We start from the raw sequence: 57,671 nt of genomic DNA, 5'->3' as shown, positions 1-57,671 counted from the left end.
GCGGGGTCGGTCTGATGTCGCCGTTCTGTGCGGCCCGGCCGGGCAAACCGGCGAACGGGTGCCGCAACCTGCGGAGAGTGGGGGCGTACGATGGACGGGAAAGAAGGAATTGTAACATAATCGAAAATGAAAGTAGCGATTGTCGGCGCGAGCGGCGCCGTAGGGCAGGAGTTCCTGAGGGTATTGGCAGACAGGAATTTTCCGGTGGATGAGTTGCTGTTGTTCGGTTCGGAGCGCAGCGCGGGCAGTTTTTATGAGTTCGGCGGCGAGCGGGTGCAGGTGAAGCAGCTCCGCCACAACGACGATTTCAAGGGGGTGGATGTGGCGTTCGTATCGGCGGGCGGCGGTACTTCCAAAGAGTTCGAGAAGACCATTACGAAACACGGGACGCTGATGATAGACAATTCGAGCGCGTTCCGCATGGATGCCGACGTGCCTCTCGTGGTGCCGGAGGTTAATCCGGAGGATGCGTTGGATGCACCCCGCCGCGTCATTGCCAATCCGAACTGTTCTACCATCCAGCTTGTCGTGGCACTCAAGGCGATAGAGAATATCTCCCATATCCGCCGCGTCTATGTTTCGACCTATCAGGCCGCCAGCGGCGCGGGGGCCGGCGCGATGGCCGAGCTGGAGGGGCAGTATGCCGATATGGCTGCCGGACGGCCGCCCCGTGTGGAGAGGTTCGCCTTCCAGCTCGCCGGCAATCTCATCCCGCAGATAGATGTATTCACAGACAACGGATATACGAAGGAGGAGATGAAGATGGTCAATGAGACCAAGAAGATAATGCATTCGGATGTGGCCGTGAGCGCCATGTGCGTCCGCGTACCCGTCATGCGGGCCCATTCGGAGAGCGTATGGGTGGAGACCGAGCGGCCCGTCGCTCCGGAAGAGGCCCGCCGGGCTTTCGGGAGTTTCGAAGGCATCGTTGTCATGGATGACCCGGCTCGGCAGGAGTATCCCATGCCGCTCTTCACGGCGGGCAGGTATCCCGTGTATGTGGGGCGTATCCGGACGGATACTGCCAACCCCAACGGGCTGACCTTCTGGTGCGTGGCAGACCAGATTCTGAAGGGAGCCGCACTGAATGCCGTACAGATAGCCGAGTACCTTGTCGGAGCTGGTCGGCTCGGGCGGTAACATGTGCCGCGGTCGGACGTCTTGTGGTCTCCGGCCTTTTCTCGCGGCCTGCACCGGCGGGTGAGGAGGCGTCCGGACATCTCGGAAACAGCAGGGAGGGAGCCCCGGTATCGGGCTCCCTCCCTGCTGTCGATTAGAAGGTTCGGACTTAAAGGATGATATCTATCGGGCCGGTATAGGAACCGGTCACCTTGCATCCGGCGTCGCTTGTCAAATCCCACGATACGGTGTAGTCGTCTCCGTTTTTGCTGACAGTTATCGTACCGCTTTCTGCGCTGGCCCATTGGGTCGCTTTGCCCGCTTCGATGACCTGATACCATGTTCCGGCGGGATAGACGACGGTTTTGCCGTCGCCCCAGCTGCCGCATGCCCATCCCGGCTTGCGGTCGGTAAGGGGCTCTTTGTTGTACTCGTCGTAAGGTACGATTTCATAAGTCATCTCTTCGAGTGTCACATCGTCCTCGTGCTGAGGCGAACCGAGCAGGAGTATCCGCATACGTTCGCCCGAGCCATCCCAGCGTCCCCATAACTTGTTGTATGTCAGCCCATCGGTATAGAGTGTCAGTATCCACTGTACAAAGGGGTAGTCGCGCCAGTCGTTGTTGGCCATTACTTCTACCCGGCTGTAAAGCATCGGGCCGGTCTCCACATCTTCGTATATCGTACTGTTGACATCCGATTTTCCCTTTTGGGTGATGGTGACCCTAACGGGTTCCGTCTCTTCCGATTCATGCTGGAGGAACAGGTAGGCGGTACGGGTCTCCGTGGCATCGTTTATCTTGTATTCGAGGATGATGCTGTGCTGTTCGGGAGCTACGACTGCGTGTACGGTCAGCCAGTCCGGTGCTTGGTTGTTTTCGTCCCGTGCGTAAGCCGACCACTGTGCCGTTTCGGGAGCTGCCTTAACCGCAAATTTGACGACCCCTGCGGTGAACGGCAGTTCGAGACCCTCCTCCGGGGTGGCTCCGTCGGGCAGTACGGGTTCTATCGAAGGCGGTACGGCGGCGGCTTCCTGCGTGACGTATATCCTGCCGGTCTGAACGGTCTTGTCGCTTGGGGAGACGTTGATGGATGCTTTCCGTTCCAGTGCGTTCGGGTTGTCGTCCACCGTGACGGTGAATTTCCCTTCGGCGGGGACGATGTGTATCCACTCCTCGGCACCCGAAAGGGATGCTTTCCAGGTGATACCGCCCGTCACGGTTACCGTCACCTCCTGTCCCGGTGCCTCCGCAGCGGCGAAGACGAGCTTTTCGGGCGATACCGAGAGCGAAGGCTTTTCCGGTTCGGGAGCTTCCGCGGCCTCCTGCCGGACCGTTATCTTCACCGGTTCCACCCCTTCGGCGGAGGCGTTGAGGGTGATGGAGGCGCTGCGGTCGGTCTCATCCGCATTGTCCGCGACGCTGACCGAAAGGCGGTCTCCGTCGCGCGTTGCCGTCAGCCATCCGGCATCTTCTGGGATGCTGTGTGTCCACTCCGTTTCTTCGGCCGTGACGGTGACGGTCTGGGCGGGTGCCGCTGCCGCGGCGAAGCGGAGCGATGCGGGTTCCGCCTTCAGCGTCGCTTCGGGCTGTGCGGGGTTTTCGGGGCCGGTGCACGATATGTTCAGGGCCAGTGCCGCTGCGGCCAATAAGTATGCGTATCGTTTCATGTTTTCGGTTGTAAATAGGTTAATGCCGTATGATGTTCCGCCGGACTCTTCCGTATACGAGCCGTGACCGGCGGAACGGTAGCGTATTAATTCTGTGGCTTGGGAGCTACATACCATTTCCGCATCATCTCTCCGCCCGTACCATTGAGGTCGTAGCCGAAAGCCACCTGTCCGTCCGGGGATATGTATTCGAGCAGGGAGTAGTCGGGAATGATGATTCCCATGTTTTCGTATATCCAGTCGGTGCTTTCTGAAATCTGGACACCCGTAGCGATGTCAATCAGCACGGTCGAACTCACGATGCCGCCCGCACCGTCCATGCCGATGATGCCTATGCCGTCGTCCGTGGCTCCCAGGCCCGCCGCACCGCTGTATTCGGGGAAAGTGTAGGTTTGGTCGTTGTCGGTGTCGTAAAATGCGGGACATGCCGTGTAAATGATTTCGGTTTTGTTTTCACTGAGCTCTTCGGTCTGGTATGTACCGGCAATCCATTGGCCGGAGGGACTGATGGAGTACGGCGTACTGTTACCCTTGATGCCGTCCACCAGGTTGGTGTCGTAATAGGTTTGGGTCTGTTGGTCGAATATTTGTACCGGTTTGATTTTATGGAGTTCGTCGCCTACCCAGCGGACGTTGCCCTCTGCGTCCCACCACATCAGGCCGGAGTCCAATCCTTCCCAGGCGGTGCCGTAGATGACGGTACCGTCCAGGCTGCATCCGCGTGCCATGCAGCCCTGATACCAGCCGTAACCGCGATAGGTGGTTTCAGGTTTCTGGAGTATTTCCGGTACGCCGTCCGTCCATTTGACGGGGGAGTACAAGGTTTCGCCGCCCAGGCAGAAACCTACCCATACGCCGCTCTCGTCCGAGGCGACCTGCGACAGCCACGGTTTGCCGGCTCCCGGAATGTTGTCGAGCACCGTGACATCCCCGCTGAGGCTGAACATGACTATTTTTCCGTCCTCGCAGTGGAAAAAGACGTTACCGCTGTCGGTTATCGCACACGGGTCATAGAGGGGGTAGAGAGTGTCCGGGAACGGGTCGAGCATGTATTTCTTGTCGTTCCGAATATCTATGATGACGACCTGATTGACCCAATTGCCGGCTTCGGTGTCGTATATGCAGGTATATCCGCCCACATACCGGGCATTGGGGGAGATGACCGCCCCCATGGTGAATTCTCCGGTCGTATTGTAGGTCGACTGCAGGGTGTGGTCGGTTACCTGTATGATTTTTATGGATTGTTCGGCCTGGCCTGCCGTTATCGTCACTTCGCCCGTGCGTTCGGCTGCCGACATGTTGTCGTCTACGGTCAGCAGGAGGGCGTTGTCCGTTTTTTCCACAATCCGTATCCATGTCGCCGAAGGCTCGGCGTTCCACGCTGCGGGACTGGTCGAGACCTCTATCCGGAGCGGTTCCGCATCCACGCCGCGGAACGAACAGGAGGCCATGCTCACTTTGATGTACTGTACTTCGTCTTGTCCGGGCTGGGTGCATCCGACGAGTCCTCCGAACAGTGGCAGCAGCAAGGCTGCCGACGCAAAAACATGCTTTTTCATGAGGTTCAAGGTTAAATAATCTTCTGTTTTTGAGATTTGTTGTTTTTGAAGTGTCGATAATTAACAGTGCATGCTATCTGTATATACAATATTAACAATTATGGAAATGACAAAATAACATATTATTGATTTATGCGTCGAATGGGACTTCAAGGAGGAAGTGCGGTATGTAAGGTGAGGGGATGGGTTGCCCTGTTTCCGGCGGTCGGATACGTCCGTCGGATGGAACGGGTATCTTTTCCTGACCGGCAGGTCCGGCGGTGTGGAGGAGCCGGCAGCAAAAAGGAGGGTTCCCGCTGTCGGGAACCCTCCTGTGCATGAAAGGTCGAATGGATTATGAGCGCTGTATCTCAATCGGGCCGGTATAGGAACCGGTCACCTTGCATCCGGCATCGCTGGTAAAGTCCCAGGTGATGGTGTAGTCGTCGCCGCTGCGGGTGACGGTCACCGTACCGCCGACGGCATTGGCGCACCCCGTAATAGAACCGTTCTCGTATACCTGATGCCAGGTTCCGGAGGGATATTCGTCGTTGCCGCTGCCCTGTGCCGCGCATACCCAACCCGGTTTGCGGTCGGATGCGGGCATCTTGTTGTATTCTTCGTAAGGTACGACTTCGTAGGTCATCTCTTCGAGCACGACTTCGTCTTCGTGCTGCGGCGAACCGGTCATCTTAATTGTGATGCGGTCGCCTGTGCCTCCCCAGCGTCCCCAAAGGGTATCGTAAGTGATGCCGTCGGTGTAGAGCTTCAGTGTCCACTGTACGAAGGGAAAGTCGCGCCAGTCGTTGTTGGCCATTACCTCGGCCATGATTTGGGTGGGGTGCGATTCGATGTCTTCGTATATCGTACTGTTGACGTCCGTTTTGCCGCGTTGTGTCACTTTCACCCTGACGGGTTCCACGCTGTCGTCCGCATGCGTGAGGACGAGGTAGGCCGTGCGCGGCGTTTCCGTTTCATTGACCGTATAGGCATAGTGTACGGTGTGCTGCGAGGGGGCTACCACATTGGTCGCCGAGAGCCAGGCAGGGTCGGTCGTGCCGTCAGCCTCGACACGGACGCTCCATTGGGCGTTCTCGGGGGCGACCATTACCGGGAGAACACTCATTCCGGCCGTGAAAGGTACCGTCAGCCCCTCTTCGGGGGTCGTGCCTTCGGGTAGTTGCGGCGTGATGGAGGCGGGCACGGCTTTGGGCTCCTGTGTCACGTAGATGCGGCAGGTGGCGAGCGTCTTGTCGCCGGGCGATACGTTGATGTATCCGCTGCGTTCCAGCGACTCCGGGTTGTCGTCCACCGTGACGGTGAATTTCCCTTCGGCGGGGACGATATGTATCCACTCTTCGGCACCCGAAGGGGATGCTTTCCAGGTGATACCGCCCGTCACGGTTACCGTCACCTCCTGTCCCGGTGCCTCCGCAGCGGCGAAGACGAGCTTTTCGGGCGATACCGAGAGCGAAGGCTTTTCCGGTTCGGGAGCTTCCGCGGCCTCCTGCCGGACCGTTATCTTCACCGGTTCCACCCCTACGGCGGAGGCGTTGAGGGTGATGGAGGCGCTGCGGTCGGTCTCATCCGCATTGTCCGCGACGCTGACCGAAAGGCGGTCTCCGTCGCGCGTTGCCGTCAGCCATCCGGCATCTTCTGGGATGCTGTGTGTCCACTCCGTTTCTTCGGCTGTGACGGTGACGGTCTGGGGGGGTGCCGCTGCCGCGGCGAAGCGGAGCGATGCGGGTTCCGCCTTCAGCGTCGCTTCGGGCTGTGCGGGGTTTTCGGGGCCAGTGCACGATATGTTCAGGGCCAGTGCCGCTGCGGCCAATAAGTATGCGTATCGTTTCATGTTTTCTCTGTTTTAATCGGTCGGATTTGTCGTTGTCTATCGGGGGGAGGAACGGCCTTCCCGGTCGGGCGGAGTGCCGGCTCCTGCCGTTACTCCGCTGTTTTCCGTGTGACGTACCATTTCCTCATCGGTTCCATCTCACCGCTCAGGTCGTAACCGAATGCCGTTCTGCCGTCGGGCGAGATGTATTCGAGCAGGGAGTTGTCCGGAATGATGATGCCGTAGGTGTCGTATATCCATTCGGTACTCGTGCCGGCTTCCGTAGCGGTGGGGATGTTCACCATGACCGTGTGGGAGATGATGCCGTTCGCACCGCCCATGCCGATGACGCCCAGCCCTTCGTCGGTGACGGTCATGCCCACCGCCCCTTCATACTCCGGAAAGATGTGCACTTCGTCGGTCTCCGTATCGTAGAATGCGGGGCACGACGTATAGATGACGTCGGTTTCGTTTTCGGCGAGCTCCTCGGTCCGATAGGTGCCGGCAATCCATTTGCCGGAGGGACTTATATAGTAGGTGTCGCTGGAGCCTACGATACCGTCCACGAGGGTGTAGTCCGTATAGGTGCCGGTAGCGGTGTCGTATATCTTCACGGGCTTGAGTTTGCGTACTTTGTCGCCCACCCAGCGGGGAGTGCCCTCCTTGTCCCACCAGATGAGGCCGGAATCCAATCCTTCCCAGGCGGTGCCGTAGATGATGCTACCGTCCAGGCTGCATCCGCGGGCCATAGCCCCCGCATTCCATGCTGCTCCCCGGAAGGTCGTTTCGGGCAGGGGAAGTATTTCGGGGTGGCCATCTGTCCACTTGACCGGCGAATAGACCGTACTGCCGCCGGAACACCAGCCTACCCATACGCCGCTCTCGTCCGAAGCGACCTGCGACAGCCACGGTTTGCCGGCCCCCGGAACGTTGTCGAGCACGGTAATGTCGCCGCTGATGCTGAAGCCTATTATCCGGCCGTCCTCGCAGTGGAAGAAGGCGGTGCCGCTGTCGGTTATCGCACACGGGTCGTATAGGGGATAGAGGGAGTCGAGGAAGGGGGCCGGCAGATACTGCTCGCCGCTCTCCAGGTCGGTGATGACTACCTGGAGCAGCCAGTGGTCCGTGGCGTTCTCATCCGGAACGCCGATAAAGCCCGCCGTATAACGTCCGTTGGGGGAGATGACGGCTCCCATGGTGTAATCCCGGAAAACGTCGTATCGTGCCGGTACGAACGTGTCGCCCGTCTGCGTGACGCGGATGGTCTTCGTCATCTCTCCCGCCGTCACGGTGATTTCGCCCTCCCGTTCGGTGCTCGCCGGGTTGTCGTCCGCCGTCAGTACGATACCCTCCTCCGTCTGTTCCGTTATCCGTATCCAGCTTGCCGAAGGTTCCGCACTCCACGGGCCCGGATTGGAGGAGATGGTTATCCGTACCGGAACGGCATCGGTGCCCTGGAACGAGCAGGCAATCATGTCTACCTTGATGTAATGGACCTCTTCGGTGGGTTGCGTGCAGCCGGTTGCGGCTACGAGGAGCAAAAGCGGCAGAACGCTTTTGCAGTACATGCCTTTTTTCATAAGGTTGTTCGGTTAAGTAATTAATCGGGTTCATGACGGAACCGAGCGGGGGATTCCGGATATCCCCGTTCTCGGAGTCCTGTTCTATACAATTGTAACAAACCTATATGTCAAAAGACAGAATATTAATATATTAGGGTTGTTTTCCTGTGGAAATGAACGAAGAAAACGAAGTCCGGACCGGTTGCGGTCTCTGTCGTAGGGAGGAGAGCGGGTGGCCGTAGGCGTGTCCCGGTTGCTGCGGTCGCCGGAACCGGAAAGGGTGTATGTGAAAAGGGCGGTGCGACATGCGCACCGCCCTTTCGGACAGGTCGGGAGAAAAGCGGTCAGGCCTCCCGTTCCAGGTTTACGAATTCGTCGATGATGCCCTTGACGCTCGACTGCGTGAGGCGGCCGAATACCTTCTGGCCCACCATCACGACCGGAGCGAGACCGCAGGCACCCACGCAGCGCAGCGAATCGAGCGAGAAGAGGCCGTCGGCGGTCGTTTCGCCCACCTCGATGCCCAGTTGGCGCTTGAATTCGTCGAGCACCTTCTCCGCACCGCGGACATAGCACGCCGTGCCCATGCAGACCGAAATCGGGTATTTGCCCTTGGGTTTCATCGTGAAGAACGAATAGAAGGTCACCACGCCGTAGACTTTCGCCGCCGGGATACCCAGCTCCATGGCTATCAGTTCCTGCACCTCCTTGGGCAGGTAGCCGAGTTTCCCCTGCACGGTGTGCAGGATGTTGATGAGCTCGCCGGGGTCGTTCCCGTGCTCCTTGCAGATGGCCCTAATCTCATCTATCCTCTTTTGGGACATACATATCTTTTCCATACGCTGTGGCTGCTATTTCTTGGTATTGGTGGAACATGGTTTTACGACCGGCTTGCGGTTATAGTAACGGGTGTGGAGAAGTTCGTGCGAGAGGTGCCCGCAGGGTTCTCCCAGGAAGTCCCGGTAGAGGGACTGGATGTAGGGATTCTCGTGCGACTTGCGCAGGGGCTTGTGTGCGTCTTCGGCGTAGAGCGATTCGGTACGCTCCTGCAGCAGCCGGATGTCGCCCCGGTGGTAGGGCTGTCCCCCGCCGCCGATGCAGCCGCCCGGACATGCCATGATTTCGATGGCATGGTAAGGCGACGTGCCGTTCACGACCTCTCGGATGAGCTGCCGGGCATTGGCGAGCCCGTGGGCGATGCCGATTCTTACCGGCGTTCCGTCGAAGTCCACCGTCGCCGAACGGACGCCCTCCATGCCGCGGAGTTCGGTGAAGTCTATCCGGTCGAGCGGCTTTTTCGTCTGCACTTCGTACGCCGTGCGCACGGCAGCCTCTATTACGCCGCCCGTGGCGCCGAAGATGACGCCGGCACCGGTCGATTCGCCCAGCGGCCGGTCGAAATCGTCCTCTTCGAGCAGGGCGAAATCCATGTTGGCGAAGCGTATCATGTGGGCAAGTTCGCGCGTCGTTATCGAGATGTTCACGTCCGGGTCGCCGTCACGGCTGAACTCCGGCCGCGCCGCTTCGGCCTTCTTGGCCACGCAGGGCATGACGGAGACCACGACGAGGTCTTTGCGGTCGATGCCCAGCTTCTGCGCGAAGTAGTTCTTGGCGATGGCGCCGAACATCTGCTGCGGCGATTTGGCCGTCGAGAGGTTGTCGGCCAGCTCCGGGAAGTGCTTCTCCATGAAGCTCACCCAGCCGGGACAGCAGGAGGTCATGAGCGGCAGCTTTACGCCCTTGTCGCCCCCGATGGCAGCGTTCAGGCGTCCGAGCAGCTCGGTACCCTCCTCCATGATGGTGAGGTCGGCGGCGAAGTCGGTGTCGAACACGTAATCGAAACCGAGCCGGCGCAGCGCGGTAACCATCTTGCCCGTCACGCTCCGGCCGGAGAAGCCGAAATCCTGTCCGAGCCCGACGCGCACGGCGGGAGCGGTCTGTACCACTACCGTCTTGGAGGGGTCGGCGATGGCACGGAGCACGTCGGCGATGTTGGAGTTCTCCGAGAGTGCGCCCGTGGGGCATACCGCCACGCACTGTCCGCAGTTGATGCAGTTGGTCGTCTGTATGGGGTCGTTGAAGGCGGTGCTCACCACTGCCGGGAAACCGCGGTTGACGGCCGAGAGGACGCCTACCGACTGGATTTCGTTGCAGGCGGTCTCGCAGCGGCGGCACATGATGCACTTGTCCATGTCGCGCACGATGGATACGGACATGTCCTTCTGGTATTTGGTGGTTTCGCCCCGGTATTTTATCTCCCGTATGCCCAGGTCCTGCGCCGTGCGCTGCAGTTCGCAGTGGCCGTTCTTGGTGCAGGTGAGGCAGTCGTTGGGGTGGTTGGAGAGGATGAGCTCCATGACCGTCCGGCGCGCATTCACCACGCGCGGGGTATGCGTGCGGACCACCATGCCTTCCGTGCACACCGTCTTGCAGGCGGGGGCGAGGTTCTTGCGTCCCTCTACCTCGACCACGCAGATGCGGCAGGCGCCCGGCTTGTTTTCGTAACCCAGGTCGTGGAGGTTCATGTAGCACAGCGTGGGTATCCGGATGCCGGCCGATGCGGCGGCTTCCACGAGGTTGGTGCCCTTTGCAACCTCTACCTGTTTGTTGTCTATGGTCAGTTTTATCGTTTCCATGCTGAATTGTCTCTCAAGATTTACCTTACGCTGATAGCGCCGAATTTACATTTGTCCATACAGGTGCCGCACTTGATGCAGACCGTCTGGTCTATCGAATAGGGCTGTTTGAGTACCCCGCTGATGGCGTTCGTGGGACATACCCGCGAACAGAGCGAACACCCTTTGCAGACCTTCGGGTCGATGACGTAGCTCATCAGGTCGCGGCACTGGTGTGCGGGACACGATTTGTCGCGTACGTGCGCCACGTATTCGTCCCAGAAGTTGTCCATCGTGGAGAGAACGGGGTTCGGGGCAGTCTGCCCCAGTGCGCACAGGGAGGAGTCCCGGATGACGCCCGCGAGGTTCTTGAGTTCCGTGAGGTCCTCCTCGGTGCCTTTGCCTTTGGTTATCCGGTCGAGTATCTCCAGCAGGCGTTTGTTTCCGATGCGACAGGGCGTGCACTTGCCGCAGGACTCCTCGACGGTGAATTCGAGATAGAATTTGGCCACAGAGACCATGCAGTCGTCCTCGTCCATCACTATCATGCCGCCCGAACCCATCATGGAACCGCTGGCGAGCAGGTTGTCGTAATCGATGGGGGTGTCGAGGTGCTTCTCGGTGAGGCAGCCGCCTGACGGGCCGCCGGTCTGGACGGCCTTGAACTTCTTGCCGTTCTTGATGCCGCCGCCGATGTCGAATATCACTTCCCGCAGGGTGGTGCCCATGGGGACTTCGATGAGACCGACGTTGTTGACCTTGCCCGCGAGGGCGAACACTTTCGTCCCCTTGCTCTTCTCCGTACCGATGGAGGAGAACCATTTCGCTCCCCGCAGGATGATGGGCGGGATGTTGGCGTAGGTCTCCACGTTGTTCACGTTGGTAGGCTGCCCCTTGTAACCCGACTCGCTGGGGAAGGGGGGCTTGACGGTCGGTTCGCCGCGCTTGCCTTCCATGGAGTGGATGAGCGCCGTCTCCTCGCCGCAGACGAACGCCCCTGCACCGTAGCGTATCTCGATGTCGAAAGAGAAACCCGTACCCATGATGTCGTCGCCCAGCAGGCCGTACTCCCGCGCCTGTGCGATGGCCACTTCGAGCCGGTGGATAGCCAGCGGATACTCCGCGCGGATGTATATCATGCCTTTCGAGGCTCCCGTGCAGTAGCCGTTGATGGCCATGGCTTCGATGATGGAGTGGGGGTCGCCTTCGAGTATCGAGCGGTCCATGAAAGCCCCCGGGTCGCCTTCGTCGGCATTGCAGACGACGTATTTCTGGTCGGCCTGCACCTCGCGGGTGATTTTCCATTTGAGTCCCGTAGGGAAACCGCCGCCGCCGCGGCCGCGCAGTCCGGAGTCCATAATCTCGCGGATGACCTCCTCCGGTCGCATCTCAAGTACCTTGCCCAGGGCGGCGTAACCGTCGCGGGCGATGTATTCGTTGATGTTCTCCGGGTCGATGAAGCCGCAGTTGCGCAGGGCGATGCGGACCTGGGGTTTATAGAACTCCATGTGCTTGGAGTCGGAGACGTGTCGGCCCGTGTCGGGGGCGACATAGAGCAGGCGCTCCACCTTGCGTCCCTTAATGATGTGTTCGCGGACGATGGCCTCGGCGTCTTCCGGTTTGACCGATACGTAGAAGGTATTGTCGGGCACCGTCTTGACGATGGGCCCCTGTTCGCAGAAGCCGAAGCAGCCGGTGCGTATCACCTGCACCTGGTCTGACAGTCCCGCCTCGTCGAGCTCTTTCCGGAGGGCGGTTATGATGTGTTCGCTGTGCGATGCACGGCAGCCTGTGCCGCCGCACACCAGTATGTAGTTGCTGAATTGTGCCATTGCGCTGTTCTTGGAAGTTTGTCGGATTGGAAACTTACACCGCTGTGGCGGGGCCGGCCGCGATGATGCCTTCGGCGGGCTGCCCGTTGCGGATGTACTTGTCGATGATTGCCGCCACGCGGTCGGGAGTGACGTCTCCGTACAGGACGGGTTCCCTGCCCGGCAGGGTGATTTCCACGGTCGGTTCCGCTTCGCAGTGGCCCATGCAGTCGGTCTGTGTCACCACCGCATCCACGTTCCGTGCCCGGAGTTCGGAGATGAACCGGGACATCACCTCTTTGGCTCCGGCGGCGATGCCGCAGGTTCCCATCGAGATTCTGATTTGCGGGAGGTCTTCGGGATGGTTGCTGTTCTCCCGGATGTTCATATCCGAGCGCAACCTTTCGCGCATCTGTTTAAGTGCGTCGAGGGATTCTACTTTAGTCATTACAATTTAAAAAGTTATAGGTAGCATTCAGAATGGCGGCCGCCGCGGCCTGCCTTTTCCTTACAGACAAAACTAATCATTTGTTATGGGAATAACAAAGGATTTTCCCTCGAAAATAGCAAAAAGTTGTTATGAAAATCGGCGGAAAACGGACGATGCGTAACCGTTCGGCCGAAAAACGGCCGATATTATAAGCGGTATCGGCCGTTCCCGAAAATCCGGACGAGGAGTGCGGCGACGGCGTTGCATACCGGGACGGCCGCATCCGGCAGCCGCAGGGGTACGCTTCCGAGTGCGTCGGAGAGTTCCGTTGTCGAGAGGCCGGCCGCTTTCGTTCCGCACCGCAGGGTGAGGGTGAAGGCGGTTCCCGGATTGCCTGCCATGATTTGCATCAATGTCTCGGCGAGGTCGCCCGCCGGAGGAGAGTCGGGGTGGTCGGTCATGAAGAGTGCCCGGACACAGGTACCTTTGCCCGGTACGGAGCGTATCGCCGCACTGCCGCCGCAGCCTTCGGCGCTTTGGAGCAGAAACGGCAGCCCCAGACCTGTCCGGCGTGTGGTGCGTGTCGTATAGAAGGGGTCGAATGCCCGTCCGACCGCTTCCGGAGCCATGCCGCAGCCGTTGTCGGTGACGGCGAGTTCCAGTTGTGTTCCGTCGAGCGACAGGGCGATGTCGATTGCATCGGCGCCGGCACGGAGGCTGTTCGCTGCCAGGTCGGTGATATGGAAGGCGATGTCCGTCATCGGAGCAGTTCGTATATTCTGCCCGAAGCTTCGAAAGGGGAGAGGAGGGTTGCGAGGAGAGCGACTCCTTCCGTTTCGGCCAATCGGAGGCATTCGTTGTCGGGGCGTACGCCGTTCGTCAGGACGATGCCGGCAGCCCTCCTGAGCGCGGCCACCGCGATGGCGTTGCGGTGTACCCGGGAGGTTATCCATACCGTTCCGGCGGCGAGGCGCCCCAGTGCTTCGCTCGGCAGGTCGGCCGTACAGCCTCCCGTCACCTGTTGCTGCAGTCCATTGCCGGGTACGAGTATTTCCATGCCGAGCCGTTCGGCCACTTCGTGAAGTTTCATTTCGTTCCTGTTCGCTTGTGTCCGGGGCAGCACCTCTCCGGATATGCCGTCCGTCGGGTGGTGTTGCCGGGCGTGTGTCCGGCCGGCATTGCCGTACCTTTGCCGAGCCGTTTTTGTCCTGTCCACTCCCCGCAGGTCGTCGTTCCGGGCCGATGAAGGTCCGTGCATTAACGGGTCGGGACTATTCGCCGCAGAGCGTGGCGTTTTCGTACTCGTAAAGGAAGTCGTCGTAAAGGTCGTCCATCACCTCCAGCAGCTTCGGAAACACATCCGTGAAATCTTCGGCATCACGGAGGTACATGGAGCTCTTGATGACGGCGAAACCGTCATAAGCCTCCACCTTGGCCGTTTTGTAAAGATTGAGTTCGTCGGCTGCATGCAATACCCGGTCGTAGTCGTAATCCTCCACATAGGGAGCGCCTCGCATGACGGTGACGAAGAAGGGCGAGGAGTCCACGTTGCTGACCGTTATCCAGTGTTTGGCCCCTTCTGCCTTGAAGGCGATGTCGCCGTCCCCGTCTATTTCGGGGAGATAGCCTTCGCCTTTCAGGAAGTCGTACAGCTCGGAACGCAGGGCCTGCTGTTCTGCATTCAGCGAATCCTGCGCTGCGGCCCGGGGCAGCGTCAGGGCGGCCATTGCAAAGAGTAAAAGGAGTCTCTTCATCGTATCGGAACTTTTAACGTACAATCAATTGGATGTCTGACGAACTGCTTGTGCGGCATGTACAGGCGGACGAGTCGCTGTTATAGCAGCCACCACAACCAGTCGTCGAACTCCTCCGAATCGGCCTCTTCATCCGCTGCGTCCGCCCTCTCTTCTCCGCACATCCGGGTATTTTCATATTCCCGGATGAAGTCTTCATATGCGTCGTCCATGACTTCGAGCAGTTTTGGGAACACATTTTCAAAGGCGGCGGCACGGCGGAGATACATAGAGCTTTTGATGACGGCGAAACCATCGTTGGCCTCCACCTTGACCGTTTTGTAGAGGTTGAGTTCGTCGGCCGCATGCAGCACCCGGTCGTAATCGTAGTTCTCCACATAGGGGGCGCTCCGTATGACGGTGACGAAGAAGGGAGAGGAGTCTGCACTGCTGACCGTTATCCAGTGCATTTCTCCCTCCGCCTTAAAGGCGATGTCGCCGTCCCCGTCTATTTCGGGGAGATAGCCTTCGCCTTTCAGGAATTCGTACAGCTCGGAACGCAGGGCCTGCTGTTCTGCATTCAGCGAATCCTGCGCTGCGGCCCGGGGCAGCGTCAGGGCGGCCATTGCAAAGAGTAAAAGGAGTCTCTTCATCGTATCAGAACTTTAAAACATGTATCGTCATGCGGTCGCGGCCGTGTCCGTTCCCTGCGGCCGGCCTTCCATTCCCGGATAGACCACCCGGTCGAGAATGCCCGTCAGGTGAGCTATCGTGATGCCGTAATTGGTCATGGGTATGTGCTGCGCCGAAGCCAGGGCGAGGCGCGAGAGGACGTGGCGGCGGTTGAACATGCAGGCTCCGCAGTGGATGACCAGGTCGTAGCGGGAGAGGTCTTTCGGAAAATCGGCTCCTGCGACGATATCCACCGCGAGCCCTTCGCCTATCCGTTTGCGCAGCAGGCGCGGAATCTTGACGCGTCCGATGTCCTCCGTTGCCGGGGCGTGGGTGCACGCTTCGGCTATCAGTACCCGCGACTGTTCCGTCAGGCGGTCTATCGCCGCCGCCCCTTCCATAAAGGCGCGGATGTCGCCCTTGTAATTGGCGAAAAGGACGGAGAAGGAGGTGAGCAGGCTTTCGGGCGGTGTCAGGGCACTGACCGTGGCGAAGGCCTGCGAGTCGGTGATGACCAGCTTCGGCGGTGCGGACAGCGCATCGAGGCTGCGGCGCATCCCTTCCGGAACGCAGCTTATGACCGTGCATCCCTTGTCGAGCAGTTCCCGGATGGTCTGTACCTGCGGCAGGATGAGCCTGCCCTTCGGAGCCTGGGCATCCTGCGGCATGACGAGCATCACCACGTCGCCAGGCCCGGCGAGATTGCCCGTGATGGAGACCTCGTCCGTCGCGCCCCGTCCGGCTTCGGCTATCGCCGCGATGAGTTCCCCGATACCCTTGCCGGTCAGGGCACTCACCGCTATCGGATTGATACCGGTCTCCGCACGCAATGCCGAGACTGCGGCGGCTTCGTCGTTCAGCAGGTCGGCCTTGTTGAGCACGAGCACTACGGGAATGTTCCGCTCGCCGAAGAGTCCTATCCACTCCCGTTCGGCACTGGGTTCGCCTCCCGCGTGGACGATGACGGCCACGTCCGTCCGGTCGGCGGCCTTGCGCGTCTGTTCGAGCCGTTTCGCTCCCAGCTCGCCGGTGTCGTCGAATCCGGCCGTGTCGATGAAGGTCACGGCGCCCACGCCGGGAAGTTCCATGCTTTTGTTTACGGTGTCGGTCGTGGTTCCGGCCACCTCCGATACCACGGCCGTCTGCTGGCCGGTGATGGCGTTGATGAGCGACGATTTGCCGCTGTTGCACCGGCCGTAGATGCCTATGTGTATTCTGTTCGCTCTCGGTGTCTGTTCCATATCCGTAGTCGTTTCGTCGTTTTCCCTTCCGGCAACTGGCGGAAAGGGTTGTGCGGCAAGCTGTCAGAAGCGGAAATCGCGTTCGCCCCGTTCGATGGCTGCTAGATTCTCGGTGGCCTTCGTGCGCACCTTTTCGTTAGGTACCTTAGCCATCTCCCGTGCTATCATCGCTTCGCCCTTGAGCCGCGTCTGCGGCGACGCGTAATCCACCAGATACTCCTTGAGCGTCATCAGTGCGTTGGGAGCGCAGCAGTTGGCTATCTGGCCCGTCTTGACGAGCGACATGAAACGGTCGCCCGTGCGCCCCAGCCGGTAGCACGCCGTGCAGAAGCTCGGCACGTAACCCAGGTCGATGAGCCATGCGATAACCTGGTCGAGCGTGCGATGGTCGCTCACGTCGAACTGGGCCGTATCCTCCTCGCTGCGGTCGGCCTCGTCGTACCCGCCCACGGCGGTGTTGGAACCGCCGCTAATCTGCGATACGCCGAGTTCGAGCACCTTTTCACGCGAGGACTGCGTTTCGCGCGTGGAGATTATCATGCCCGTATAAGGTACGCTGATGCGGATGACGGCCACTATCTTGTGGAAGATTTCGTCCGGGAGCGCATTCTCGAAGTCGGCCACGTCGATGTCGTCGGCCGGGCAGATACGGGGTACGCTGATGGTGTGCGGTCCCACGCCGTGCGCCGCTTCGAGGTGTTCGGCATGCATGATGAGACCGATGAAGTCGTAGAGATAGTTCGTAAGGCCGAACAGCACTCCGATGCCCACGTCGTCGATGCCCCCCTCCATCGCCCGGTCCATCGCTTCGGTGTGGTAGGCGTAGTTGCTTTTCGGACCGTAGGGGTGAAGCTTTTGGTAGTTCTCCTTGTTGTAGGTCTCCTGAAACAGGATGTAGGTGCCGATGCCCGCCTCGGCGAGTTTCCGGTAGTTCTCCACCGTGGTTGCGGCGATGTTCACGTTCACGCGGCGGATAGCTCCGTTTTTGTGCTTGACGTTGTAGATGGTGCGGATGCTCTCCAGAATGTATTCGATGGAGTTAAGCGGGTGCTCGCCCGCTTCGAGCGCCAGCCGTTTGTGCCCCATGTCTTGCAAGGCGATGACTTCCGTTTCTATCTCCTTTTGGGAGAGTTGCTTGCGGAGCATGGTCTTGTTCTTCGCATGGTAGGGGCAGTAGGTGCACCCGTTGATGCAGTAGTTGGAGAGGTAGAGCGGCGCGAACATGACGATTCGGTTGCCGTATATCCTCTCCTTGAGCCTGCGGGCCAGTGCGAACATCCGTTCGTTGAGGTCGGGAAGGTCGCATTCCAGCAGGACGGCGGCTTCGCGGTGGGTGATGCCCTTCGCCGCTTCGGCCTTGTCCAGTATATGCTCTATCAGGGCGCGGTTGTGCCTGTTGGCCCGCGCGTATTCCATCGTTTCTACTATTTCGCCGTCGTCGATGAACTCTTCGGCTACTTTGGATTTTACGTCGTACATCTTGTTTTTAGCATTTCTTAAAAGTTGAAAGGGCGGTCTCTGCCATTGCTTCCGGTAAACCCCTTCGTCGGTAAAATTAATCCTGTACGAATCCGGACTTATTCGTAATTGAAGGATTTTTTCAGTTTATACTTTCCTTCCGCTATTTTTCTATCCATATTATTTAGAAAAGCATCTACCTCTTCGGCTGATATTTTATAACAATCCGTTTCTGAGTAGTTTTCGCCTCCGCCTTGCAGGCAGTCCCAGTTGATGTAGGCGTTGCACCCTACGGTATAACTCTCTTTTCGGACGATATGAGGTTTCGGTTGAAAATTGATTTCGAGTTGCGCATGGACTCCCAGCGGCATATAGGAGTATTCGACCTTCCAGGGAAAGGATGTGACGGGCGACGTATGGACTCTCCCTTTTCCGTCCGAATAAGTCGCCGTTATGTCGTAGAGTTCGAACATGTCGTCTTGTCCCACACAGAGATAAGATATGGCAATCCGGGTATCCCTGTTGCGATAGGAGTCACAGCCTCCGGACAGACAAAGCAGAGTACCTGTCAATAATAAAATGCTGAGCTTTTTCATTTTATTGATTTGGTTGTGGAACTGTCGTTTGTTTTTTGGTGGTTGGTTTTTGTCGCAAGTGCCCGCGTGCGCTGTATGGTAGTTACTGCGTGTCAGAAGGTTTGTAGTCGCCCCGCTCGTAGGAGATGCGGTATCCGATGGCATTCAGCTGTGCCTCCAGTCCGCGCAGTCCCTCGGCCGACTCCAGTCCTGTCGCCTTCTTGTCGTTGTAGAGCGCGTATTTGGCACGGTTGGCCGGGGGCGAAAGGTTGGGCATGACCACGTTGGCACCGGCGAGAATCCCCTGCTCGCGTCCGTCGGGAGCGAGCGTGGCCAGCGCCGTCGTGGAAGGGATGAGTGCGTCGGGGAACATCAGCCGGAAGATGGCCAGCAGCATGAGCGTCGTGCGGATGCTGCCGGCGGGCTGCCCGGCGAACGGCGTATCGTTCTGCGGAATGTAAGGTCCCAGGCCTATCATCTGCGGCCGGAACTCCGCGATGAACAGGATGTCGCGCACCAGATGCTCCGTCGTCTGCCACGGACTGCCCACCATGATTCCCGTTCCTGTCTGGTAGCCGATTTCCTTGAGCTCCCGCAGGTTCTGCATGCGGTGGTCGAAGGACATAGAGACCGGATGGAGCTGTGCGTAGTGTTCGCGTGTGGCCGTTTCATGACGCAGCAGGTAGCGGTCGGCTCCTGCCCGGTAGAAACGTTCGTAGGCTTCGCGGGTGCGTTCGCCGAGGGAAAGGGTGATGGCGCAGTCGGGGAATTCCCGGCGGATGGACCGCACGACCTCCTCTATCCATGCGTCGTCGAGCGCGGCGTCTTCCCCTCCCTGCAATACGAACGTCCTGAAACCCAGCGTATGGCCCGTCCGGCAGCATGTGAGTATCTCTTCCCGGGAGAGCCGGTAGCGTTCCACCCGGCGGTTGCTGCGGCGAATGCCGCAGTAGTAGCAGTCGTTGCGGCAGTAGTTCGTGATTTCTATCAGGCCGCGGATGAAGATGCCGGTACCGAAACGTGCGACGGCCACTTCGCGGGCCGCCTGCATGGCGTATGCGAGCAAAGGCCCTTCTGCCGCACCTTTCAGGAGCGCTGCATAATCTTCCGGTCCGAGGTCTCCCCCGAGGCGCAGCCTGTCCACCAACCGTTTCATTGTCCGGGATTTGTTCTTTTTACAAAGTTACTGAATATTATGGTACAAACAACCGGCCTTTCCCTGTCTCGGCGCTTATCTTCCTGTCATACAACGAGTATTATATGTTTTTATATTTCCATTGTTTTTGCTTATATTGCGTGTCGTTGCCGGGAAAGATATGTCGTCTTTCGGTTGTCGGGACGGGCTCAAACGAAAGACGTTCCGACGGTTTTCCGCCGGAACGTCCCGCTTTTCTGCCGTGCACGCTACTCCGCGGCCGGTGTCTGGGGGAACCGCACCGTATAGACGATGTGTTCGAGCTGGCGCATCATGTTGCGTTTCGGGTCTTTCGGGGAGTAGACGAAGCAGTCTGCCGAGAAGACGCGGCCGGTCGCCGGGTCTATGGTCGAATAGTTGATGAACGGGCCGCCCATGTAGTCGTTCTCCACATACCAGAAACCGCTCATTCGTGCCCACAGTTTCCCGTCTATCCGGATATACTCCACCTCCGGCCGGATGTAGTCTTCGGTCGCCATGAAGGAGCCTTCCGACGGGCCGGGGATGCGTCCCGTGAATTCGTTCCGGCGCTTTATCAGGTTCTCCGGTGCGAAGTCTTCCGCTCCCGCATAGGGATAGCTGTAGAGTACGAGCCCCTGCGTGGCGGTGCGGACATCGTTGCCCACCCAAAGGAAATCCTCGCCCGAACGTCCTTTTATCGAAAATCCTCTCGGAATATTCATATCGATGCCGAAAAGGCTGCGTATCTCCCGGTCGATACCCTTCTCTCCGTATTTGCGGTTGTTCTCCACGGCCCGGTTCCGTTCCGATATCTCGAACAACTGCTGCAGTTCCTGTCGGTTTTCGGAGAGGTAGCGCACCATGCCGTTGGTATCCGGAGCGGTCAGGGTGACGATAATCTGCGGCCGGGCATATACGTCGTATCGTGCGACGGACGAAGGTTCGGCCGTTTGCGGATTGAGCTGTATGATGAGGATGTTGCGGTGGCGCAGGATGAGGTCTTTGAGGGCGCCCGGATTGACACGCGAAATGTCGAACTGCGGTTCCACCTGATTGAACATCGGAACGGGTTCGAGCAGTATCGAACGGAGCGTGTCGCCCACTTCGCCGTTCCAGAGCTCTTGGTCGATGGATACGACTATCTCGTAAGGTTTTCCGCCGGCGTTGTTGAAATCGCCCGTGCCGCCCTGCGATTTGCAGGAGAGCATCAGGCCGGCTGCCGCGAGCAGAATGGCTGCGAACAGTGCGGATGCTGTCTTTTTCATGGTGCGATGGTATTTGTGTTCTGTCTTGCCTCTTTTTACTGTGCCTGTTCCGGCCGCAGGAGACCGGAGAGGGACACGGATACCCGCAGCGGGTGGCGTCGGTTCATTGTGAAACAAAGGTACGGAATATGGCCGATGAAAACAACAACGGCAGCCGAGTCGGTTCTTTGCAACAAATATGGTAAGATATGTCGGCATACGGCGGCTATATCCGGTAAATGGTGCTAACTTTGCACTCCAAACGAAGGACGCTTATGTTCAGACCGTGTTTCTTGAGGTTGCTCAGGCCGCTGCTTCCCGACATGACGTGGGAGATGGCGGACAGGAGTTCCGTATATCTCACCTTCGACGACGGTCCGACTCCGGGGATTACCGAGTGGATACTCAAAACCCTTGCCGGATACGGCGTCCGCGCCACATTTTTTTGCCTCGGCAAGAACGTGGAGCAGCATCCGGACCTTTACCGGGCGATAGCGGATGCGGGCCACAAGGTCGGCAACCACTCGTACAGCCACATCAAGGGGTGGGGAATGGCGACCGGGCAGTACGTTGCGGATGTAGACCTTGCCAACCAGTTGGTGGAGTCCGACATCTTCCGGCCTCCGTACGGGCGTATCCGCCGCCGGCAGGCGGAAGTGCTTTCGGAGCGTTACCGTCTGGTGATGGGGGGTATCGTGAGTCAGGATTACAGCCCTTCGGTAACGCCTCAGGAGTGTCTGCGTAACGTGACGCGGTATGTGGACGGCGGTTCCATCGTGGTTTTCCACGATTCGGCCAAAGCGTTCCGCAATACGGAATACGCGCTGCCGCGGGCGATAGAATACATCGCGGAGGCGGGGTTCCGGTTCGGAACGATAGGTGCCGCTGCGGAACCCGTGGGGCCGGCAGCGAAGGGTCTCCACCGGCCTGACGGCCACCGCATAGAGGCGGAACATCCGCCGTTGGTCGGTGCCGGCGGTCTTTCCGGCCGATATTGAGCCGTTCCCGTGTGCGGTTTGCACGGAGTTCAGGTTTTCCGATAGCGTATGAAAAGGATAATAGTTGCCGTAACCGGCGCGAGCGGCGCCGTGTATGCCCGGAAAGTGGCCGAGCGTCTGCTGCGCTCGCCGCAGGTAGCGCAGGTAGCCGTCGTGTGCAGCGCGAACGGGCGGAAGGTTATGGAGTATGAGAGGGAACGGCTTCCGGAGGGAGAAGAGCGTATGGTATGGTTCGACAATGACGACCTGTTCGCTCCGCCGGCTTCCGGTTCGGCCGGTTACGACGGTATGGTTATCGTTCCCTGTACGATGGGCAGCGCCGGACGCATCGCTGCCGGTATCTCCGGCGACCTGATAGGCCGTGCAGCCGACGTGATGCTGAAGGAGCGCCGACCTCTGGTGCTGGTGGTGCGGGAAACCCCGTTGAGTACGATACATCTGCGCAACCTGACCCTTCTTTCGGAGTGCGGGGCCGTCGTATTGCCCGCTTCTCCCTCGTTCTATTCCCGGCCTGCGGACATCGAGGCGCTGTGCGATACGGTGGCTGTCCGTGCCGTCCGGATGTTGGGAGTCGCTTCGGAGGGGTACGAATGGGGTGCCGAGGAGGAGTAACCGGCGCCCGGTTCGGTCTTTCCGCTGTGGCATGGGTTTCGGCGGAGAAGGAAGTGCATTTTCGGAAATAGGAAAAAAATAGTAATTTTGCAACCTAGCGTCCACGGGATATGCCTGCGGCGCAGTTCCCTTCGGCAGACAATTGATTATAAACCATAAATACATCAGCAAATGGCTACAACCGCAGACATAAAGAACGGCATGTGCATCGAGCTTGACGGCAAAACGTTCAGCATCGTGGAGTTCCTGCACGTGAAACCGGGGAAAGGACCCGCTTTCGTGAGGACGAAACTGAAAAATCTCGAAAACGGGCGCATCCTCGACAAGACCTTCTCGGCCGGTGAGCGGATAGAACCCGTTCGGGTGGAGCGCCGTCCCTATCAGTTCACCTACGAGGACGACATGGGTGCACACTTCATGCATACCGAAACCTTCGAGGAGATAACCATAGACAAGGCGATGATAGAGAACGCCGACCTGATGACCGACGGTCAGATTGTCGAAGTGATGTTCCACACCGACAAGGAGATGGTGCTCTCGGCGGAACTTCCTCCCATCGTGGATATGGAGGTGACCTACACCGAGCCGGGCATCAAGGGCGATACCGCCTCCTCCAACTCCCTCAAGGCCGCTACCGTAAATACGGGGGCTACGGTGAAGGTTCCCCTCTTCATCAATACGGGCGACAAGATACGGGTGGATACCCGCACCCGCGAATATTACGAAAGGATTAAATAATTCCGGAGAGTGTATTCGAAAACAGCAGGGAGCCGACCGACGGCTCCCTGCTGTTTTTTCGGAGCATTTCCTGCAGTGTATGGCTACGGCTGTCCTGTACGGGAGATTTCATCCCGAAAATTACTGCCGGAAGCATGCGGTCTTGTTGCGCACCAGACGGACGCAGGGAGCCGGCATGCACTTGAACATCGGGATGAAGAGACGGTTGTACCAACCCGGAATGAGGTGTTTCCGATGTCTGAAGAGGGCTCGGAGCGCCTTGCGGGCCACCTTGTCCGGCGTCATGAGCACCCCTATGGCAAGGCCCACTTTCTGCAGCCGGTGGCTCAGGCCGTAGAAATCCGTGGCTACTCCGGCGGGGGAGACGGCCGTAACCCATACGTTGCGTTCGCGGGCTTCCTTGGCGAAAGCTACCGAAAAGGTTTTGACATAGGCCTTCGTGGCGCTGTAGAGTGCGATGCCGGGCAGGGGCATCCACATGGAATAGGAGGCCATGTTGAGGATGTAGCCGCCTCCCGCCGCGGCCATCTCCTCCGCAAAGAGGCGACAGAGCGCCGTCACGGTGCGGATATGGAGGCAGATGATGCCGTCGATGCGCTTCTGGTCGGTTTCGATGATGTCGTTGTAGATGAACACCCCTGCATCGTTCACCAGCACTTCGGCCCGGATACCGGCCTCTTGGCAGGCGGCGAAGAGACATTCCGCCGCGTCGGGCAGGGCGAGGTCGGCGGCATAGGTTCGTACACGGATACCGCACTCTCCGGAGAGTTTCCGGGCACACTCGTCGAGGCGTTCAACGTCTTTGGCCGCGGCGAAAATGTTGTAGCCCCGCATGGCCAGCCTGCGGGCTATGGCAAAACCGATTCCGGAGCTGGCGCCGGTCACGACAGCCCATCTTTCGTTGCGCATACTCTTTTCCGTTTCCATCCTGCAATTCAGTTTGAGGGCAAAGATACGGTAAATGTAAAAAAAACGAGGAAAATTGGCGGTATCTTGGAAAGTTGATAACTTTGCCGACCGGACTTTTAAAAAACGACAGGGGTCCGGAAATCAAGTAGAAAAAACAATGGAGCAATTCACGACCGTAGAGGGTTTGAAGGCGGGACTTGCCTCCCGGAGAGGTTCTTCGGTAGGCTTCGTGCCCACCATGGGGGCGCTGCACGAGGGGCACGTTTCCCTGGTCAAGAGGGCCCGTGCCGAAAACGACACGGTGGTAGTAAGCGTATTCGTCAATCCTACGCAGTTCAACGACAAGGAGGACCTGCGTAACTATCCGAGGACGCCGGAAGCCGACCTGGAGGTACTGCGTGCTGCCGGGGCCGATGTGGTGTTCATGCCGTCGGTGGAGGAGGTCTACCCGGAGCCCGATATGCGGGTGTTCGATTTCGGTATGCTGGACAAGGTGATGGAAGGGGCGACGCGTCCCGGCCATTTCAACGGCGTGGCCCAGGTGGTCAGCCGTCTGTTCGAATTCGTGAAGCCCGACCGGGCCTATTTCGGGGAGAAGGACTTTCAACAGATAGCGGTTATCAAGGCCCTGGTGAAACAGCTCGGTTTGAATCTCGCCATCGTAGAGTGCCCCATCGTTCGGGAAGCCGACGGACTGGCGCTCTCTTCGCGCAACCGGCTGCTCACTCCGCAGCACAGAGCGGCCGCTCCGGCCATCCATACGGCCCTACAAGAGGGTGCCGCACAGGCAGGACGGCGGAGCGTAGCCGACGTATGCGGTGCGGTGACGGCCCGTATCGAAGCCGAACCGCTGTTGAAGGTAATCTATTTCAAGCTGGTGGATGAAGATACGCTGGCAGAGGTCTCCGACTGGAACGGTACGGGACATGTCCGCGGATGCGTGGCCGTACAGGCGGGAGATATCCGTTTAATCGACAATATGCGTTTCTTATGACGATAGAGGTATTGAAATCCAAAATACACCGGGTGACGGTCACCGAGGCCAACCTCAATTACGTCGGGAGCGTCACCATCGACGAGGAGCTGCTCGAGGCTGCCAACATCCTTGCCGGCGAGAAGGTGCAGATTGTGAACGTGAACAACGGCGAACGCATCGAAACTTATGCCATCAGGGGTGAACGCGGCCGCGGACAGGTGTGCCTGAACGGTGCTGCGGCCCGTAAGGCGGCTGTGGGGGATGTGGTAATCATCATCTCCTACGCCTCGATGGATTTCGAGGAGGCGAAAAAGTTCACGCCGTGGGTGGTCTTTCCCGATACGGCTACCAACCGTCTGATAAGGTAGGGCGTCCGCAGAGCTGCCTTGCCGTGTTGTGACTGCGGGGTGTTGCGCGCTCTTCGGTATCGGAGTTCGGTCGTTTGCGGGGGAGAATTTCCTTTGCATGTTATATTCATATTTTTTATATGCCTGAAAGAGGCCGCGTCGTTTTGAACCGTTCGTTCATGGGGCGCGGCCTCCTTATGTTTGGTGTCGGCAGGGTTTTGCTGCGGGCAGCGCGTTTTTCTGATGGGAAATGCCGACTGCGGTGCTGCGCCCCGTGCCCGCGGTCGGGTGCTCCGGAAGGCGGCCTTCCGATTTTTTCGGAATAAGGATGAAAAACTTTGTTTTTACGGGCTTTTGGTCTAACTTTGAAAATCCGCATTGATTGCCTTTTAAAACCGTATGACATTAAATGGGGTTTCTCAGCGCCATACCTGCCGGACTGTACGCATTCGCATTGCGGATACGGCACCTGCTCTATGATTCGCGTATCATAAAGCGTTACCGGTCGGATATTCCTGTCGTGTGCGTCGGCAATATCACGGTGGGGGGAACGGGTAAAACTCCCGTGACGGAGTACCTGATAGAGAAGCTGGGACGCGACTACACGGTCGCCGTCCTTTCGCGGGGATACGGTCGCCGGACGAAAGGATATCTGGAGGTCGGGACGAACGCTTCGTTTCTCGATGTGGGCGACGAGCCCAAACTGATAAAACGCAACCATCCCTCTACGGTCGTTGCCGTATGCGAAAAGCGGGCGGAAGGCATCGCCCGTATCCGCAGCGAACACCCGGAGGTGAATCTCATCCTGCTCGACGACGGATTCCAGCACCGGCGCGTGGAACCGAAAGTGAATATCGTCCTCATGGATTATACGCGGCCGATATGGGAAGACCACTTGCTGCCGTGGGGAAACCTGCGCGACCTCCCGTCGCAGATGCATCGGGCGAACATCGTGATGGTGACGAAAACTCCGCCGGACATCACTCCCATCGACCGCCGCATTGCGGTCAAATCGCTCAAACTCTTCCCCTATCAGAGCGTGGTGTTCACTTCGATGGTTCAGGGGGTACCCGTGCCGCTCTTTCCGGATGCCGAGGGGCTCGTGAAGCCCGGCCGAAATGCGGCCCTGCTGGCAGGTATAGGCAATCCCCGGCCGCTCGCCGCTTATCTGGCGGAGCGTTACGACCTGAAGGCCGAGTGGCTTTTCAGGGACCATTATGTCTATAAGGTACGCGACTTGCGGCGGATAGCGGACGAGCTCGCCTCGCTTCCGGAGGATACGGTGATAGTCACCACCGGAAAGGATGCGGTGAAACTCTGCAACCGGAAAAAAGTGCCTGCCGAATTGCAGCGCCGCCTCTACCGGATACCTGTCGGCGTTGCCTTCACGGACGATGACGAAAAGAGGTTCCTCCGGCTGCTGTCGGAGAATATCGTCTCGCGCGAATAGCCGTTCGGGAGCGTATTTCCGTTGCATTGCATTTGTAGATGCGGCCGGCAGTTGCCGGCTTATGATATATATTGATATGTATTTAAGATTATGGATATGCTGGAAAAGATAAAGCATGCCGCCGCTTTCATCGACGGACGCACTTCCGGATTCCGTCCGGAGGTAGGTATTATTTTGGGAACGGGTCTCGGCGGGCTCGTGGACCACATCGCCATTCGCCACTCCATCGAATATGCCGACATACCGGACTTTCCGGTGTCGACCGTGGAGGGCCACAAGGGACGGCTCATCTTCGGAGAGCTCGGCGGGCGGCGTATCGTCGCCATGCAGGGGCGTTTCCACTATTATGAGGGATATACGCCGCAGCAGGTGGTCTTCCCTGTCCGGGTGATGAAGTTCCTCGGCATCGCACGCCTTTTCGTCTCCAATGCGAGCGGAGGGACGAATCCCACCTTCCGGGTGGGGGACCTGATGGTGATAAACGACCACATCAATTTGATTCCCAACCCGCTGATAGGGCCCAATATCGAGGAACTCGGCCCGCGTTTCCCCGATATGAAAGGAGCTTACGACCCCTCTCTCATCGCCCTGGCTACGGAAATCGCGGGGAAGGAGGGGATTAAACTCCAGTACGGCTGTTATGTCGGGCTGACGGGGCCGACGTTCGAGACGCCGCAGGAGTACCATTACGTGCGTGCCATCGGCGGAGATGCGGTGGGGATGTCCACTACGCCGGAAATCATTGCGGCCCGCCATATGGGTATTCCCTGTTTCGGCGTGTCGATAATTACCGACCTCGCTTCGGACGACTCCGTGTCGCACGAAGTGGTGCAGGAGCAGGGACGCCGGGCCGAGAAGGAGATGACGCGCCTGTTCATCGGGATGCTTGCCGAACTTTAGAGTGGTATGTTGTCCGGCGAAGGGGTACGGCCCCGTCGGGACGATATGGATTCAGAATGCGTTAAAGAGGAGAGATATGATTAACAAGGTTATTTTGATAGGCAACGTTGGGGCCGACCCGGAGATACGTACGCTGGAAAGCGGAGTCAAGATGGCCCGCATCAGGGTTGCGACCACCGAACGGATATACAACCGCGAAGCGCAGGAGTCCCGCGACCATACCGAATGGCACAGTGTGGTGCTCTGGCGTAACCTGGCCGATGTGGCCGACCGTTTCATCCGCAAGGGGTCGCAGGTCTATATCGAAGGGCGGCTGCGCAGCCGCGAATGGACCGACCAGCAGGGAGTGAAACGTTATTCGATAGAGATATTGGCCGACGACCTGAAGATGCTCGGCCGCCGTTCGGACAACCCTTCGGCCGGACAACCCCTCTCTCCGCAGGGAGGACAGCAGGGGTACGGCGGTCAGCCGTCGCAGCCGGCCTATGGCGGCGGATACGGCCAGGGTGGCAACGCGTCCTATTCGGGAGGCGGGTATCAGCCGCAGCAACCAGCACAGACGCCGGCTGCTCCGGAGGTGAATCTCGACGACCCGGACGACCTTCCGTTCTGACGGCGGTCGGTTTTCCGCTGTGAGTTTACCGGCTCTTTCTGCTGTCGGCCGGGCACTCGTTCCCTTCTTTTTTATAAGGGGCGTTGTCGTGTACAACGGGTGGCTGCGGAAGAGCTCGCCTGAATGAATACGATGAACAGCCGGGCGTATCGAATACGTCCGGCTGTCGTTCCTCTGCGAGGAGTTTCCTTTCGTTTTGTCGAGAGAGAGGCATGTCGGCATCGGCATATTGTTAGGTTCCGGTCTCTGCTGCCATACCGTCTCAACCACACAAGAGAGTCCCACTGGGTTCGTCGCTCCTGCATGTATCTGTCCGTTCCGTATTTTGAAACGGATGCTTCCCTTTGCGGATACTTCCCGCTCCCGCAGTCGATAGGAAAGGATGACCGTCGCTCCGGATACCGCGTACCCGCGTTTCCCGGAGCATGGGTGCACTTTGGCAAGCGAGGTGCCGGGCAGTTACACGAGCTCCTTTTGCAGTCTCTTTATCGTGTCGGCGGCAGACGCCTTTTGGTAAAGTATCCGATAGACGGCGTCAGCTATCGGCATGTATATGTCGAACTTTTTGTTTATCTGATTGATACATGCCGAAGAGTAGTAGCCCTCCGCTACCATCGTCATCTCTATCATGGTGCTTTTTACGGAGTATCCCTTGCCTATCATCGTTCCGAATGTCCGGTTACGGCTGAATTTCGAGTAGCAGGTAACCAGCAGGTCGCCCAAATAGACCGAAGCGTTGAAGTCGCGCGGCGAGGGGTAGGTGCGTTCCATGAAGCGGCTCATCTCCATCGCGCTGTTGGCGATGAGTACCGCCATGAAGTTGTCTCCGTAACCCAGTCCGGTGCATATCCCGACGGCTACGGCGTAGATGTTCTTGAGTACCGCGCCGTACTCCACGCCATAGATGTCGGTGGAATAGACCGTATTGATGTAACGCGAGGCGAATTTTCGGCCGAGCACCTTGGCGTTGTCGATGTCCTTGCACACCATCGTCAGGTAAGTGAGGCGCTCCATAGCCACCTCTTCGGCATGGCTCGGCCCCGAAACGATACCTATACGGTCGAACGGAACGCCGTAATCCTGATTCATGAATTCGGCGATGGTGATGTATTCGTTGGCGATGATGCCCTTGATGGCGGAGACGATGAATTTGTTTTCGAGCGATACCCGGAGCGGCTGCAGCGTAGTCTTGATATAGGCCGACGGGACGGCCAGCACAACAAGGTCGGCCTGCTCGAACACCTCGTTCACGTCGCCCGAGATGTCGAGGCGGTCGGCGTCGAAGTGTACGTCCTGCAGGTAGAGGGCGTTGGTACCGTTCGCAGCGATGCTTTCGCGTATCTCCGGTTCGCGGATATACCACGCTATTCTTTTTTCGTTTTCAAGAAGTATTTTGACGATGGCGGTCGCCCAGCTTCCGGCGCCTATCACCGCGCAGCGGGCATTCGGGTCAATCGAGTATTTCATGTGTAAACGGTAGGATGGTTCATTCTGCAGGTAAAGGTACCAAATTTCCGGGAATTAGGTTATGCTCTGCTGACTATTATTCGGCCGGAGCAAGGTGTGTTCGCCCGACATGAAAAAGCCCCGACAGCAGATGCCGGGGCCAATTATGTGTCAATCAGCTGTTATTCGGTAGCTGCCGTTATTCCCATTCGATGGTTGCCGGCGGTTTCGAGGAGATGTCGTACACGACGCGGTTGATGCCGCGCACGCGGTTGATGATGTCGTTCGAAACACGGGCGAGGAAGTCGTAGGGGAGGTGCACCCAGTCGGCGGTCATGCCGTCGGTGGAGGTTACCGCCCGCAGCGCGACACAGCTCTCGTAGGTACGTTCGTCACCCATCACGCCGACGCTCTTGACCGGGAGCAGAATCGTGCCGGCCTGCCAGACCTTGTCGTACAGGCCCCACTCCTTCAGTGCGTCCATGTATATTCTGTCGGCCTCCTGCAGAACGGCTACCCGTTCCGGCGTCACTTCTCCGAGTATCCGGATGCCGAGTCCCGGCCCGGGGAAGGGGTGGCGTTCGAGTATCAGCGGGTCGATGCCCAGCGTCCGTCCCACGCGCCTCACTTCGTCCTTGAAAAGGAGGCGCAGCGGTTCGACGATGCGCAGGTGCATCTCTTCGGGAAGCCCGCCCACGTTGTGGTGCGACTTGATGGTCGCCGAAGGGCCGTTCACCGACATGGATTCGATGACATCCGGATAGATGGTTCCCTGTGCCAGCCATTGGACGTTTTCGATGGCTTTCGCTTCCGCGTTGAAGACCTCGATGAAGTCGCGGCCGATGATTTTGCGTTTCGCTTCGGGGTCGGTGACGCCGCGCAGGTCGCCCAGAAACTTCTCCCCGGCCTGTACTCCCTTGACGTTGAGCCCCATGTGACGGTAGGAGGCGAGTACGTCCGTAAATTCGTTCTTGCGGAGCAGACCCGTATCGACGAAGATGCAGTAGAGGTTCTTGCCGATGGCCCGGTGCAGCAGGATGGCGGCTACGGAGGAGTCCACGCCTCCCGAAAGGCCGAGCACCACTTTGTCGTCGCCGAGCTTCTCCCGCAGCTCCCGTACGGTGGCATCCACGAACGATTCGGGACTCCAGTCGCGCCGGCAGCCGCAGATGCCCGCCACGAAGTTTTCCAGCAGCTTGAGTCCGTCGGTGGAGTGGTAGACTTCCGGATGGAACTGAATGCCCCATGTCGGTTCGCCTTCGATGCGGAAGGCGGCATTGTGTACATCGTCGGTGCTGGCCGTCACCCGGTAACCTGCCGGAAGCAGGGTGATGGTGTCGCCGTGCGACATCCATACCTGTGTGCGTTCGGGCATCCCTTTCAGCAGGGCATCCTCGCGGTCGGTCACGTTCAGCATGGCACGGCCGTATTCACGGCTTGCGGCCGGTTCGACCTGCCCCCCGTAGTTCTGGGCGAGCCACTGCGCGCCGTAGCATACGCCCAGCAGCGGCAGTCGGCCCTTGATGGCGCCCAGCTCCGGATGCGGGGCCTGTTCGTCCCGTACCGAATAGGGGCTGCCGGAGAGTATCACCCCCTTGACACCCGCATCGAGCGTCGGTATCCTGTTGTAGGGATGTATCTCGCAATAGACGTTCAGTTCGCGTACACGACGCGCGATGAGCTGCGTGTACTGCGAACCGAAGTCGAGTATCAGAATCTTTTCCTGCATGGTATTCATACTGTCGTTTAGCTCTTCGTAGGAATGGGGAGCGTCCGTTGTCGTCCTCTCTTTGGCGGGAACCGTAATTCGTCCGCTCTCCTCTCTGTTATTGGCAAAGGCCGTTGTGCCGTCCTTGCTCGTTGGTGTGGGAGGCCGTTTGCGGCTGCTTCTTCCTTGAATCCGATGAGGATTTGCCTCGCGGGAATCCTCCCTGTACAAATCCTCATCCGATATATCACTCCTTTGCGGCCGGGATAACCGGCTGTTACTCTCCGCGGGAGTAGTTGGGTGCTTCGCGGGTTATCGTCACGTCGTGCGGGTGGTTCTCTATCACGCCTGCCGACGTTATTTTCACGAAGTCGGCGTGTTTCAGGGCGGCGATGTCCTTTGCGCCGCAGTACCCCATACCCGACTTCAGACCACCGATGAGCTGGTAGACCGTTTCGCTGAGATACCCTTTGTAGGGTACGCGTGCTTCGATGCCTTCCGGTACGAATTTGCTCGTATCGGTCTCTTCGCCCTGGAAATAGCGGTCTTTCGAGCCCTTGTTCATGGCCTCTACCGAACCCATGCCGCGGTAGGACTTGAATTTCCTGCCGTTGTAGATGATGGTTTCGCCCGGAGACTCTTCCACGCCGGCCAGCATGGAGCCGACCATCACGCAGTCGCCGCCTGCCGCGAGTGCCTTCACGATGTCGCCCGAGTAGCGCAGTCCGCCGTCGGCTATCACCGGTATGCCGCTCCCGGCGAGCTCCTTCGCGACGCCGTATATGGCGGTGAGCTGCGGTACGCCTACGCCGGCCACTACGCGGGTGGTGCATATCGAACCGGGCCCGATGCCGACTTTCACGCCGTCGGCTCCCGCATCGGCGAGTGCACGCGCTGCAGCCCCTGTGGCGATGTTGCCCGCCACGACGTCCAGCGAGGGGTATGCGGCCTTGATGGACCGCAGTGTCCTGGCGACGTTTACGCTGTGGCCGTGAGCGGTATCGAGTACCACGGCGTCCACATCCTCGGCGTAAAGCGCCGCTACCCTGTCGAGTACGTCGGCGGTGACACCTACCCCGGCGGCTACCCGCAGGCGCCCCTTGTCGTCCTTGCAGGCATTGGGGTTGTCCTTCATCTTGGTGATGTCGCGGTAGGTGATGAGTCCGATGAGTTTTCCGGCATGGTCTACCACCGGCAGTTTCTCTATCTTGTGCCTGAGCAGGATTTCGGCGGCGTTCTTGAGGTCGGAGTTGTGGGTGGTGATGAGCCCCTCCTTCGTCATGACCTCCTCTATCTTCCGCGAAGTGTCTTTCTGGAAACGGAGGTCGCGGTTGGTGACGATGCCTATCAGCGTCCGGTCGGCCGCAATGACGGGGATGCCGCCTATGCGGTGCTCCTTCATGAGGCGCAGCGCGTCGCCTACGGTATTCTCCTTGAAAATGGTGACCGGGTCGTAAATCATGCCGTTTTCGGCACGTTTCACCTTCCGCACCTGCGCTGCCTGCTGCTCGATAGACATGTTTTTGTGTATCACTCCGATACCTCCCTCCCGTGCGAGCGCGATGGCCAGCGGGGCTTCGGTGACCGTATCCATTGCGGCGGATACGATGGGAATGTTAAGACGAATGTTTCGTGAAAAACGGGTGGTTATGTCGACCTCCCGCGGCAACACCTCCGAATAGGCAGGCACCAGAAGGACATCGTCGAACGTCAGTCCCTCTGTAAGTACTCTTTCATCGATAAATGACATGGTATCGGGATTTTGTTGCCCGCAAAAATAGCAATAATTCCTGAGATAATCACCATGCGGTGCCATTTAAACCGTGCAGCGGGCCCTATTTTGTCCGTCGTTCGTCCGCTCTCCCCGCGGGTGTCCGCCCTCTTCGGAGCGGTGCCTTACCGGATGCTTTCGGCGAGGGCCATGAACCGTGGGTCTTCGCGGGCCGTCTTCAGGTCAGGGTCGTTCATGGTATAGGCGTAGTCGTTCCAGCCGTACCCCAATGCTTGTTTGAAGGCGTCCACTGCACCGTCCGTATCGCCCCGCAGCGACCGGAGACAGGCCAGGTTGTACCATACGCCGCCCATTATCGGTGCGGCCGTCTTTTTTACGCTGCCCGGCTGCTGTTCGTACATGACGACGATTTCCGTATAGAGATTCTCCATCTCCTCCTTATCGTCGTTATTCATGGCTGTCGCCATGCGTCCGTTGATGTTTTCGAGCTGTTCGAGAAATCCGGTCAGGTCGGGGTCCTGTCCCCACGAGATGCCTGCCGCCAGCAACAGGGCGGCCAGTGCTGTCGCTATCCTTTTCATGGTCGTTATCCTTTGTGCCGCCCCGTATGGGGACGGTCGGTGTTTCCGGACGGATGCTTCGGCCCGCGGGGGGTGCGCCTCACTCCGCCAGTTCCAGCATCTTGTCGTGCAGCAGGTCGGCGATGCGCTGCTTCTCGTCGTGCGGGTCGTTGTCGGGACTGAAGACCACCGGCTGCCCGATACGGAACGTATGGTTTCTCTTGCTCGCGTAAATGGGGTAGAACCGCAGGCATTTTCCCGTGGTCTCGTAGTAGAGGCGTCCGATGTTGGCAAATCCCGTAAAGAGCCGCCCTACCGAGTCGGTGAGGTGTTCGACGGTCATCTTGTCGCCCCGTTTCACTTTCCGCGGTCTCTCCGGGAATATCAGCACGTTGTCGCCCTCGGAGAGTACCTTTACCGTATCGTCGAAGGTGGTCATCACGTTCCGCAGGTTGTTCTTTTCGACGGGTATCGGATTGAACGAGTTCAGCGCCCATGTGACCGGCCCGGCCAGCAGGCGGGCGATGCGCATCTTCGCCTTCGGCGGGAGCAGCGGGATGCGGTAGATGAAACGTCCGTACATCTCTTTGGCCGCCATCTCCCTGTCCACCATCTTGCGGTCTATCCACGGCCGGAAATAGGTGGGAAGGTATATCACCGCGGCTATGGGGCCGTAGATGATGCCGTGGTTGCAGACGAAGACCGAAGGGAAGTGTTCCATCTCCATGTACTCCTTGCCGGAGACTTTGAGGTGGAGGAAGGGCCTCACGAAGAAGGCCAGTATCTTCACGCCGAATTTCACCCTTTTCTTCTCCACGAGGTTGCTGCGGAGGTTCTGTTTCGTAGGGGTGTTGTTGTTGGTTCCCTGTGTATAGTTCAGCAGTTTTTGCCGGCTGCGTTCGTCCAGCGGCTGCCTGAGCGCGAAAAATACGCTGACCAGCATGAACAGGACGGGTAGTTGTACCATGGTGCTGCGGAATACCCACGGCAGCTCCGGCGTGTGCGAAGCGGGAATGACGAAGACCCAGACCGTGACCACGCAGAGCATGATGGCATTGGAGAAGATGACCGAGATGATTTGCGTTATCATCGACCGGAAGTGCAGGTCGCGGTCGCTTACCTTGCGGCCGGCTATGCGGGCGACCATCTTGAAGTCTCCGTTGTAGCGGTTCAGTACCGAGGTGATACACGCCAGGCCGAAACCCCACAGGCCCGCCCAGAAGGTCGAGCCCCATAACCCCTTGAAGTCGAACATCATCAGGGAGCCGGTTATCCACATGGCCGCTCCCACGATGAAGATGTTGAGACTCAGTATCCATCCCCGTCTGTTGACGAGTTTGGTGAACAGTTCCGAAAAGAGCAGTACGGCGACTATCCACACGCCCATGTAGACGTAGGTGTCGGACGAGAATGCCGGCGTGCTGAAGCTGACGTAACAGATATACATGAGTACCCCCAGGCTCAGGGCTATCTGGGCGTAGAGGGACATGTTGGAAAATACGCGGTAGGAGAATATGTCGTGCAGCTTGTCGCGGCGGGTATTCGCTATGTATTTGGAGAGCGACGCCATGGTGCTGCTCTGGTAGGAGAGCAGGAATCCGGTCAGGGCATACCCTACGAGCGTCATCCACATGACCGGTTCGTCGTCGATTATCCATGCGAAAGCGAGGCACGGCACGAAGAAGAGTATCTGGAAAAGGCCTTTGTATATCCTGCGGGCCAGTCCCGGTTTGCTCAGCGCGTCGTTCACCTTCCATGTCAGTACGCTGCGGGCCGCGATGAGGAGGACGAAGAACGAGACGAAATTCGTGCCCGGAGCCCGCATGACGATGGGGTAGAGGAAGACCAGCGCGAGTCCGGCGAATACCGATGCCGACAGCAGTATCCACATGACGAAGTTGGTTTTCCGTGGCGCCGCTCCCGAAGAGAGCCGGCGCAGGTTGCCCTCGAAGTAGAGCGTCCAGATGTTGGCGAAAAGGAACAGGGCGGCTCCGTACAGGGGGTTGGCGATGATGTAATGGCTCACCATCATGCAGAGGATGAGTTGCAGGAAGTCCGCATTCACGTTGGACAGGCTCAGCGCCACGTTTATCCTGTATGCTTTTTTTACGGCGTTCATAGGTCGGTTCGGGCCTTTGAAACGGATATCGCGTGCGTTTCCGGTTTGGAACGGAGACCGTCTTTCCGTGGCTCGATAAACAAATATACGAAATATATTCGATGAAAACCGAAAGCGGTCGTCGGGCGGCAGCCCGGTCCGTGGTCGCAGGTGCGATTCGGTTGAAACAAATATAGGAAAATATTCGGTAAAAAACGGCAACGGTTGCCGGACAATGGCACAGTTGCGGGCGCAGGTGCGGTTGAGTCGGATATAGACGGGTATTCGGTGCGACGGGGGCTCGTGTGCGGGAAAGGCATGCGCTCGCGAAGTCCGTTTCCGGAGCGGAACGATACTGCTGACGTTCGGCCCTTAGGGAATGTGGGGCCGGTTTCCTCTCCGACCGACCGTTCCCCTTGCGGATATTGTCCGACCGCGGCGGCTTGCGTATCGTTTGCATGGAATGCACCGTCCGGTGCGCTTCCGGTCTTGGCACAACTATTGCGTTTGTCTTAACCGTGGCACCGCACACGATTGCGGCAGGGCCCCCCAACGGATATATTATTTTGAATCACTAAAACTTTTTGCCATGTATTGGTTATGGTACATCCTTATCGGGCTTGCGGCGGGTTACGTCGCCAGCCTGATTGTGAAGGGCAGCGGTTCGGGCATGTTGCTCAATCTCGTCATCGGTATGGTAGGCGGGGTATTGGGCGGATGGCTTTTCAGACTGATGGGCATCGCCAGCACGAACATGCTGGGCAGCCTGCTCACCTCCGTTTTCGGAGCGATAGTCCTGCTGTTGATAGTAGGGCTTTTCACTCGCAGGAAACGGGAGTGAACCCTTCGCATTCGTGCAATCCGTCCCTCGTGTGCGGCGACGGAATTTTTGTATAACTTAAAAAATGCTTGATTATGGAAAACAAGATGAAGAACGACCTTCAGAACAAGGTCGAGAAGACGGCCGACGAGCTGGCCGACAAGACACGCCACGCAGGGCATGTCGCAGGAGAGAAGGTTCAGCATGTGGAGAACCGCATGCAGGAGAAAGGTCAGCAGTGGAAGAACCGTGCCGACGAAGGTATTCATCAGATAAAGGACCGTATGCAGGAGCAGGGGCACCGGATTGGCAATAAGGTGGACGAGGTTTACGACCGCACCCGTCACGGAATCGATGATAAACTGGGTAGAAAATAGGATACCGTTTGCATGGCGGGTTCCCAAAAGGGGCCGCCTGTGACGGAGGATTCGCAATCGATGCGGGGCGCCTGAAGGGTTTGCGGAGATGTTCCGTCAGGCCGGGCGCCCCTTGTCTTTCTTCCCCGCGCTTGCGGCGGGGCACATGTAGAATGAAATAAAATTACGAGATTATGGCATATGATAAACATACGTCCGACAGGTTGCTGGCGAGCGACCGGCGGAAAATGCGCTCCACGGATTTCGGGATTCCCGAAACGCGCGAATTTCCGATGCCCGATGCACCCCATGTACGTGCGGCCGAGGCCTATTTCCGCTATGCGCCGGAGGAGAAGAAAGCGCTTCTGGCACACCGTATTCTGATAAAGGCACGCAAATACGGCGTTCATGTCCGCAGCGAAGAGATACTCGAATGGGCGTCGAAATACAGTAAGTGACAGCCGGGGCTTCTTTGCAGTCTGCGTCAGCCTTTCCGGCAGTTGTAGTCCGGCTGGGCCCGGCGCAGGGCGTCGAGGTATCTCTCTATATCGTGCTTCAGTTTTTTGTACAGGAAACACTCCTTGTAGTTCTCGTTGAAGGATAGCGCACTGCGCACGTCCTGAAGGGCGTTGTTGTAGTTGCTCTGCTCGTTCACGAGCGATACCCCCCTGCGGTCGGACCCGTTGATGCGGGAGATGGACATGTAGCGCAGTTTGTCGCATACGGCCTCCAGGACAGGCATGACGACGTTGTCCATGAGGGTGTGTCCCTGCATGAAGAGGTAGGTATTCTCCGGCGTGACGCCCCGTTTGCCGAGCATCTCGATGAAGGTGGGGAACTGCCGTTCGATGTCGGGATGCTGTCCGCGGAGACTCCGCAGCCTGCGCTGTACCTGTCGTTCCAGCCATGCGAGCGTCTCCGCCCCGTTCCCTTCCACTTCGAGGTAGTTCAGTTTGACGCTGCTCTTGAACTCTATCAGGGGGAAGATGTTCGGTGTGGCTATCTGCGCCGAGTAGGCGTACCACAGGAAAAGCGGGTATATCGTGCGCGAATAGTCGGCGAAGAACTTTTCGAAATCGAAGATGTTCGTATCGTTTTTGGTGGCCTTCACGCAGATGTTGTGCAGCGATGGGGCGTAGCACAGGTAATTCTCCGTGGCGTATGCGTAGGTATGGAAGATGTGCGGGGTACGGTTTATCTCCCGTGATACGGGCGTCTGGTCGGCGAAAAGATAGTCGAAGTCGCTGTCGATGCAGAAGAGGGTATCCCTGACCTCCGGGTCTTCGGCCAGATGGAGCACCACCTTTTTCCCTTTGGCAAGGTCGTTGCGCAGCGGTACGGAAATTTCGAACATGAATTCGTCCGATTCGTAGTCGTCGAAGACGCTGCGCCAGAAGGCCACGTCTTCGTACCCCTCCACATATACCATGATAAGTTTGCATCCGCGCTCCAGCGGTATCCGTTCGATAACTTGTTCGTGTTGTGCCTGCCGGATGTCGTAATCCCTGCGTCGCTGTTCCCTTTTGCGTTTTCCCATCTTTTTGGCAATAATCCGGTCGCGTCTGCCGTCGTCCGCCCGGCCAAAATTAATGATTTTTCATTAGCTGCGCGTCGCATCGCTGCGAAAACGGCCTGCCGCCTTTCCCGGCCTTCTAATCGACCAGCAAGTTGCATCCGCGCGTCTGTGTCCGGTCCATGCGGCCGAGTACGGAGAACGAACCGTCTGGATAGGCGATTCCCGCATCCTGTGTCTCGATGAATGCGCAGGAGTGGAGGTTGGCCAGGTCGGTGATGTTGATGCCGCCGCGTCGGCCGGCCGGCAGCGTCTCGAACGGGTCGTTGAAGTCGCGTATCGTGACGCGCATCCAGGGCGGGGTTCGGAATATCCCGTTCCCGGAGGAATAGGCCTGCGACGTGAGCTCGGCCATGCCGTATTCGGAATGGATGACGTCGGTGCCGAATGCGTCGCACAGAATCCGGTGGAACTCCTCTTTGGGCAGTTCCGTCCGGCGTCCCTTCATCCCTCCCGTTTCCATCACGACCGTGTCCCGCAACCGGGGGGCGTATTGCTCGGCCAGGTCGAGCAGTGCATAGCTCACGCCCAACAGGATTTTGGGACGGCTGTCCGCCGCCATACATTCGAGCAGTTGTTCGTATTCATCGAGGAAGAAGCCTCCCCCGCCGCTTCTTATCAGGTCGTCGGCCATCCATACCAGCGACGAACCCTCCCGTTCGAGGTAGCAGGGCAGCAGCGCATAGAACGACCAATTCTCCGGCCGTCCGTAAAAGAGCGAAAACGCCTTGCGGAGTGTCTGCCGGTAATTCTCCGTGTTCTCCACATAGTGCCGGGCAGGGGTGTCCCCGCCCGTCGTACTGCTCGTAAAGACCAGCTCCGGCTCTTTCGTGCTGCAATAGACTTTCCGGCTCTTGAAGAGTTCTATCGGCATGTGCGGAATGTCGGCGCTGCAGGTCACCTCGCCGGGCGCGATGCCTATCGCATCGAGGTAGTCGCGGTAGGGGGCGCACCGTTCCGCCTGGAAGGCGAAGAGTTCCAGGGCTGTCCGCTCGAAAGCCTCCCCGGAATCTATCGTAAGTATCTCCTCTATGGTCAGCATGTCTCCTGAATATGATTGTAAATTACCTGCGGTTTCGTGTAGGGCCGGTTCATCGGCTGTCGTCGGAGCCGTCTCCGACCGTGCGCCGGGAGTCGGCTTCTGCCCTCCGGTCGGGGAGGGGACGGTCGGGCGCTTTGCAGCGGCACCCCTCCAGGTGGTCGTTCACGAAACCGGTCGCCTGCAGGAAGGCGTAGCAAATGGTCGGGCCGAAGAACTTGAAACCCCGCTTTTTCATGTCACCGCTCAGGGCGTCCGCCTCGGCGGATGTGGCGGGTACCTGTTCCAGTCTTCGGAAGTGATGGACGACCGGTTGTCGGTCGGGGAAGAAGGAGAGAACGTAGTCGTAGAAACTGCCGAATTCTTGCTGAATGGCTATGAACAGCCGGGCGTTGGCGATTGCGGCGGCAATCTTCAGCCGGTTTCTGACGATGCCGCCGAACTGCATCAGCCGGTCGATGTCCTCCGATGTCATGCGTGCCACCCGCTGTATGTCGAAGTGGTGGAAAGCCGTTCGGTAACCTTCGCGTTTGCGGAGGATTGTAATCCAGGACAGCCCTGCCTGGGCGCTTTCGAGTACCAGAAATTCGAACAGGGTCCGGTCGTCGGTAACGGGCCGTCCCCACTCTTCGTCGTGGTATTTGATGTACAGTTCGTCGCTCCCGGCCCAGCCGCAGCGTGCGTCGATGATGTCGTTCATCTTATAAATTTATGGAGGGGATATTTTCAGAAGCAAAGAGGATAGGTGCGCTATCCCGTGGTCTATATCGGACACGAATCTCGGTCTGAATCGCTGTGAGTTGCCGCGTTTTTAATCGGCATCGGTGCCTGCCGTCATGTTTCTACCGGGATTTTCGGCATATTGCCTCCTGTCGCTCCTCATACATTCGAAAAGGCTGCGCCCCTTTGAACTGCATTCGTTCAATTTGACACAGCCCTTTCCGAAAAGCCGTTTCCGGGCGATTGCAGCGGAATCCCGTGCTCTCCCGGCCGGTACATCAGATATCGCCGCCCAGCATGAGGTACTTCTCGCAGTCCATTGCCGCCATGCAGCCGCTTCCGGCGGCGACGATTGCCTGACGGTAGCGCGGGTCGCGCACGTCGCCCGCAGCGAATACGCCGTTCACGCTCGTGTGGCTCGTGTTGCCGCGGGTTACGATATAGCCCTCGGGGTTGAGGTCGAGCTTGCCTCGGAAGAGGTCGGTATTGGGCTTGTGACCGATGGCGAGGAAGAATCCGGTGATGTCCAGGCGTCGTTCTTCCCCCTTCGTGTTCACAACGATGACGCCGTTCACGCCGTTGTCGTCACCGAGCACTTCCTTGGTCTGGTGTTCGAACAGGATTTCGATTTTCGGGTTTTCCTTTACCCGTTTCTGCATGACGTGGCATGCCCGGAGTTCGTTGCGGCGCACAATCATGTAGACCTTGTTGCAGATGTTGGCCAGGTAGCTCGCCTCTTCGGCCGCCGTGTCGCCGCCGCCCACCACGGCTACGTCCTGTCCGCGGTAGAAGAAACCGTCGCAGGTGGCGCATGCGCTCACGCCCATTCCCTTGAATTTGTTTTCGGAGGGCAGTCCGAGGTATTTGGCCGATGCGCCGGTGGCTACGATGAGCGACTCGGCTTCGACGGTGCGGTCGCCGTCCACGGTCAGGATGAAGGGATAAGCCTCCAGATTGACATCGGTGACGATGCCCCGGCGTATTTCCACGCCGAAGCGTTCGGCCTGTTTGCGGAGGTCCTCCATGAGCTGCGTACCCATGACGCCTTCCGGGTATCCGGGAAAGTTCTCGATTTCGGTCGTCGTGGTGAGCTGTCCGCCGGACAGCATTCCCTCGTAGAGGACGGGGCTGAGGTTCGCGCGTCCCGTGTATATTGCGGCCGTATATCCTGCGGGGCCGCTGCCCATGATGAGGCATTTTACTCTTTCTACGCTCATAATTGTCGGTTTATCTGTCTCGCAAAGATAGGCAATCTGCCTTTAATAAATCCAAAACGGTTATAATTAGTTGTTATGGTGCGATAAGCCCTACGTATTGCGGGGGCCGTTCCGATTTGTGTCTCAGGCATCGGAAGCGCCGTTTGCCGTCGGAGATTCTCCCGCTCCGTCGTCCTCGCCGGGCCTGTCCGGAGCGGGGGTGCCGTCGTGGAAATAGGCGTAGACCCTGCGGGCTTTCGCCGTTCCGACCGCATCGGCGAGCTCCTCTTCCGAAGCCCTGCGTATCCGGGCCACGCTGCGGAACCGGCGCAGCAGCAGGTCGGCTGTCTTGGTTCCTATCCCCTCTATCTCTTCGAGCTGGGTACGGACGAAACCTGCCGAGCGTTTGTTGCGGTGGAACGTGATGCCGAAACGGTGCGCCTCGTCGCGCAGGTGCATGATGACTTTCAGCGGTTCGCCCGTCCGGTCGAGGTAGTAGGGCATCGGGTCGTTCGGGAAAAAGACCTCTTCGATGCGTTTGGCCAGACCGATGATGGCGATGCGGTTCTCCAGTCCCAGTTCGCAAAGGACGCCGTAAGCGGCACTGAGCTGTCCTTTGCCGCCGTCCACGACAATCAGGTCGGGCAGCTCGGCTCCCTCGGCGAGCAGGCGGCCGTAGCGCCTGCCCACTATCTCGCGCATGGAGGCGAAGTCGTCCGGGCCGACGACGGTCTTGACGTTGAAGTGGCGGTACTCCCTGCGCGAGGGTTTGCCGTCGCGGAAGACCACGCACGAGGCTACGGGATAGGTGCCCTGAAGGTTGGAGTTGTCGAAGCACTCAATATGGCGCGGCTGTACCTCCATGTGCAGCGCCTTGCGCATGGACTCCATCAGCCGGTCGGTATGTTTTTCCGGGTTCTTGATTTCAAGGTTCTTCAGCTTTTCGAGGCGGTAGAGGCGTGCGCTTCGCTGCGAGAACTCCAGCAGCTTGAGCCGGTCGCCCCGGGTGGGCACCGTGAACTTTACCTCCTCGAAGAGCCCCTCTTCCGGCAGCAGAGGGACGATGACTTCGCGGGCGAGCCGGCCGGAGAGCTTTTCGCTGATGTCTGATATGGCCCGCGAGAGCACCTCTTTTTCGTCGGCTCCCGCTCCGACGGAGAGCTGTACCGTGAAGCTGTTCACCACCGTGCCGTCCGCGACCTTCACGTAGTTGCAGTAGGCCGTGCTGTCCGTCTCGTCCATCAGGAGCGAGAAGACGTCCACCCGCCGCAGGGTGGTGCTTACGATGACCGATTTGCTTTCATAGTTCTCCAGCAGCATCAGGCGGTTTTTGAAGTGTGCCGCCGCCTCGAAGTTCAGCTCCGCCGCGGCCTCCGTCATCTGCCGGTGCAGGAACTCGCGTGTGGAGCGCAGGTCGCCCCGCAGCGTCTTCTTTATCCGTTCGATGCCTGCGGCGTAATCCTCGGCGCTCTGCCGGCCGGCGCACGGCCCCTTGCAGTTGCCGATGTGGTACTCCAGGCATACGCCGTATTTGCCCCGGGCTATCGCTTCGGGCGAGAGGTTCAGGGAACAGGTGCGGAGCTGGTAGATGCCGTGAATGAGGTCGAGCATGTTTTTCTGCACCATCACCGAAGAGTAAGGACCGAAATACTGCGAACCGTCCCGCACCAGCCTCCGGGTGGACATCACACGGGGGAAGGGCTCGTTGCGCACCACTATCCAGGGATAGGTCTTGTCGTCCTTGAGCATCGTGTTGTAGCGCGGCTGCAGGGTCTTGATAAGCGAGTTTTCGAGCAGCAGCGCATCCTGTTCCGTGGGAACGTCGATGTGCCGCAGGGCGGCTATCTGCCGTACCATCATCCGGATTTTCGGAGCGTGTTCGCGCGACTCCATGAAGTAGGACGAAACGCGCTTCTTCAGATTCTTGGCCTTGCCGACATAAATTATCTCTCCGGCACGGTTGAGGAATTGATAGACGCCGGGAGTGGAGGGGAGCAGGGCAACCTGTTCCTTTACGGATAACGTGTGCTGTTCGTGGTCGGCCATAATAAAAAAGACGATATTGCATACAAAGATATGACCAATCTTCGTTTTATAAACGTGAGGGCTTTCCGGATATTTTGCGGAAGGGAAGTGCCGGCTGCTGTGGCTGCCGGGAAACGGGTGTTAAATCGCCGCGCTTTTGTGGTATTGCTTTCGGGTTTGCATCAAAAAATCCGGATGTGTTCCAAATGTATCGTTCCGCTGCCGGGAAAGGGAGATAAAAACAGCGCTTATGTTTTATAAAAATTCATAAAAGATGAATATGCGTATTTTTCAACACGGGTATATCTAATATGGATTTAATCATTATTTTTGGGAGCTTAAATTGGGAAGCAACCTTTATTTGTTAATTGTTCACAAGAACCTGTAAACTGTAAAAACATGAAAAAGAATCTATTTTTAGGAGGTATCCTCGCATTCTGTGCGGCAGCCGTACTGACAGGCTGTACTACCGGAACGGAAGAGACTCTTCAGTACGTCAATCTGAGCCAGGTGTCGTGCTCGTTCCTGGGCGAAGGGAATCAGCCGCTGGTCATCGAGGTGAAAGCCTCCCCGGCCACGTGGGAAGCCACTCCCGGGGCAACGTGGGTAAAGGTGGAGCGCACGGACGACCGGACGCTCACCGTGACCGTCGATGACAACGACACCGGTGCCGAACGCAGCACCACCATCGCCATCGTAGCCGACCAGGCTTCGCAGGAGATACGCGTGAACCAGCTCGCCAAGGACAACGAATTCGCCCGTTTCCGCAAGCTGGACACCTTCCAGATGGGGGCTGCCATGTCGCCCAGCGGCAAGTATGCCGGCGGTTTCACCGCTTCCATCGCACCGGACGACTCTTTCCAGTACTCCCCGACCATCGTGGACCTGGAGACCGGCGAAGTCTATGAATTCGGTCCCTATCCGGAATCGCTCTATTACCTGACCCAAACCATGGCCATCACCGACCAGGGTCTGCTCTTCATCAGCGACGGGTCGAACGGCGGCCAGATAGCCATCGACCTCACCGGCAATATCTTCATTCCGGAGGCACCGGCCGGCTTCACCAGTAAACCCGACATCCAGGGTACTTCGGCCGACGGCAAATATTGGGTAGGTTACGGCATGAAAGGCAAAGTAGGGGAGGAGCCTGCACCGTGCAAGGCGCTGCTGTGGACGGACGGCGTTCCGGCCGAACTTCCCTGGCCCGACCTCAACTACCGTAACGAAGAGGTGTGGTACGGCGGCATGGCCCGCGGCATCTCCGCAAACGGCGAAATCATCTACGGTACCTCGTGGGAGAACTGGGACTTCGGCATGCTCTACTGGGTAAACAACGGTGCGAATACCGAAAAACCGAAATGGGTCGGCGAAGACGTGCGCGAAGTATGGGAAGAGACCATGAAGAACAGCGACGGTACCGAATATACGACGCATCTGGTAAACGGTCTCATCTGCCAGGCACAGCTTACCAAAATCAGCCCCAACGGCAAATGGATTGCCAGCTCGTACCGCACTGAAACACCTGCAGAAGACCGGCTTTCGATAGTCACGACGCAGACGGCCGCCTTCTACAACACCGAGACTGAGACGACGACTATCGTCAGCGACTACGGCGAATCGGTCGGCGTACACGTGACCGACGACGGTATCGGCTTTATCGGCATCGGTACGCTGGGCATCTCGTCGGGTGCGGTGTACGACCTGAATACGGGAACCGACCTGGGCAGCACGCAGGACTGGGTATATGACAACTACGGCATCATCATCCCAGCCGGTTACATCAACTACGTTTCCGCAGACGGCCGGTTCGTGCTCGGCACCAAGGCCGAATCTTCGGCAGGTGGGGTAAACTTCATCAACTGGTACATCGCTCCCCCCGTAGCAAAGTAACATACCTATCGGATAACCGCCGGCCTTTCCCAGGCCGGCACCAAAAATCGAAGGCAACCGACCGCTCGCGGCCGGTTGCTCTTTTTATGGCCATCCATGCCGCAACCGCCAATCCCTTCTATTTCTCTATTCCACTTTCTCCCCCGACACTTCACTTTTCCGACCTCCGATACCCGGCCTCCGATACCCGGCCTCCGATACCCGGCCTCCGATACCCGGCCTCCCGGCCTGACCCGCCTTCCGGCCAAGGAAGACCGGAAAGGGAAATCGTCCTTCATTTTGTGATATTCATAGCAATGACGCAGAAATACGTGAATTTCACAACAACTATATATATTATTGACTTATTTATATATAATTATTATGTTTGTTCGAAATGGACGACGGTCTGCCCAACGACCGCCGCCGAAACGATTAAATTAACCAATTAACTGACAAGCCATGAAAAGAATCTTATCAGGCAGTATCGCAGCTGCGATGTTCTTGTTATCCTCCCTGTCGGGATGCGTGAAAACGGAAGAGACATTCCATTACGTAAAACTCAGCCAGGTGGCCTGCTCGTTCGACGGTGACGGCAACACCCCGCTGGCCATTACCGTCGAAACTTCGCCCGCAGCATACGAAATCACCCCCGGCGACACTTGGGTGAAAGCGGAAAAGAGCGAAGAGGACAACACTCTCATCCTGACGGTAGCGGACAACGACACCGGTGCCGAAAGGAGCACGGTCATCATCGTCACGGCCGGAAGCGCCTCCCGGGAAATCACCGTACAGCAGCTCACCCGCGACAACCGGATTGCACGCTACCGCAAACTGGATACGTTCTCGTCAATGGGCGGTGCCATGTCGCCCAGCGGCAAATACGTGGGCGGGTTCTCAGAGCAAGTAGACGAAAACGACATGTGGTACTTCACGCCCATCATCATCGACACGGAAACAGGCGAGAAGCATGAGTTCGGCCCTTATCCGCAGTCGCTGTATGCTTTATCCCAGGCAAACGCCATCACCGACCAGGGACTGCTCTTCATCAGCGACGGCCAGAACGGCGGCCAGATAGCCATCGACCTTACCGGCAATATCTTCATTCCGGAAGCGGCCGGATACACGAACAAACCCGAGGTCTCGCAAACATCGTCCGACGGGAAATATTGGGTGGGATACATTCAGGCCGGCATGTTCAAACCGCTGCTGTGGACGGAGGGCACAGTCGCCGAACTCCCGATGCCGGCCTTGAATTACCGTAACGAAGAGTTCTGGGCAGGTGTCCTGGCCCGCGGCATCTCCGCAAACGGTGAAATCATCTACGGAACCTCGTGGGAAAACGACGATTGCGGCATGCTCTACTGGAAAAACAACGGCACGACCGTCGAAGAGCCCAGATGGGTAGGCGACGACATACGCCGGCTCACTCCGGTCATCGTCGAGGATTGGATGGGCGAGTATGAATACAACCTCGTGGACGGCTGCATCTGTACGGCCGAGATTACGAAAGTCAGTCCATCCGGCAAATGGATTGCCACCACCTACCGGAAAGAAGAGGTGGGCAGCGACGGCTTCATAGCATACGTCCAGCGGCCCGCATTCTACAACACCGAAACCGAAACGACCACCGTAGTGGAGGATTACGGTGAAGCCACGGGCATGCACGTCACCGACGACGGCATCGCCTTCATCGGCATCGGCACGATGTTCATCACCGAGGGCAAAGTTTACGACCTCAACACGGGTACCGACCTGGGCAACATGGCGGACTGGGTCGCCGAGAATTACGGTATCATCATTCCGGGAGGCGTCATCGAATACATATCGGCAGACGGCCGATACATATTCGGTACGTCCGTGAACGCGCTCGGCAGCGGCTTCGACGACTGGTACATCGCCCCTCCCCTGCAATAATCCGTGCCTGCACGGCCAGAAAGACAGCGGCAGTCCCGACAGGGCTGCCGCTGTTCCGTAGAACGGAAACGGTTCAGCCGCGAAAGTACCTGCACCCGCGGCCGAAAAAGGCAGGTACGACAAAAAAACGGCCCGCCGCAGTGCCCCGGCGATACCAGCCCCACACCGCCGCCATCCGTCAGTTCCCATTCAACCACGGCACAATACGTCATCATTTTACATGTACCCCACAGGAGCCTCTCCCGCCCCCTCTTTCTCCCCGGCAACAAACCACCACACAAAATATATAAATCAATAAAATAAATACAAAGAATCCGCTCATCTCATCAATCCCGCCGTTAAAAATAACACGCTGCAAGGAATATCTCCCCTTATACATGCAACACGCTGCCGTGACAATCTACAACCCGAACATGCATGGAACATCAAAAAAGAAATATGCAAATTTCACAACATGTGTTATTATTCATTTTATTTTATTATTATGTTTGTATCCGTACATAAAAACACTTCCCCGGGGCCTTGTACAGACAAAAAACCTAAAAAACCATCCAAACATGAACAGAAAACCATTTTACAAAAGCATGGCAGGACTTCTGGTTCTCGCAGCGCTGACAGGATGTACGACCGACCAAGAGGAGTACCACTACGTAAACCTCAGCCAGATTGCATGTACTTTCCTCGGCACGGATAATCAACCGCTCGAAATCACCGTCAAAACTTCGCCCACAGCATATGAAGCCTCGCCGGGGGCTACCTGGGTAAAGGCAGAAAAGAGCGAAAACGGAACAACTCTCACGCTAACCGTGGAGGACAACAATACGGGTACGGAAAGAAACACCGTCATCGTCGTAACAGCCGGACAGGCTTCACAGGAGATTATAATCAACCAACTTCCCACCGAAAACGAATTCGCCCGTTACAGAAGGATGCTGAATTTTTCGAGCGGGGGCGTCATGTCTCCCAACGGTAGGTACATCGGCGGTTATGTCCCCTCTCTGGCCGCCGATGATTCCTGGCTTCGTTCGCCAACCATCATAGACCTCAAAACAGGCGAAGTTTACGAATTCGGTCCTTTCCCTGAAGCACTGTACTATTTTACCAATACATCCTGCATTACCGATCAGGGGCTACTTTTTATTGATGACGGTTATAACGGCGGGCAGATAGCCATCGACCTCACCGGCAATATCACTGTTCCCGCAGCACCAAGCGGGTTCGAGTGTAAACCAACGATTTCAGAGACTTCCGCAGACGGTCGGTATTGGGTAGGTTACGCAAAAGAAGGATATGGATTGGAATATTTGTACAAGCCATTGCTCTGGATTGACGGTGTACCGCACGAACTGCCCATACCCGATAAAAATTTCCGCGATGAAGAAATCTGGGTCGGCGTCATGGCCCGCGGCATCTCCGCAAACGGCGAAATCATCTACGGCACCTCGTGGGAGAACTCCGATTTCGGCATGCTCTATTGGGTAAACAACGGCGAAAATACAGGAAAACCGAAATGGGTAGGCGAAGATGTACGAAAAGTAACCCCTGTCGTACTCGAACGTCCGGACGGAACAACCTACGAAACCCATATTGCCGACGGTCTCATCTGCGATGCAACCGCCACGAAAATAAGTCCCTCCGGAAAATGGATAGCCAGCACTTACCGTACCGAAGAAATAAGCGAAAACAAGCAGGCAATCAAAAAAATACAAAAAGCTGCCTTCTATAATACGGAAACAGAAACGACGACTATCGTAGAAGATTACGGCGAATCCATGGGAATGTATGTCACCGACGACGGCATCGCCTTCATCGCTATCGGTACATATGCCTCCACATCATCTGTCGTTTACGATTTGAATACGGGTACCGACCTCGGCGACATGGCCGATTGGATAAAAAACAATTACGGAATCATCGTCCCGGACGGAAACATCAGCCGTATAACACCCGACGGTTCATGTGTACTCGGATTTTCGCCATTGGCATCTGCATCCGGAGTAAATTTCTTTTGGTGGTACATCGCACCGCCCCTCGAGGAATAACTACACTAACCTAAATACATACAACTATGAAAAAGCTATTATTCATCGCGGCGGCCTGTCTGCTCGCCGCCGCATGTACGCCGCAGGACGGGGGCGGAGAGACCGCTTCCCTCGAGGTGTCGCCCAAGTCGCTTACTTTCGGGGCAGAGGATACGACTCCGCAGGAGATTACCGTGACCGCCACCGGCGTGGAGTGGGAATATGCCGTTCCTTCGTCGGCCGACTGGATTACCGTGGACGACGGGACGGCCGGAAAACTGCTGGTCTCGGTCGCCAAGAATCCGACGGCCGAGAAACGTACCGCTTCGATTCGGATAACTGCCAAAGATAACGATGACTTGGAACCCGTGAGCGTGACGGTTACGCAGGCCGGTTCTGAGACTCCGGAGGTCTATTCACTGACGGTAGACCCGGCGGCACTGACTTTCGAGGCCGAGGGTGCCGCAGGCCAGAGCGTGAAGGTGACCGCTTCGGGCGAGGGGATGACCTGGAGCGCCGCGGTTGATGAGGCCGCCAAAGAGTGGATAACCCTCTCTGCGACGGAAGGTACCGAAGGGGAGACGACGCTGACCGTCACGGTGCAGGACAATCCCGACACGGCGGAACGTTCGGCGAACGTCACCCTGACGCCGAGTGCGGAGTCGGTAGGCCCGAAGGCCATCCGCGTGACGCAGGAGGCCAAGGTGCTGCCCCCCTCCTTCTCGATGTCCTACAACGGCGGAGAGATTCCCGAAGAGGGATTCACCATTCACTATAAGGGAGAAACCAGCTACGATGTGGACGTGGTTCCGGTGAACGTCGAATGGAACGTGAAAGTGGAATACGAAGCCGGCGGCTCCGGCTGGCTCGAAGCCAATAAGGTTGAGAGCGAGAATGTAAACAAAATCCATATTGCCTGCAATCTCGACAAGCGGGAGAACACTTCCTCCGACCCGCGTACCGCCCGAGTGGTGGTCACCACGAATGTGGAAGATATCGGTCCGTTCGAGATTCCCGTGATGCAGGAGGGCAAGCCCGAATTCCTCAGTACGCTCGAAGAGGATGTCGATTTCGGAGTGCTTACCCAGAGCCGGGTACTGGTATATCCCAACAACGACTACAGGGAGATGCCTTATACCGAGTGGGATTTCATTTTGTGGGACGAGGGTATCTCATACGACGGGGTAAATGTGTTTACAGGCTCCGGCGATAAGATGTGCCTGAAGGTTGCCGGCGAGGTATTGACTCAGAACGATGACAACGAATATTATCTGGCGGACGGAACCTATACGGTAGTCGCCAACTTCAATAGCGGAACGATAACGCCTGAAGTCGGTCAAATCAGCGGCGGTGCGTTCGGTTTCTCCCATCCGCTTTTCCCGGAAGGTACGTGGTATATCCGGATGCAGGATGATGCCGTAACGGGTGATGCCTGCATCAGGGAAGGTACGATGACCGTGGCCCGCAGCGGGGAGACCTACACGCTGACGTTCGACTTTACGAGCGATGCCGGCTACAAGGTGACCGGTTCGTTCGAGGGTGCGCTCAATGTTCGTGCCCAATAATTGCAGGACAATCCGAAAGTATTCTGCATGGAAAGGGGAGAGCCTCAAAGGCTCTCCCCTTTCGCTTTTATGCAGGATGGACGGAGATGGGATAATAACAAGGGGTAAATGCCGTGGCTGAAAGCTGCGGCATTTGTCGTTTACGGCCCTGCGGCGGAGATGCATTTTCGGGATGACCCCGGCAGCCCGTGTCGTTCGGCGAGGTTGTTCCGGATGCGTGTCCGGGCATTTCTTGTTCCGATTGGCCGGCTGTCCGCTGCATCCGACGTAATGCCGCCGCCGTCCTGTCCTGCATGGCATCGTATGGGGGCCTGTATATATCTATTTTTTTGCATATATGCAGAATTTTTCGGATATCGCCGGGACCATGGCGGCGGCGAAAGGTACCATGACAATTGAATGCCGTGGAAAGCGTGAAAAAAGCGATGATATGTACGCTGTCTGTTGGATTTATGAATTTTGTTGCGGGTAATTATACATAAATGTCGCTTGTTCGGTGGCGGTTTGTTTTAAAAAACTCTTTTTGGTAAATATGAAAATGTTATAACACCGAATATTATTATATTGTTTTATGATTAGATTTGCATTCGTAGGGTGACAACAGCGTCGCCTGCGGTTTAAGAAGAGTAACCTAACAAATTATTCCAAACGACTTATGAAAAAAAATGCAATTCTGATTCGATTGGCGGCCGCCGCCCTTGTGCTGTCGGGCGGTTGTACGACCAATCCGGCCGAGGAGGTTCATTACGTGAATGTCAGCCAGGCGGCCTGTTCGTTCCTGGGCGAGGGGAGCGAACCGCTCGCCATTGTCGTGGATGCGGCTCCGGCCCAGTGGACGGCCGAGCCCGGCGCATCCTGGGTGAAAGTGGAACGTACCGATGCGACCACCCTTACCGTTACGGTGGATGACAACGATACGGGAACGGAGCGGAGTGCCGATATTACCGTGCAGGCGGGTGAAGCCGTAAGGCCAATCCGGGTTTATCAACTTCCCAAGGACAACAGCATCGCCCGTTACCGTACGACGAATACTTTCGACAACGGAACTGCGGTGGTCTCCCCGAGCGGCAGGTATGTGGGCGGCTTCGAATCGACGCTGCTGGAGGATGGCAATACGTTTGAGTTCTGGCCGGTCATCATCGATGTGGAGGCCGACGAACGGATTGTGCTCGGTCCCGTTCACCAGTCGCTCCACATGCTTCACGAGCCCCACGCGATAAGCGACCAGGGACTGCTGTTCATCGCCGACGGGCAGAACGGCGGGCAGGTCGCTTTCGACATCACGGGCAATTCGTTCGTGCCGGAGATTCCTGAGGGGTATAAGACGCTTCCCGAAATACAGGCGGTTTCCGCCGACGGCAGGTATTGGGTCGGCTATTCCAAAAACAACGACGGACTGCACTATACATTGGTGTGGGAGGACGGCGTATTGGCCAAACAGCTCCCCATGCCGGACAAGAATTTCGTCGGAGAGGATTTCTGGTACGGTATTCTGGGGCGCGGCATCTCCGCCGACGGTTCCGTCATCTACGGTACGACGTGGGAGAACTGGGACTTCGGCATGGTCTATTGGAAGGATTGGCAGAACGGCGGCCAGGCGGAATACGTCGGAAAGGATGTGCATGTGCGGAAGGTCGAGAAGGCACTGGACAGCCAGGGGCTCGAATACGATTACTATTGTGCGGACGGCATGATTTGTCAGGCGAACCGCACCAACATCAGCCCCTCGGGCAAATGGATAGCCGGGTCGTACCGGACGTGGACCCTCGCCGAAAACCGGATGGATGCGGTGACGTCGCAGGTTGCCGCCTTCTATGACGTCGAAACGGAAACCACCGTCATCGTGGACGAGTACGGTGAATCGACCGGAACGCACGTGACCGACGACGGCATCGGATTCATCGGCCTCGGTTCGCTCGGCATCTCCTCCGGCCGCGTTTACGACTGCAATACGCGGACCGACCTCGGTACGACGCAGGAGTGGGTGTACGATAACTACGGCATCATCATCCCGAACTGCTATGTCACCAGCATCTCTCCCGACGGAACGGTAGTCTTCGGCCGGTATCTGGAGTCTTCGGCCGGCGGACACATGAAGTTCCCCGGATGGTACGTGGCTCCGCCCGTGGCGGAGTAATGGAATGACGAAATGTTTTCATCGCTAACCTAATTGATTCGGACCATGAAAAAGTTTTTATATCTGGCGGCAGCCTGCCTGCTGGCCGCCTGCAACGGCGGGGATGAACCCGAACAGCAGCCGTCGCTGGAGGTAAAGCCGCTCCAGCTCGATTTCGCCGCGGCGGACGCGGCCCCGCAGGAAATCACCGTAACGGCGGTCGGTGTGGAGTGGGAGTACATACTCTCCGGAGGCGCTTCGGAGTGGGTGACGGTGGACGACAGCAGGGAGGGTGTCCTGACCGTTTCCGTGGCGGACAACCCCGCACAGGAGAGGCGCACCGCCTCCCTGGCGGTGAATCCGCAGGGGAATATCAAGGTCAAACCGCGCAGCGTGACAATAGCCCAGGCCGGGAACGATACGCCTGTCGTCTATTCGCTGACGGTGGAACCCGCCGCACTCACCTTCGAGCCTGAGAACGCTCCGGCGCAGGAGGTGAAGGTGACCACCGAAGGCGAGGGACTTACGTGGAGCACCGAAGTGGAGGAGGTCGCACGCGGGTGGATTACCGTTACCGAACGTGACGGCGGATTCACGGTGGTTGTTGCGGACAATCCCGGACAGGCCCCCCGTTCGGGGAACATCACCGTCGTGCCGGACAGCGAGGCAGCCTCGCCGAAGGTGGTGCGGGTGACGCAGCAGGAGCTGGTACTGCCTCCGTCGCTCGACATAGCGCTGAATAACGGCGCATCCCCCGAGGAGGGATTCGTCCTCGATTACCGCGGACAGACAGACGGCGATTACAATATTCTGGTCACTGCCGTCAATGTCGAGTGGCGTGTATCGGTACGGTACGAGTCCGGTACGGACGAAGGGTGGATTAACGCTAATGCCATTGATTTTGATGACGATACCCGTGTGAGCATTGTCGGTGGTATCGAGAACGAATCCCCTGAGCCCCGTGTCGGCTGGGTGGTCGTCTCTTCCGATGCGGAGGGGGTGGGTCCCTATGAAGTAAAGGTAACGCAGGAGGGAAAACCCGACTTCATCAGTACGCTGGAGGAGGATGTCGATTTCGGCCAATTTACCAAGAGCAGGATTATTGTCAGTCCGAATGACGACTGGCGTCATGACGAGGTGACCGCATGGGAGATAATGTGTTGGGATGAAGGTGTTGAATTTATAGAAAATCCGCCCTTCCCGGAGCAGCCTCGCTTCGAAGGCACGGGAGGCAGAATCTCTTTCATGTTAATCACGGAAGTGTTGGAGAAGAATGACGACAATGTGTATATTCTGCCGGACGGCATCTATACCGTCGTGGCGAACTTCGACGACAATCCCGACCTGAAGCAGCCCGGCAATATCAGCGCCGGCGTCGCAGGGACTTACCTGCACCCCATATGGCCGCGCTACGCATGGTTCGTCCGCATGGAGAACGGCGTTTACAACGGCGAGGCCTGTATCCGGAGCGGTACTATGACCGTGACGAATATCGGTGAGGATGAGTACGAAATCGTGTTCGAGTTTGAAAGCGATGCCGGATACCGTGTAGAGGGTTCCTATAAGGGAACGTTCGATATCCGGGTAGGTTGAGAGCGAAGTGTTAGTTAGTTGATAGGTTCTTTTCAGACGGCGCCGTACCGAGTGATTCGCTGCGGCGCCGTTTATTAGGGAGTCTCCCGATATGACGGACGGCAGGCCATCGGCCTGCCGTCCGTCATATCGGAACCGCACGCTTGCCGGGACAGCACGCTGTCCCGGCGAAGAGGCGCTAACGGCCTTCCGTATAGCCTTTCATCAGCCGGGCGATGTATTTGCCGATGATGTCGAATTCGATATTGACTACCGACCCCGGCCGGATATCCTTGAAGTTCGTATGCTCGTAGGTGTAGGGGATGATGGCTACCTGAAAGGAGCCGCTGCGGGAGTTCACTACCGTGAGGCTGACGCCGTTCACTGCTACCGAACCCTTTTCGACCGTCACGTTGTCGCCGTGCTGTTCGTATTCGAACGTGTAGTAGTAGCTGCCGTCGGCGCTCTCCACGGCGGTGCAGGTGGCTGTCTGGTCCACATGCCCCTGCACGATGTGTCCGTCGAGCAGGGCGTCCGGCCGCATGCTGCGTTCGATGTTCACCCGGTCGCCCGGCCGGAGCAGGCCGAGGTTGGATTTGATGAGTGTTTCGTATATGGCGGTCACCGTATAGGTGTCGTTCGCAATGGATTCCACGGTCAGGCAGACGCCGTTGTGGGAGATGCTCTGGTCTATCCGGAGCTCTTCGGCTATCTCGCTCCGCATGGTGAAGGTCTTGTTTTCTCCATCTTCCCGGATGTCCGCGACGGTGGCCATCCTCTCTACTATCCCTGAAAACATAATCGTATGGTTTTTTATCGGTTGTCGGGGTCGGCCGCATGCCATCCCCGTCGTCTTTGCCTAACGGTTGTAATGTATGTGTCCCCTGACGAGGAACAGTTTCCGCAGCCGGTACGGTTCCACTTCGATGTCGCCGAAAGCGGGATTGGCTGCGCGGAGACGGAGCGTTCCGGCCTCCGGATTGCGGAATACGTTGCGGACGGCGGTCACCCTGTCGCTTACGACGAGATAGGGATAGCCCGGTATCAGCGCACTCTCCTCCGTTTCCGACAGCAGCAGCGTGGCACCCACCGGAATTTCCGGTTCCATCGCCTTGTTCAGCATCAGTGCCGCGAATGTCACATGTTCCGCTCTGGGCAGCGAAAGGACGTATGACGCCTCGGGAAACCGTTCCATGCCCGCCAGCGTCAAGGCGTCGATGTCGTAGGCCGGAATCAGATTCCGCTCCTCCGTGTTGCCGATGAACATCCCGCCTTCGCCGGTGATTATCCATGCGCGGCTTATCTCCGGATACCTGGCCGCTATCAGTTCGGCGAGCTCCTTGCTGATGCCGTTGTCGCCCCGTTTTATCCGGTAGAGGTTTTCGCCCCTGTTCAGCCCGATACTCAGGGCGAACGAGTTGACCGAAAGTCCCGTCCAACGGACTATTTTCTCTATTCTCTGCCAGTCGTCCAGCAACATAACGGTGTGCGTACAAGTGGTGCGCCGGGATACGGCAGGCGGATTTTCCGCTCCCCTTACCCCGTCTCAGGGGCGTTTCCTGCCTCTTCAGGCCAAAATTAGGCAGATTCTCCCTATTTTTATTGGAAAATACCGGAAAAAAATCGCAAATTTGCAGACGCAATCGACTTCGGTCCCGTAGTTCAATGGATAGAATATAAGATTCCGGTTCTTACGATATGGGTTCGATTCCCGTCGGGACTACTTTTTTGAATGAGAAACCGCTGAATAACAGCGGTTTCTTTCGTTATCGGCGGAATCCTCGCCGAGTGTGCGTCGTTGTCCGGCCGTCTGTTCCCGTCCGTTCGGGGGTGTGTCCGTCCCTGCAGGTCGTGCTCTCCCTTGTGTCGTATCTGTTTCGAGCGGCGGATGTGCATTTTTTCAGGGCGTTTTCCGGCTGTTTTTCCATAGTTCGTTCCGGGTTCCGACGGCATGGCGGTATCGCATTTCCGGCATGAAAGAGATACGGCGCATGTTGCCGTATCCCGTTCGTTTCCTTGTACGATATGCCCGGTGTTTTTGAAAGGAACGCAGGCTCTTGTGAACGAAACGGTTCGTCGGTAATGTTTCCATTCATCAAATTTGCACTCGACGAACGGGGTGCTCCTGCTCGCCTGCGCGGTGGGGGGCCGTGCAGACCGGACGTGGAGAAGGGGGAAAGTTTGAGCGGGCGAGCACCCCCGCAGAAGCGGGTTTGTAGACATTCGAATCACAGGAGAAGGCGGGTTGCCTTTCCTATCGGTTTGCGAATATTATTGAAAAAACTGTACTGAAATGAAAAGATTGTTATTGCTTATGCTCCTTCCGGCGGTGGCTACTGTCTTGGGGGGATGCCGGAAAGAGAGGCAGGAAGCCATGACCTTGTCCATTACTCCGTCCGGGCCTATCGTGTATGAAGCGGAAGGCGGAACGACGAAAGTAACCGTGACGACGAATCAGAAGACATGGGAGGTACAGGCCGCTCGAAATCAGAAGTGGTGCACGGTCGAGGAGGTGGAAGGTTCGAGTTTCGTGGTGAAGGCCAGCGTCAATAAGAACAGAGAAGAAGAGAGGCAAACGAAAGTTACGGTGACTACCGGAACAGGTCGTGATGCCAAACGAGTCGTATTGGAGGTAACCCAACGGAAAGCTCAGGCGCCGTTTGATATAAAAATCACCGAGATTACCGATACGGAAGCGACCATAACGGTTGTGCCGCGCGATAAGGAGAACCGTTACTTCTGTGATATCATAGAAAAGAATTCGCTCCAGTATTTTAATGATGATATAGGTGAGTTTGTGAGTCAGTTGATGGATTTCGCCGCATCGTGGTATGGAAGCATGGAGGCCGCGGTTTTGATACTAACCGGTAAGGGCGAACAGACGAAGACGATTAATAAATTGCAACCGGGTGTCGAGTGTGTGGGTTATGCGGTCGGATTGAGTGAGGACGGTAAAATGAATACGGAGATAGAGAGCGTCGATTTCTGGACACAGAAAGCGCAGACGGATAAGAATGGGCAGCAGATAGAGGCTGTCGGTGATAGAATATGGTGGGAAAATAGAATCGGTAAAGAATAATTCGGTTGCTCTCGGCAGAAATTTTACGAGTGATGGCGGAAGGTCTCATTCGTGGAATGAGG

49 protein-coding genes and 1 tRNA gene are annotated in these 57,671 nt (G+C 57.6%); 20 read left to right on the top strand and 30 right to left on the bottom strand.

Translation table 11 applies throughout. The features are described from left to right. Positions 1-126: 126 nt before the first annotated feature. Entirely contained in the window at positions 127-1,140 is a 1,014-nt protein-coding gene (locus BQ5361_RS08830; RefSeq protein ID WP_035471355.1) for an aspartate-semialdehyde dehydrogenase, read from the top strand. Positions 1,141-1,288: 148 nt separating this feature from the next. Here the strand turns inward: BQ5361_RS08830 and BQ5361_RS08825 are convergent, their stop codons facing one another. From BQ5361_RS08825 to BQ5361_RS08745, 17 genes are all read right to left on the bottom strand, one after another. Beyond that, positions 1,289-2,788 carry a BACON domain-containing protein gene (locus tag BQ5361_RS08825; protein ID WP_161940446.1) on the bottom strand — a complete coding sequence of 500 codons (1,500 nt, stop codon included), beginning with the start codon at positions 2,786-2,788 and terminating at the stop codon, positions 1,289-1,291. A gap of 86 nt (positions 2,789-2,874) precedes the next feature. Next, positions 2,875-4,347, bottom strand: coding sequence for a BACON domain-containing protein (locus BQ5361_RS08820; protein ID WP_071425024.1), 1,473 nt, complete (start codon positions 4,345-4,347; stop codon positions 2,875-2,877). 334 nt (positions 4,348-4,681) lie between these two features. Continuing rightward, positions 4,682-6,178, bottom strand: a complete 1,497-nt coding sequence (locus tag BQ5361_RS08815; RefSeq protein WP_035471362.1) for a BACON domain-containing protein — start codon at positions 6,176-6,178, stop codon at positions 4,682-4,684. Positions 6,179-6,267: 89 nt separating this feature from the next. Further along, complete coding sequence (locus BQ5361_RS08810) at positions 6,268-7,737, bottom strand: BACON domain-containing protein (protein ID WP_035471363.1); 1,470 nt, start codon at positions 7,735-7,737, stop codon at positions 6,268-6,270. A 326-nt stretch (positions 7,738-8,063) separates the two neighbouring features. After that, entirely contained in the window at positions 8,064-8,558 is a 495-nt protein-coding gene (gene nuoE, locus BQ5361_RS08805; RefSeq protein ID WP_035471364.1) for an NADH-quinone oxidoreductase subunit NuoE, read from the bottom strand. Between the two features lie 12 nt (positions 8,559-8,570). After that, positions 8,571-10,355: an NADH-dependent [FeFe] hydrogenase, group A6 gene (locus BQ5361_RS08800; RefSeq protein WP_035471366.1), complete on the bottom strand. Its 1,785-nt coding sequence runs from the start codon at positions 10,353-10,355 to the stop codon at positions 8,571-8,573. A 20-nt stretch (positions 10,356-10,375) separates the two neighbouring features. Then, the gene (locus BQ5361_RS08795) at positions 10,376-12,166 is read right to left on the bottom strand and encodes an NADH-quinone oxidoreductase subunit NuoF (protein ID WP_022063974.1); all 1,791 of its coding nucleotides are present in this window, start codon (positions 12,164-12,166) and stop codon (positions 10,376-10,378) included. A 34-nt stretch (positions 12,167-12,200) separates the two neighbouring features. Next, a complete protein-coding gene (locus BQ5361_RS08790) occupies positions 12,201-12,593 on the bottom strand; it encodes a (2Fe-2S) ferredoxin domain-containing protein (RefSeq protein WP_035471368.1) in 393 nt (130 codons plus the stop codon). Positions 12,594-12,781: 188 nt separating this feature from the next. Continuing rightward, positions 12,782-13,336, bottom strand: coding sequence for an ATP-binding protein (locus BQ5361_RS08785; RefSeq protein ID WP_052130931.1), 555 nt, complete (start codon positions 13,334-13,336; stop codon positions 12,782-12,784). After that, positions 13,333-13,665, bottom strand: coding sequence for a DRTGG domain-containing protein (locus tag BQ5361_RS08780; RefSeq protein ID WP_022063977.1), 333 nt, complete (start codon positions 13,663-13,665; stop codon positions 13,333-13,335). The genes BQ5361_RS08785 and BQ5361_RS08780 overlap by 4 nt, the downstream gene beginning before the upstream one ends. Positions 13,666-13,846: 181 nt before the next feature. Then, positions 13,847-14,329, bottom strand: a complete 483-nt coding sequence (locus BQ5361_RS08775; RefSeq protein WP_143047548.1) for a hypothetical protein — start codon at positions 14,327-14,329, stop codon at positions 13,847-13,849. 80 nt (positions 14,330-14,409) lie between these two features. Continuing rightward, entirely contained in the window at positions 14,410-14,961 is a 552-nt protein-coding gene (locus tag BQ5361_RS08770) for a hypothetical protein (protein WP_035471373.1), read from the bottom strand. A 27-nt stretch (positions 14,962-14,988) separates the two neighbouring features. Next, a complete protein-coding gene (gene hydF / locus BQ5361_RS08765) occupies positions 14,989-16,221 on the bottom strand; it encodes a [FeFe] hydrogenase H-cluster maturation GTPase HydF (RefSeq protein WP_035471376.1) in 1,233 nt (410 codons plus the stop codon). Positions 16,222-16,284: 63 nt separating this feature from the next. Beyond that, the gene (gene hydG / locus BQ5361_RS08760; RefSeq protein WP_022063981.1) at positions 16,285-17,700 is read right to left on the bottom strand and encodes a [FeFe] hydrogenase H-cluster radical SAM maturase HydG; all 1,416 of its coding nucleotides are present in this window, start codon (positions 17,698-17,700) and stop codon (positions 16,285-16,287) included. Between the two features lie 98 nt (positions 17,701-17,798). Next, the gene (locus BQ5361_RS08755) at positions 17,799-18,275 is read right to left on the bottom strand and encodes a hypothetical protein (protein ID WP_143047547.1); all 477 of its coding nucleotides are present in this window, start codon (positions 18,273-18,275) and stop codon (positions 17,799-17,801) included. Between the two features lie 82 nt (positions 18,276-18,357). Continuing rightward, on the bottom strand, positions 18,358-19,410 hold the full coding sequence (gene hydE / locus BQ5361_RS08750; RefSeq protein ID WP_035471381.1) for a [FeFe] hydrogenase H-cluster radical SAM maturase HydE: 1,053 nt from the start codon (positions 19,408-19,410) through the stop codon (positions 18,358-18,360). A gap of 248 nt (positions 19,411-19,658) precedes the next feature. Continuing rightward, on the bottom strand, positions 19,659-20,675 hold the full coding sequence (locus BQ5361_RS08745) for a DUF4837 family protein (protein WP_022063985.1): 1,017 nt from the start codon (positions 20,673-20,675) through the stop codon (positions 19,659-19,661). A gap of 254 nt (positions 20,676-20,929) precedes the next feature. On the opposite strand from BQ5361_RS08745, the gene BQ5361_RS08740 reads away from it, so the two are divergent. The 3 genes from BQ5361_RS08740 to efp all read left to right on the top strand — a co-directional run bounded on the left by BQ5361_RS08740 (position 20,930) and on the right by efp (position 23,002). Then, on the top strand, positions 20,930-21,652 hold the full coding sequence (locus tag BQ5361_RS08740) for a polysaccharide deacetylase family protein (protein WP_022063986.1): 723 nt from the start codon (positions 20,930-20,932) through the stop codon (positions 21,650-21,652). A gap of 48 nt (positions 21,653-21,700) precedes the next feature. Then, complete coding sequence (locus BQ5361_RS08735; protein ID WP_035471384.1) at positions 21,701-22,264, top strand: UbiX family flavin prenyltransferase; 564 nt, start codon at positions 21,701-21,703, stop codon at positions 22,262-22,264. A 171-nt stretch (positions 22,265-22,435) separates the two neighbouring features. Continuing rightward, the gene (gene efp, locus BQ5361_RS08730) at positions 22,436-23,002 is read left to right on the top strand and encodes an elongation factor P (protein WP_022063988.1); all 567 of its coding nucleotides are present in this window, start codon (positions 22,436-22,438) and stop codon (positions 23,000-23,002) included. A gap of 120 nt (positions 23,003-23,122) precedes the next feature. Here the strand turns inward: efp and BQ5361_RS08725 are convergent, their stop codons facing one another. Next, positions 23,123-23,911: an SDR family NAD(P)-dependent oxidoreductase gene (locus tag BQ5361_RS08725; RefSeq protein ID WP_035471528.1), complete on the bottom strand. Its 789-nt coding sequence runs from the start codon at positions 23,909-23,911 to the stop codon at positions 23,123-23,125. 157 nt (positions 23,912-24,068) lie between these two features. On the opposite strand from BQ5361_RS08725, the gene panC reads away from it, so the two are divergent. From panC to BQ5361_RS08700, 5 genes are all read left to right on the top strand, one after another. Next, complete coding sequence (gene panC, locus BQ5361_RS08720; protein ID WP_035471387.1) at positions 24,069-24,905, top strand: pantoate--beta-alanine ligase; 837 nt, start codon at positions 24,069-24,071, stop codon at positions 24,903-24,905. Then, positions 24,902-25,255 (top strand): aspartate 1-decarboxylase, encoded by a 354-nt coding sequence (gene panD / locus BQ5361_RS08715; RefSeq protein ID WP_022063991.1) that lies wholly within the window; start codon positions 24,902-24,904, stop codon positions 25,253-25,255. Before panC ends, panD begins: the two co-directional genes overlap by 4 nt. A 388-nt stretch (positions 25,256-25,643) precedes the next feature. After that, on the top strand, positions 25,644-26,684 hold the full coding sequence (gene lpxK, locus BQ5361_RS08710) for a tetraacyldisaccharide 4'-kinase (protein WP_022063992.1): 1,041 nt from the start codon (positions 25,644-25,646) through the stop codon (positions 26,682-26,684). Positions 26,685-26,780: 96 nt separating this feature from the next. Beyond that, complete coding sequence (locus BQ5361_RS08705; protein WP_035471531.1) at positions 26,781-27,584, top strand: purine-nucleoside phosphorylase; 804 nt, start codon at positions 26,781-26,783, stop codon at positions 27,582-27,584. 76 nt (positions 27,585-27,660) lie between these two features. Then, positions 27,661-28,197, top strand: coding sequence for a single-stranded DNA-binding protein (locus tag BQ5361_RS08700; protein ID WP_022063994.1), 537 nt, complete (start codon positions 27,661-27,663; stop codon positions 28,195-28,197). Positions 28,198-28,656: 459 nt separating this feature from the next. On the opposite strand, the gene BQ5361_RS08695 is transcribed toward BQ5361_RS08700, so the two are convergent. The 5 genes from BQ5361_RS08695 to BQ5361_RS08675 all read right to left on the bottom strand — a co-directional run bounded on the left by BQ5361_RS08695 (position 28,657) and on the right by BQ5361_RS08675 (position 35,762). After that, on the bottom strand, positions 28,657-29,664 hold the full coding sequence (locus BQ5361_RS08695; protein WP_022063995.1) for an NAD(P)H-dependent glycerol-3-phosphate dehydrogenase: 1,008 nt from the start codon (positions 29,662-29,664) through the stop codon (positions 28,657-28,659). A 178-nt stretch (positions 29,665-29,842) separates the two neighbouring features. Further along, positions 29,843-31,372, bottom strand: a complete 1,530-nt coding sequence (guaA, locus tag BQ5361_RS08690; RefSeq protein ID WP_035471534.1) for a glutamine-hydrolyzing GMP synthase — start codon at positions 31,370-31,372, stop codon at positions 29,843-29,845. Positions 31,373-31,628: 256 nt separating this feature from the next. Then, a complete protein-coding gene (guaB, locus tag BQ5361_RS08685; protein WP_022062966.1) occupies positions 31,629-33,101 on the bottom strand; it encodes an IMP dehydrogenase in 1,473 nt (490 codons plus the stop codon). Between the two features lie 146 nt (positions 33,102-33,247). After that, positions 33,248-33,664 carry a TPR end-of-group domain-containing protein gene (locus tag BQ5361_RS08680; protein WP_035471390.1) on the bottom strand — a complete coding sequence of 139 codons (417 nt, stop codon included), beginning with the start codon at positions 33,662-33,664 and terminating at the stop codon, positions 33,248-33,250. A gap of 79 nt (positions 33,665-33,743) precedes the next feature. Then, entirely contained in the window at positions 33,744-35,762 is a 2,019-nt protein-coding gene (locus BQ5361_RS08675) for a lysophospholipid acyltransferase family protein (protein ID WP_035471391.1), read from the bottom strand. A gap of 568 nt (positions 35,763-36,330) precedes the next feature. Here BQ5361_RS08675 and BQ5361_RS08670 point away from each other — a divergent pair. The 3 genes from BQ5361_RS08670 (at position 36,331) to BQ5361_RS08660 (ending at position 37,375) form a co-directional block, all read left to right on the top strand. Next, positions 36,331-36,582 (top strand): GlsB/YeaQ/YmgE family stress response membrane protein, encoded by a 252-nt coding sequence (locus BQ5361_RS08670; RefSeq protein ID WP_022062963.1) that lies wholly within the window; start codon positions 36,331-36,333, stop codon positions 36,580-36,582. A gap of 74 nt (positions 36,583-36,656) precedes the next feature. After that, positions 36,657-36,938: a hypothetical protein gene (locus BQ5361_RS08665; protein WP_035471394.1), complete on the top strand. Its 282-nt coding sequence runs from the start codon at positions 36,657-36,659 to the stop codon at positions 36,936-36,938. A gap of 173 nt (positions 36,939-37,111) precedes the next feature. Then, the gene (locus tag BQ5361_RS08660; RefSeq protein WP_022062961.1) at positions 37,112-37,375 is read left to right on the top strand and encodes a hypothetical protein; all 264 of its coding nucleotides are present in this window, start codon (positions 37,112-37,114) and stop codon (positions 37,373-37,375) included. A 26-nt stretch (positions 37,376-37,401) separates the two neighbouring features. Here BQ5361_RS08660 and BQ5361_RS08655 read toward each other — a convergent pair whose 3' ends face one another. The 5 genes from BQ5361_RS08655 to uvrC all read right to left on the bottom strand — a co-directional run bounded on the left by BQ5361_RS08655 (position 37,402) and on the right by uvrC (position 43,491). Beyond that, complete coding sequence (locus BQ5361_RS08655) at positions 37,402-38,454, bottom strand: DUF4435 domain-containing protein (RefSeq protein ID WP_035471397.1); 1,053 nt, start codon at positions 38,452-38,454, stop codon at positions 37,402-37,404. A 115-nt stretch (positions 38,455-38,569) separates the two neighbouring features. Next, positions 38,570-39,532, bottom strand: coding sequence for a long-chain-fatty-acid--protein ligase (locus BQ5361_RS08650; RefSeq protein ID WP_035471400.1), 963 nt, complete (start codon positions 39,530-39,532; stop codon positions 38,570-38,572). Positions 39,533-39,581: 49 nt separating this feature from the next. Further along, positions 39,582-40,229, bottom strand: coding sequence for a DNA-3-methyladenine glycosylase I (locus tag BQ5361_RS08645; RefSeq protein WP_081976754.1), 648 nt, complete (start codon positions 40,227-40,229; stop codon positions 39,582-39,584). A gap of 298 nt (positions 40,230-40,527) precedes the next feature. Continuing rightward, positions 40,528-41,466, bottom strand: coding sequence for a thioredoxin-disulfide reductase (gene trxB / locus BQ5361_RS08640; RefSeq protein ID WP_035471403.1), 939 nt, complete (start codon positions 41,464-41,466; stop codon positions 40,528-40,530). 123 nt (positions 41,467-41,589) lie between these two features. Next, positions 41,590-43,491, bottom strand: a complete 1,902-nt coding sequence (gene uvrC, locus BQ5361_RS08635) for an excinuclease ABC subunit UvrC (RefSeq protein ID WP_071425021.1) — start codon at positions 43,489-43,491, stop codon at positions 41,590-41,592. 378 nt (positions 43,492-43,869) lie between these two features. On the opposite strand from uvrC, the gene BQ5361_RS08630 reads away from it, so the two are divergent. The 6 genes from BQ5361_RS08630 to BQ5361_RS08605 all read left to right on the top strand — a co-directional run bounded on the left by BQ5361_RS08630 (position 43,870) and on the right by BQ5361_RS08605 (position 54,551). Beyond that, positions 43,870-45,360, top strand: coding sequence for a BACON domain-containing protein (locus BQ5361_RS08630; RefSeq protein ID WP_083389248.1), 1,491 nt, complete (start codon positions 43,870-43,872; stop codon positions 45,358-45,360). Positions 45,361-45,801: 441 nt separating this feature from the next. After that, positions 45,802-47,256 carry a BACON domain-containing protein gene (locus BQ5361_RS08625; RefSeq protein WP_083389246.1) on the top strand — a complete coding sequence of 485 codons (1,455 nt, stop codon included), beginning with the start codon at positions 45,802-45,804 and terminating at the stop codon, positions 47,254-47,256. A 557-nt stretch (positions 47,257-47,813) separates the two neighbouring features. Beyond that, positions 47,814-49,298, top strand: a complete 1,485-nt coding sequence (locus BQ5361_RS08620) for a BACON domain-containing protein (protein ID WP_161940407.1) — start codon at positions 47,814-47,816, stop codon at positions 49,296-49,298. A 26-nt stretch (positions 49,299-49,324) separates the two neighbouring features. Then, positions 49,325-50,842, top strand: a complete 1,518-nt coding sequence (locus BQ5361_RS08615; protein ID WP_071425018.1) for a BACON domain-containing protein — start codon at positions 49,325-49,327, stop codon at positions 50,840-50,842. Between the two features lie 655 nt (positions 50,843-51,497). Further along, positions 51,498-52,979: a BACON domain-containing protein gene (locus BQ5361_RS08610; protein WP_035473984.1), complete on the top strand. Its 1,482-nt coding sequence runs from the start codon at positions 51,498-51,500 to the stop codon at positions 52,977-52,979. A 45-nt stretch (positions 52,980-53,024) separates the two neighbouring features. After that, entirely contained in the window at positions 53,025-54,551 is a 1,527-nt protein-coding gene (locus BQ5361_RS08605; protein ID WP_035473982.1) for a BACON domain-containing protein, read from the top strand. A 178-nt stretch (positions 54,552-54,729) separates the two neighbouring features. Here the strand turns inward: BQ5361_RS08605 and BQ5361_RS08600 are convergent, their stop codons facing one another. Both BQ5361_RS08600 and BQ5361_RS08595 read right to left on the bottom strand, forming a co-directional pair. Then, positions 54,730-55,329, bottom strand: coding sequence for a riboflavin synthase (locus BQ5361_RS08600; RefSeq protein WP_035473979.1), 600 nt, complete (start codon positions 55,327-55,329; stop codon positions 54,730-54,732). 60 nt (positions 55,330-55,389) lie between these two features. Beyond that, positions 55,390-56,010 (bottom strand): S24 family peptidase, encoded by a 621-nt coding sequence (locus BQ5361_RS08595; protein ID WP_022063344.1) that lies wholly within the window; start codon positions 56,008-56,010, stop codon positions 55,390-55,392. A gap of 171 nt (positions 56,011-56,181) precedes the next feature. Here BQ5361_RS08595 and BQ5361_RS08590 point away from each other — a divergent pair. Beyond that, positions 56,182-56,253: transfer RNA gene (locus BQ5361_RS08590), tRNA-Arg, on the top strand. Positions 56,254-56,823: 570 nt separating this feature from the next. Then, entirely contained in the window at positions 56,824-57,609 is a 786-nt protein-coding gene (locus BQ5361_RS08585) for a BACON domain-containing protein (RefSeq protein ID WP_022063342.1), read from the top strand. The last annotated feature ends 62 nt before the right edge of the window (positions 57,610-57,671 follow it).

The sequence above is a fragment of the Tidjanibacter massiliensis genome (assembly GCF_900104605.1).
GTDB lineage: Bacteria > Bacteroidota > Bacteroidia > Bacteroidales > Rikenellaceae > Tidjanibacter > Tidjanibacter inops.
The sequence above is the reverse complement of the archived record's forward strand: the minus strand, read 5'-3'. Positions and strand labels throughout refer to the sequence as shown.

Coding starts and splice junctions, on each gene's coding strand:
- BQ5361_RS08830 (WP_035471355.1), top strand. CDS start 127: ATGAAAGTAGCGATTGTCGGCGCGAGCGGCGCCGTAGGGCAGGAGTTC.
- BQ5361_RS08825 (WP_161940446.1), bottom strand. CDS start 2,788: ATGAAACGATACGCATACTTATTGGCCGCAGCGGCACTGGCCCTGAAC.
- BQ5361_RS08820 (WP_071425024.1), bottom strand. CDS start 4,347: ATGAAAAAGCATGTTTTTGCGTCGGCAGCCTTGCTGCTGCCACTGTTC.
- BQ5361_RS08815 (WP_035471362.1), bottom strand. CDS start 6,178: ATGAAACGATACGCATACTTATTGGCCGCAGCGGCACTGGCCCTGAAC.
- BQ5361_RS08810 (WP_035471363.1), bottom strand. CDS start 7,737: ATGAAAAAAGGCATGTACTGCAAAAGCGTTCTGCCGCTTTTGCTCCTC.
- nuoE (WP_035471364.1), bottom strand. CDS start 8,558: ATGGAAAAGATATGTATGTCCCAAAAGAGGATAGATGAGATTAGGGCC.
- BQ5361_RS08800 (WP_035471366.1), bottom strand. CDS start 10,355: ATGGAAACGATAAAACTGACCATAGACAACAAACAGGTAGAGGTTGCA.
- BQ5361_RS08795 (WP_022063974.1), bottom strand. CDS start 12,166: ATGGCACAATTCAGCAACTACATACTGGTGTGCGGCGGCACAGGCTGC.
- BQ5361_RS08790 (WP_035471368.1), bottom strand. CDS start 12,593: ATGACTAAAGTAGAATCCCTCGACGCACTTAAACAGATGCGCGAAAGG.
- BQ5361_RS08785 (WP_052130931.1), bottom strand. CDS start 13,336: ATGACGGACATCGCCTTCCATATCACCGACCTGGCAGCGAACAGCCTC.
- BQ5361_RS08780 (WP_022063977.1), bottom strand. CDS start 13,665: ATGAAACTTCACGAAGTGGCCGAACGGCTCGGCATGGAAATACTCGTA.
- BQ5361_RS08775 (WP_143047548.1), bottom strand. CDS start 14,329: ATGAAGAGACTCCTTTTACTCTTTGCAATGGCCGCCCTGACGCTGCCC.
- BQ5361_RS08770 (WP_035471373.1), bottom strand. CDS start 14,961: ATGAAGAGACTCCTTTTACTCTTTGCAATGGCCGCCCTGACGCTGCCC.
- hydF (WP_035471376.1), bottom strand. CDS start 16,221: ATGGAACAGACACCGAGAGCGAACAGAATACACATAGGCATCTACGGC.
- hydG (WP_022063981.1), bottom strand. CDS start 17,700: ATGTACGACGTAAAATCCAAAGTAGCCGAAGAGTTCATCGACGACGGC.
- BQ5361_RS08755 (WP_143047547.1), bottom strand. CDS start 18,275: ATGAAAAAGCTCAGCATTTTATTATTGACAGGTACTCTGCTTTGTCTG.
- hydE (WP_035471381.1), bottom strand. CDS start 19,410: ATGAAACGGTTGGTGGACAGGCTGCGCCTCGGGGGAGACCTCGGACCG.
- BQ5361_RS08745 (WP_022063985.1), bottom strand. CDS start 20,675: ATGAAAAAGACAGCATCCGCACTGTTCGCAGCCATTCTGCTCGCGGCA.
- BQ5361_RS08740 (WP_022063986.1), top strand. CDS start 20,930: ATGTTCAGACCGTGTTTCTTGAGGTTGCTCAGGCCGCTGCTTCCCGAC.
- BQ5361_RS08735 (WP_035471384.1), top strand. CDS start 21,701: ATGAAAAGGATAATAGTTGCCGTAACCGGCGCGAGCGGCGCCGTGTAT.
- efp (WP_022063988.1), top strand. CDS start 22,436: ATGGCTACAACCGCAGACATAAAGAACGGCATGTGCATCGAGCTTGAC.
- BQ5361_RS08725 (WP_035471528.1), bottom strand. CDS start 23,911: ATGCGCAACGAAAGATGGGCTGTCGTGACCGGCGCCAGCTCCGGAATC.
- panC (WP_035471387.1), top strand. CDS start 24,069: ATGGAGCAATTCACGACCGTAGAGGGTTTGAAGGCGGGACTTGCCTCC.
- panD (WP_022063991.1), top strand. CDS start 24,902: ATGACGATAGAGGTATTGAAATCCAAAATACACCGGGTGACGGTCACC.
- lpxK (WP_022063992.1), top strand. CDS start 25,644: ATGGGGTTTCTCAGCGCCATACCTGCCGGACTGTACGCATTCGCATTG.
- BQ5361_RS08705 (WP_035471531.1), top strand. CDS start 26,781: ATGCTGGAAAAGATAAAGCATGCCGCCGCTTTCATCGACGGACGCACT.
- BQ5361_RS08700 (WP_022063994.1), top strand. CDS start 27,661: ATGATTAACAAGGTTATTTTGATAGGCAACGTTGGGGCCGACCCGGAG.
- BQ5361_RS08695 (WP_022063995.1), bottom strand. CDS start 29,664: ATGAAATACTCGATTGACCCGAATGCCCGCTGCGCGGTGATAGGCGCC.
- guaA (WP_035471534.1), bottom strand. CDS start 31,372: ATGCAGGAAAAGATTCTGATACTCGACTTCGGTTCGCAGTACACGCAG.
- guaB (WP_022062966.1), bottom strand. CDS start 33,101: ATGTCATTTATCGATGAAAGAGTACTTACAGAGGGACTGACGTTCGAC.
- BQ5361_RS08680 (WP_035471390.1), bottom strand. CDS start 33,664: ATGAAAAGGATAGCGACAGCACTGGCCGCCCTGTTGCTGGCGGCAGGC.
- BQ5361_RS08675 (WP_035471391.1), bottom strand. CDS start 35,762: ATGAACGCCGTAAAAAAAGCATACAGGATAAACGTGGCGCTGAGCCTG.
- BQ5361_RS08670 (WP_022062963.1), top strand. CDS start 36,331: ATGTATTGGTTATGGTACATCCTTATCGGGCTTGCGGCGGGTTACGTC.
- BQ5361_RS08665 (WP_035471394.1), top strand. CDS start 36,657: ATGGAAAACAAGATGAAGAACGACCTTCAGAACAAGGTCGAGAAGACG.
- BQ5361_RS08660 (WP_022062961.1), top strand. CDS start 37,112: ATGGCATATGATAAACATACGTCCGACAGGTTGCTGGCGAGCGACCGG.
- BQ5361_RS08655 (WP_035471397.1), bottom strand. CDS start 38,454: ATGGGAAAACGCAAAAGGGAACAGCGACGCAGGGATTACGACATCCGG.
- BQ5361_RS08650 (WP_035471400.1), bottom strand. CDS start 39,532: ATGCTGACCATAGAGGAGATACTTACGATAGATTCCGGGGAGGCTTTC.
- BQ5361_RS08645 (WP_081976754.1), bottom strand. CDS start 40,229: ATGAACGACATCATCGACGCACGCTGCGGCTGGGCCGGGAGCGACGAA.
- trxB (WP_035471403.1), bottom strand. CDS start 41,466: ATGAGCGTAGAAAGAGTAAAATGCCTCATCATGGGCAGCGGCCCCGCA.
- uvrC (WP_071425021.1), bottom strand. CDS start 43,491: ATGGCCGACCACGAACAGCACACGTTATCCGTAAAGGAACAGGTTGCC.
- BQ5361_RS08630 (WP_083389248.1), top strand. CDS start 43,870: ATGAAAAAGAATCTATTTTTAGGAGGTATCCTCGCATTCTGTGCGGCA.
- BQ5361_RS08625 (WP_083389246.1), top strand. CDS start 45,802: ATGAAAAGAATCTTATCAGGCAGTATCGCAGCTGCGATGTTCTTGTTA.
- BQ5361_RS08620 (WP_161940407.1), top strand. CDS start 47,814: ATGAACAGAAAACCATTTTACAAAAGCATGGCAGGACTTCTGGTTCTC.
- BQ5361_RS08615 (WP_071425018.1), top strand. CDS start 49,325: ATGAAAAAGCTATTATTCATCGCGGCGGCCTGTCTGCTCGCCGCCGCA.
- BQ5361_RS08610 (WP_035473984.1), top strand. CDS start 51,498: ATGAAAAAAAATGCAATTCTGATTCGATTGGCGGCCGCCGCCCTTGTG.
- BQ5361_RS08605 (WP_035473982.1), top strand. CDS start 53,025: ATGAAAAAGTTTTTATATCTGGCGGCAGCCTGCCTGCTGGCCGCCTGC.
- BQ5361_RS08600 (WP_035473979.1), bottom strand. CDS start 55,329: ATGTTTTCAGGGATAGTAGAGAGGATGGCCACCGTCGCGGACATCCGG.
- BQ5361_RS08595 (WP_022063344.1), bottom strand. CDS start 56,010: ATGTTGCTGGACGACTGGCAGAGAATAGAGAAAATAGTCCGTTGGACG.
- BQ5361_RS08585 (WP_022063342.1), top strand. CDS start 56,824: ATGAAAAGATTGTTATTGCTTATGCTCCTTCCGGCGGTGGCTACTGTC.